Source organism: Chryseobacterium vrystaatense (genome assembly GCF_000737765.1).
Taxonomy (GTDB): domain Bacteria; phylum Bacteroidota; class Bacteroidia; order Flavobacteriales; family Weeksellaceae; genus Chryseobacterium; species Chryseobacterium vrystaatense.
Genome location: NZ_JPRI01000004.1, coordinates 1 through 57671, shown reverse-complemented (window position 1 = coordinate 57671; position 57671 = coordinate 1). Strand labels below are relative to the sequence as shown.

Sequence of the window (57671 nt, the reverse complement as noted above, 5' to 3'; positions counted from 1 at the left end):
TTAATAATCTCTTGTGCCAGCTCATCAGGCAGGTTTCTGTTTTTGTCATGAACAGCCCTGTAATTCGAATGGCTTGCCAGAATAGGAATGGTATAATTTTTCTGGTCTATATAATTCAGAATGTCATACGCAAGCTGATCACTCGTATGCGCAAAATCAATAGGGATTCTACGGTCCGAAATATAATCGATAAGGACTTTTCCATCATCTTTTAATCCGGCTCCGGAATTGTTACCGCCACCAAATCGGTTTTCAGTATGGTGGGTAATTCCCAAATAAAGAACCTTTTTTGTTTTTTCAATAATCGCTTCCAGATTTTTAAACCCGGATTCTAAGGTATCATCTTCTCCGCAAAAACCTGATGCATTTTCAATTGAAGCGATAATTCCTACCTTATTTTCGTTCTCAGAATTTTTATAATTTTCACCTTCAAATAAGAAGAAATTCTCATTATTGAGCAAGTCTGAGAACAGCTCACTCTGTTTTGCGCCATCGGAGGTGCTGTTGGCTCCTGTCCCGGAATAAATAGCCATCACCTGGAGCTTTACATTCCCTTCTTTCAGGTAAGGAAGTGAGCAACCCAGTTCTTTATCATCAATTGTTGAGCCCGGACTTAATAAATGGTAGAGCAGATCGCAGTGCAGATCAATAGTAAAGTTTTTCATATCAGCGTACATATTATCATTTCTTTTTTTTGAATTAATATCAGGTTTTACAGACACTAAAACCTCATTTCCACAGCATTAACACTGTAAAATAATGAAAACTACAGGATGCTTCTCTATGAAAATTTCAGGTTGAGGACGGGTACATTTAAAATCAGGAATCCTATTTTTAAGATTCTACAGTAATTCTTATTTCAAATATACTTTAAAAATAGCATATTATTTAAAAAATGCGTATTTTTGCATCTTAAAATTTCTTAGTAAACAATGATAAAAATTACACTTCCAGACAATAGTGTCAAAGAATTCGAGGGAGAAGTTACTCCTCTAGATGTGGCAAAATCTATCAGTGAGGGATTGGCTAGAAATACCATTTCCGCAGTTGTAAACGGCAAACAAGTAGAAACGACCACACCTATAACGACGGATTCAACGATACAATTGTTGACATGGAATGATGATCTTGGAAAGAAAGCCTTCTGGCATTCTTCTGCCCACTTGCTGGCGCAGGCTATCCTTGAGTTTTATCCTAATGCTAAGCTGACGATCGGACCTGCTATTGATAGCGGATTCTATTATGATGTAGATTTCGGAGACGAAAATTTATCTGAAAAAGATTTTGAGAAGATTGAAAAGAAAGTTTTGGAAAATGCCAAGAAAGGTTCAACATTCTCTTTATACCCTGTATCTAAAGAAGAGGCGTTAAAAACATATGCAGATAATCCTTACAAAGTAGAGCTTATCACTAATCTTAATGATGGGGAAATTACTTTTGTAACGCATGATGACTTCACGGATTTATGTCGTGGAGGACATATTCCAAATACAAATATTGTAAAAGCTGTTAAAATTTTAAATGCAGCGGGTGCTTACTGGAGAGGAAATGAAAAAAATCCTCAGCTGACAAGAGTATATGGTATTTCTTTCCCTAAACAGAAGGAGCTTACTGAATATCTTGAAAGACTTGAAGAAGCAAAAAGAAGAGACCACAGAAAACTGGGTAAAGAATTAGGAATTTTCGCATTCTCTGAAAAGGTTGGTGCAGGTCTTCCATTATGGCTGCCAAAAGGTACTGCCTTAAGAAGAAAACTGGAGAATTTCCTTTCTGATGCACAGAAAAAAGGAGGTTATGAATTTGTAATGTCACCGCATATCGGTTCAAAAGAACTGTATGTAACTTCAGGACACTGGGATAAATACGGAGCAGACAGTTTCCAGCCGATTAAAACTCCAAATGAGGGGGAAGAATTCATGCTGAAACCAATGAACTGTCCTCATCACTGTGAGATTTATAAAACTTCACAATGGAGCTACAGAGATCTTCCAAAGAGGTATGCAGAATTCGGTACTGTTTACAGATATGAGCAAAGTGGAGAACTTCACGGGCTGACAAGAGTACGTGGATTTACTCAGGATGATGCTCACCTTTTCTGTACTCCGGATCAGCTTTCCGAAGAGTTTGAAAAAGTAATCGATTTAACGCTTTATGTTTTTAAATCATTAGGTTTTGAAGATTTTGTTACGCAGGTTTCGTTGAGAGATCCTGATAACAGAGAAAAATATATCGGTTCTGATGAAAATTGGGAAAAAGCCGAAAATGCAATCATCAATGCAGCAGAGAAAAAAGGTTTGAAAACGATTGTAGAATATGGTGAAGCTGCATTCTACGGTCCAAAACTGGATTTCATGGTCAAGGATGCTTTGGGAAGAAAATGGCAGTTAGGAACTATTCAGGTAGATTACAACTTACCGGAAAGATTTGATCTTCATTATATTGGAAAAGATAATGAGAAACACAGACCGGTAATGATCCACAGAGCGCCATTTGGTTCTATGGAGCGTTTTATCGCAATCTTATTAGAGAATACAGCAGGTGATTTCCCGTTATGGCTAAGTCCTGATCAGTTCATTATTTTACCGATCAGTGAAAAATACGTAGATTATGCAAAAAAAGTTTCACAATTTTTGGAAAATCACGATATTAGCGGTCTGATTGACGACAGAAATGAGAAGACAGGGAAAAAGATCCGTGATGCGGAATTGAAAAAGATCCCATTCATGCTGGTTGTAGGAGAAAATGAAGAAAATGACAGCACCATTTCTGTAAGAAGACGTGGAGAAGGAGATCTGGGTGTGATGAGCATGGAAGATTTCGTCAATTATTTTAAGAAAGAAGCAGCAATATAATATTGCTAAATAGAAAGTTAACCAATAAAATTTAATACAATAGCACAAAGATTTAACAACAGGGGCCCACAAAGACGTCCTGTACAAGAGGACTTACACTTGATCAACGATAAAATTCGTGTGAGAGAGCTTCGTTTAGTGGGCGATAACGTAGAGCCAGGAATTTTTCCAATCGACAAAGCAAGACAACTTGCTACGGAACAGGAATTGGATTTAGTGGTCATTTCGGATAAGGCTGAACCTTTCATTGCAAGAATATTAGACTATAAAAAGTTTTTATACGAGCAAAAGAAAAAGCAGAAGGAACTAAAAGCTAAGCAAATAAAAGTGGTTGTTAAGGAGATCCGTTTCGGACCTCAGACAGATGATCATGATTATGAATTTAAGAAGAAACATGCTGAGAAATTCCTTGAAGAGGGTTCAAAATTGAAAACCTACGTATTTTTTAAGGGACGTTCAATTATCTTTAAAGATCAGGGGGAAATCTTACTTCTAAAGCTTGCTCAGGAATTGGAGCATGTTGGAAAAGTAGATCAGCTTCCTAAACTTGAAGGAAAGAGAATGATCATGATGATGAGTCCTAAAAAACCAGCTAAATAGTTTTAATAGACGTAAAGTCTGTTTCCTATCATATAAAACCTCAAAGTATTTTGAGGTTTTTTATTTTTGACGTTCAGTATCAATGAGACCATTAATTCTCTTCCTTGAATCGATCTATTCCTTATCCTTCAAAATCTCCGCAGTCATGATCTTTGAAAAGAGGTAAAGCTTTTTTGGTTGTAAAATACCGGGATACTCTTTTATTATTTAATTCAAGCTTTTGACCTTCTACAACCAGTTCGTAAACAGGTGCTTTATCTATTTTAGTTATAATATACGTTCTTTCTGATGTTTTGAAAATCGTTTTGGTTCCTTCGTTAGAGAATGAGAAATCATTAATTTCAAAAGTATCATTTTCATCACAGACATTGATCCATACCATTTTTTTCTTTGTTATTGATAAGCTTGCTAAATCGCATGCATAGCAGTTGCCCGAGAACTCTATACCATACTTTTCGTAACTATTCGTGCTTTTGCTATCCAATATATCAATAGGAATTAACGCTGAAAAATCACCTGGCACATCTGATTTTGATATATCCTCCTTTTTAGGGCCGGATATACTAACTTTATCTGCTTTTATCTCCGTAGAATCTACTCTCTTTATTTTTTTTCTGCAGCAGGTGAACAGGAAGCCAGCAAAGCTATCACCGCAAAAAAATTGATTATTCTATTTTTCATCCGTATACAATAATTTAGAACACTTACTTTATCGTTTGTAAAATTCTCTAAAATATACCATTCAATATATCCCTGATTTCAGCCATTTATCCCCTATATCACGCCGTTTTGTTGGTCTCTGCTTCTAATACTTATACCTTTGGTTAAAAATATAGAAAATGAAAATCTCATATCAGTTGTTGATATCCTCTATGCTCGTAGTTTTTGTGGGATGTAATTCGAAAAGTAAAACATCGGACACTACCCCAACAAAAACTGTAATTACAAAGAAAACCATAACATTTGCTGATTTCAAAAAAATAAAGGGTGTAGATAATGTGCAGGATGTACCCTTTGAATTATTTACCAAGCTAGATTCTGTACGTTTTTTTGTAGCACCGGTTAAGGATGCAGCTCACCTGAAAATTGCTTATAATAAACTGGATAATTATTATGGGTTTGAGGAGTTTGATGACTTCTACTCTATTCATTATAGCATTAATAATACTATTTCGAACAGCATTGAGGCTTTTGTTTTGAAATCAGAATTCACTCCAGCATTTGAACTTACTTTACAGGGTGTTGATCTTTATGAGATCAGAAGCAGTCAATTTAAAGAAGCACAGGACTTAAAAAATAAATCGTTCAATAAGTACGGTACCATAATAGAAGTTGCTGAGCAAGAGTTTAAAACAGCCTCTAAGAAACGTATCGATGAAGTTTTAGTAAAAAACCCACATATAAAACTGAAAGGTAATAACTGGGTGTACACGGATAATACAAAAGAAACTGTCATTACTCAACATGAGAATGTAGCTACGGAAGATGGTCTGTTATCCAATGAATATATCGGGCAATCCCCTTATCTGCATTTAGAGGTTTTCAAAGAAAGCTCGGTAGAGACTACAGATATCTACTATTCTTTTTATAATGTAAGATCTTCAGCTCATTTTCAAATATTTACAGGTGGTTATCCTCAGATTCTTCCCAAGAAAAACTGGATTTCCTATATGGTTTCAAACAGTGATGCAGGAAGTGATTTTGGCGTCAGTAAATACCTGGAAAAAAGCTATAATCAGGAAAACCTTTTGTATGTCAACTTTACCAACTTCAAAATAGCCGATCAGACAAAAGCTTTTTGGGCGGATAATGAAACCTTTTATGCTGAGGCTTATCCTACAAATTCAGCTCCATCAATTGGTAAAAAACAAAAGGCAGCTTTCATAAAAATTACATTAAAGGCTGATCTGTTTCGAATAAAAAAAACGGATTATAACCCCTATAGAAATTGGCCCTACTAGGAAAGAAGTAAGATAAAAACCCCTGAAATCAGCCAGTGCATATCGGGTTAAAGTCCAATATCTTTGCTTCAGTTATTTTTAAAAATGAGACAATGAAAAAAATAAGTTTAACCATCCTTTTTGGTTTACTAAGCTGTTTGGTTTTTGCACAATCGTTAAAAGTAGTTATTAAACAGGATGGAAAAGTAATTGAACCTGTCAATGAGGTTTATGAACTGAAAAAATCTGCTTTCCTATTCGAAATTACTTCTAAAGATCTGGAAGGTTTTTTAATAGGAGCAACTACGAATAAGGAGATTTATACGGCAGCTGCAGGTCTTTACAATCCTGAGGCTCCATGGTTTCAGAATACGGGTATGGCTGAAGAATTATATAACAAAGACAAAGAAATGTTTTTGATGGATACGGCGCCATCCTATTGGTATTATACAGATGCGAAAGATCATAGATTCGATAAAAACCCTAAAGGCAGCTTAAAACAATGGACAGCTACACGAACTATTACAAGGTTTTATGACATCATGGTGGATCAGGCAATTGATTTAAAAGATTTTGACGGAAATGCTTATATATTAATGTATGAACCTGTATACAACAGTGAATATGACTTAATAGGAAAGAAAAACCTGTTTCAGGCTGCGTTGAAATTCAAAGATTAATGAATACACACCTAATTATTTGATTATATAAAAAGGCCTGCTTCTATGATGAAGCAGGCTTTTTTTATGCGTATATATTGCATCAGGTCAATATGAATCGCTTTAACAGTTATAATATGCTTCAGGGATTTCAACCGGTTTTTTCGTCATTTGCTCCAATTGCTGAGCAAATTGATCGAAGAAATAAGTGTCCTCTGTAAAAACGTACAGATAATCTCCTGTTTTAAGATAAACAATAAAATCTGCATATCCAGACCCTTTTGCAGGAAGAACATTCTGAAGGGTAAAATATTTAATTTTTTTAAGATCTACAATCAAAGCAGTATTTATTCCCACAAATCCGATTTTATTATTAACACGGTCAAGCCAGATACCACTTTTCTCTTTCAATAAATCTTTCACTTTAAGCGGAATATTTTTAACTCCGTCATGATCAATATATTTAGTACTTAGATCCAATTGATTGGGGAATGATATTAATCCGGAAATTTCCATCACTTCTTCATATTCTTTATTTTCTAAAAAATACCTGTATTCTCTTTTGTTATATAAATGAAACGATGTACTTCCATCGTCATAAGCATATTCTTTATCATAGGTGTAACAAATAGAAGCATTGATACCGTTTGCCAAAGCAAATTGCAGATAACATTGGTCTTCTCTTTCATAGCCGTATTCGTTAATATCAACATCGTCATCAATCCAAAGTTCACGTAGTTTTTTATAGCTCTCATCAGTATTGGTTTCATCGTACAGATCTACGAAAAACTCCTGTACAGGACGATTAGTACTGACGTTGTCTGCATATACTTCTAATTGATCGAAAAGAATACCTTCTACTCTAACCAGATATTTAAATCTTAAATATCTGGCACCGAAATCAGTAAAATAAGCTTCTATACAACCCGATGCTTCCAACTGTTCATATGTTGTATCCCAGGATATCATCTGTTTAGGCTCTGTGTATACTTCGTAGCCAAAATCACCATCATCCGGATACTCATCTAAAATCTGATAATTTTGATGCATTTTTTTTGCCCAAATTTTCACCTTCTCATCTTCTTTTCTTGCTTTGCACACCGCAAAAAAAGTTTCGCTATCAAAATGAAAACGATCAGACAGTTCGTGATATACGTCATCAAAACCATGCAATTCAGTAGATATATAGTGTTGATGATCTGCAAAAACAAACAGAAAGGGCACATTTCCTAAAACCTGTACGTAAGCATATTTTAATGACTGAATATTTGCACTTTCAATGTTACCATGATCTTTATAAAAAAGTATATCTCCGTCTATCCAGGTTTCTTTATTATCCATTTTCTTTTTATTTTTAGATTAGGCGTATTTATGGCCATTAGAGTTATATTTCATTTAGCTTAACAAATCATCAAGTACATCCACTTCGTTCCAATTTTGGTCTGTAAGTATAAGAGAAATCTCAACTTGCGAATTAGTCTCGTTATACTTGTTAAGTTCATTTTCCTGAAATGCAGTCAGATCCCGCAAGTAATTGGGATCTTTTATAATGAGTGTATTCTTGTTATAAAAAATTACATACCCTATTACTTCTTTCTGGCTATTCATTTGATTAGACAGAAAATCTACATAGTCTGCAACAGACGAAACATTATAAAAATCAACCGGGAAATTAACTTTTTGTTTTGCTATCTGTACCCCTTCTTCACTATGAATATCAAGAATGGATATAATATCTGGCTCAGCACTCAACATAGCCCAATCAGGTATAGCATATGTAAATTTATCAGAATAATGATTCTCAATTTTTTGTTTTATTTTCAGGATAACTTTATCGTGGTTAAATCCTTCTCGCATATCTTTCATATCATACTGAAATTCGAACTTTGAAACTTCATTTTATTTTCTTATTAATCTTAGCCGTTCTCCGTCTCTTGACAGGTTAAAAAACATGGCTTTGGATGGTTTGAATGTTTGTGTAGGCCCATCACAGAATTCAGATTTTCTAATACTATCGACTTCCATTTTTATCTGGTTGGCTTCCGTAAAATAATATCTTCCATGTACCTCTGTGAAGCAATCGTTTCCACACTGCCATGCGTCATAACTTTTGAATTGTTCTTCATCCAAAAAGTTTACCGCATGAAAATTGAAAATAATTGCAGTGTCTATCCTCTTGGATAAATCATAGGTTTTCTCGCCATCCGGGGTTATAAGTCCGCCACGATCAACAATCCAGTTGGTATTTTTCAGATCATTCCGGAAATTTGTTTTTTGGGTTTCAGGATCTTTGCAACTTGAAATGATTACCAAAATAATGCTCAAAAATGGGAAAGAAAAAGTGTTTTTCATTGTAGCTTAGTTTGATTAAGATTAGGTCAGTTAATCAGCATCACTACAAGTTAAGCTTAGCTTGACTCTACCTAAATTAAACAAAATGTTTAATGTTTTATGACCAACTGTACCAAAAAAAAAGTTAAAATCATGAGACATTTCACTGTTTTATTTTTAATAAATCTTTAAATTAAAGGTAATAAAAGATGCCGGATGAAAATATCCCTGATAATGGTGTTTTTTTTTTGTTTTTCTGATCAAAAATATTTCCGCGAATACTTATAAATTTTTATATTAAAGTATAACGAACACTCTGCTAAAAAGATTAGGCATAGCGGTTTTTAGCTTTTTATGTATTAATATTCAAATATGCCCCCTCATTAGCTGAGCTAAAAATAATTTGGTAATCTCATACTAAACTGCTTATGTTAAAAGATGTCATTGAACTAATTTCGTACATTAGCTTAACATTAATTTATTAAATGCTAAAAATAAGATTGATTTTCATTATTATGCTCTTTTTCTTTAAAGGCTATGCTCAAACTAATCTTTATGATTATTATGAAAACGGAAAACACATGAATAATATATACATCAATGATACGGGATATTTTGCGAAGAAGGATTTGACAAAAAATTATTTCGACTTGTATCCTTCCAAAAAGCTAAATGGATTGCTGGAAACTTCAACTTCCCCTAAAGGCTATCACGTTGTTTATGAAATAGAGGGCAATGAACTTTATGTTAAGGAACTCTGGATTCTTAAAATCACCGATGGTGGATTATATACGAATATCACTGATGAAATCTTTCCAGCCAAAGTGGACAGGAAAATGAATTGGTATTCAGGGTTGATCCTTTTTACTTCCGGTAAAGGTAGATTGGATGGCATGAATATTAATTATGAAAAAAATGTTCTTTTTGAAATCAACAAAGGGAACATTATAACAATCCAACATTTTAATTTAGAACAAATTTTGGCTTATAAAGAAAGGCTATTTGAGGTATTCAAAAAAACAGAAGAATATAAAATAATTAAAAAAGAAGGTAGGGAGCGGGGTTGGAAAGATAGTACAACAGATTCCTTTTATCAAAATATTGTTTTAGATTATTACAATACCATGATTATTAAATAAGCGTATATGTATTTAATAAAAGATATTAAAAAGCCGCATCTCTAGTACAAGCATTAACGCAGTAGTACTTACGTTTTGTGTTAAAAGCATTCAGGTGTAATCTAAATTTTTCAAGTATCACCTTTTCAATTTATAATCCACAATCCGTATTTTTTTTATCATTTTTCAAGCGGTTAAATTTTTGCATAGAAATTAAAGGTTTGCTCAGCAATAAGCTTTGGTGTTGTACCTGCTGTATCATTCATTCTGTCTTCGTACAATTCGATTCTTATTATTTTAATATCAACTGGTATTTTGTAGGTTTCATCTTTTGTATAATTATAACCCTTTATATCAGCACTTTCTTTACCGGGAATCTTTTTGATCTCAATATAATATTTCAGTGTAACGGTATTGCCATTCTGCTCTCCTTTTTCGAGACGAAGTTTTCTAACCTGATTAATGGTATGTCCACCGGAACTGATATTTCCCTGTATACGAAACTTCAATGTTTCAGCATTTTTGGAAAGCATAAAAATTACGGGGCTAAGGCGCTCTGTAACTTCTTTATTAGTGGTGTAAGTATGTGTTGCACCTGTTTCCAAAACTTCTCTTGTAACCTTGTTGGGCTCTGAATAAATAGCTGTAATCTGCATTTTCTGAGTACTGGTTTTACAGCCAAACAGTGCTAAAAATGAAGTTAAAATCATGAATTTTTTCACCATCTTATTTTTCAATAACTTTTTGAATTAAAAATACCGGAAGCTATCGGATGAAAACATTCCTGATCATGGCGTTTTTTGAAATAGGTATGACAAATGTTATCCATAGCTTTCTCTTATTCTAAAAATTCAGTTTTACAGTAATCAATTTTGTAGTTTCCGTTTTCAGAAACCAAGGTTATTTCATTTTGTGTTTTTATTCCGTTTCCATAATCAATAAAAATATGATAAACTCCCTCTTTGATTTTGTTTATTTTTAACTGCTTTAGTTCTCCTGTATCTCCATTTCCTCTTCCAAAAAGCCACATTTCGCGTTCTTCAATGGGATATATTTTGGACCATTTGGCTTTATATTTTTTTTCGGCTGCAGGATATTCTTCATCTGTTAAGTTGGAAGGTCCATAAATTTCGCCTGATTCTGCTATAAAATCCTTAAACCTGCCGGTGCATAATTTTTCTTCCACATTATATTCCGGGAAATGTTGGTCTGAATTTCTTGTTTTGAATATGCTTTTCAACCATTCTTCTGCGGCATCTCTTTGGCTGGATGCTGAAGCATTTTCTTTCTGAATAATCAAAGAATCAGCTAAATCGTTTTTCGTTCCAATGCTTACAGAATCTACTGTTTTTTGCCCTAAATCATTCTTTGTTTTATGATTGTCATTGTTTTTTTGATTGCACGAACTTATCACAAACAGGGATAAATAAAGTGCCAAATACCTTTTGTTCATTTCTTTTTTATTGAGGATACGTTAATTTTATGATGGTGTTGTCGTTCATGTATATTCTAATTCATTCCATCTTTGGCATCTTTCAATATTTTTTCGGCTTTCAGTCTTATCGCTTTGGGCAATACTTTGAAATTGGCATCCCTTTCTTCCCGATATTGATCTTCTTCCTGAAAAGGAATCCAACCAGTAATTTTTGATTTTGTAAGTTTTTCCTGTCCTGTATTGGTATATACTATAACTTTCAAAGGTTTGGCATCCAACCCGTCTGATTCTTCAAAATAAGTAAGGTAAAACTCGGGAAAGTAATCTTCGTCTGCATCGGCAACTTCACAGAAATTTATGAGATATTTAGGTTGTGACAGACCTTTTGCAAAGTCTTTAAAGGTAACCTGTGGAATTAATCCACCATGATCTTCCAGAAAAATTCCTGCATGTAAATCTTTTGGGCGATCATCTAAATAAGCCTCTTTTTCAGCTTTGCTTTCATTCAGATACCATACATAACTTCCATTATTAGGAACAAATGATGTTACAATCATCACCGGATTTCCTGCCAACGGATTTCCAAGATTTTCAATGATTTCATTGTATTTTTTATCTGAAGAGAAATATACTCCTGTCCTTATTTGTGCAAAAGATGATAAGCTTATCATACAGGCAACAACAGGCAATAGCTTTCTGTAAATCATGTTTTTATATTGTTTTTGAATTGATTGTTTAATTCTTTTGATACTCTTTGGCACCTGCTTCATCTGCTTCAAGACCTATAGGTTTCATCCTATTCCATGAATATCATAAAGAAATAAGATGCTATTAAAGCTAATATAGTAATTCCGGAAATAAGAAATGAAAGCATATAATACTGCGCATTTTTAGTTTTCTTTTGGATAGAATTAATAATGAAAACAATGAGCGTATATGAAACCCCTGCTCCGAAAAAGATCATCAAAGCAACAAGAAATAATGCTCTTTCTAGGTGTAAATCTGCGGATGAAAGCATTTTTAAATTAATTATAGTAGTTTAGAATGAATGCCGTAAGTTTTTATTTAAATGATCATAAGAACCATTTTTTATATTCTTTTCAGGAATAAATATTAAAATAGCAATATCTATTTTCTCATGAATCAATATTAGAAAGAAGTGAAGAATAAAACAATCCCGATTATCAGCTATATTTAATGAATATATTATCCTATATCAATTTCCAGTGAAATATATACGCATAGATTTGTATTACCAATAAAGGATGGCATTATAATTACATTAATAATCGTTAAAAATAAAAAACAATGAGTACACTTACATTAAAAGACGGGACAGAGATTTATTACAAAGACTGGGGAAAAGGACAACCCTTATTTTTTCACCATGGATGGCCATTGTCCAGCGACGACTGGGATGCACAGATGCTGTTCTTCTTGGAAAAAGGTTATAGGGTTATTGCTCATGACAGAAGAGGCCACGGAAGGTCTGAGCAGACCCCTCTAGGTCATGATATGGATACTTATGCATCAGATGTTGATGAGATCGTCACTGCATTAGAACTAAAAGATGTTATCCATATCGGACATTCCACAGGAGGAGGTGAAGTGATCAGATATGTGGCTCAACATGGAAAAGGAAGAGTTGCAAAAGCTGTATTAATAAGTGCAGTTACGCCAATCATGGTTAAAAATGATAATAATCCGAATGGTGTACCTATCTCTGTTTTTGATGATATCCGTAACAATACCGCGAACCACAGACAGCAGTTCTATATTGATCTTACCTTCCCTTTCTACGGTTATAACAGAGAAGGAGCTAAAATTTCAGAAGGTATCCAAAGAAACTGGTGGAGACAAGGAATGAGTGGTTCTATCAAAGCTCATTATGACTGTATCAAGGCTTTCTCTGAAACAGATTTTACTGAAGATCTGAAAGCTGTAGAAGTACCAGTATTGGTATTGCACGGTGAAGACGACCAGATAGTTCCTTTTGAAACCACAGGAAAAATTGCGGCGACCCTTGTCAAAAACGGCAAACTGATCTCCTATCCTGGCTTTCCTCACGGTATGCCAACAACAGAAGCAGAAACAATCAATAAAGATTTACTGGAATTTTTTAAGTCATAAAATTTCTTGATTCTTTATTAAAAAACAAAACTGCAGATAGTCTTATCTGTAGTTTTGTTTTTTTAAGGTTTCCCTTTGCACCTTTACTGTGATACATATTAAGTCTCTATGTGACAATTATTATAAAATCAATTATGCAGGGAAAAGATTGATGTTTTTTTTGTATCTTTGCCAACTGTAATTCCTAAGTATTACTGAGGAATCAAGGACAAGATATTGATAACAAAACAATAAAAAAGCAGAACAATGCCAAAATTAAAAACGAAATCAGGTGCTAAAAAGCGTTTTAAACTTACCGGAACAGGGAAGATTAAAAGAAAAAATGCTTTCAAAAGCCACATCTTAACTAAGAAAGAAACTAAGCAGAAGAGAAATCTTACGCAAACTTCTTATGTTTCTGCTGTGGACACGAAAAGTGTTTTACGTCAATTAGCAATTAAGTAGTTTTTATAAATCTATATTCGGTTTATAAGAATTCAAAACAAATTCAACAATTTAACCCTGAAATGGTGCCCCTAAGTGAATTAATAATGAAAAGATCATATTTAAAATTTTCATTATTAGCTTTTAATTCTAAATTAAAAAATTCCGCCCTTTTCAAAAAAACAATTTAATTATGCCAAGATCAGTAAATGCAGTAGCTTCAAGAGCTCGCAGAAAGAAAATTATTAAGCAAGCTAAAGGTTTTTTCGGTAGAAGAAAGAACGTTTGGACTGTAGCTAAAAACGCGGTAGAAAAAGCAATGCAATATGCTTACCGTGGAAGAAAAGAGAAAAAGAGAAACTTCAGATCACTTTGGATCACGCGTATCAACGCTGGTGCAAGAGAGCATGGAATGTCTTACTCTCAATTTATGGGAGCTCTTAAAAAGAACAACGTTGAGCTTAACAGAAAAGTTTTAGCTGATTTAGCAATGAATCACCCTGAAGCTTTCAAAGCAGTTGTAGATCAAGTAAAATAATGTAGAATTTTTTGTTATCAATATAATCCCGGGCTTTGCCCGGGATTTTTTGTTATACAACGCACATCCTGTTATTATTTTTCATTAAAACTATCATGAGATAGGCTAAATTTCATGTTTTTAACGATATTAAAAAAAACAGAACGATATGAGAGATTATTTCCCTTTTCCATAAAATAAAATTGGTTTTTATTATCTACATTTGCTGAATTATTAAATCTATAAAATTTCAGTTCAAAGTGAAAAAAATAACGACTATTCTACTTCTTTCTTTATCAGCTTACAGCCTTCAGGGCCAGAATTTTATACAGTCTTATCAGACCAGAGTAAATAAGGTTTCTCAGGCAAATATTACATCGATTCTTCACGAATTTGAAAACCTCGGTGTAAAAACTACAGGTTCAGTAGAAAATGAAAATGCGCTGAACTGGCTTAAAGCAAAATATCAGTCTTTCGGATACAATGCCAATCAGATTACGGAAGACACCTTCACTTATGCTGGTTCTACTTCAAAAAATTTAATTATAACTAAAACAGGAACTCTCTATCCTAACATCTATGTAATTATCTGCGGTCATTATGACACGGTAGTCGGTCCAGGCGTAAGTGATAATGGTAGCGGAACTTCTATTTTACTGGAAGCAGCAAGGATCCTAAAAGATGTTCCGACAGAATATTCAGTAAAATTCATTCATTTTTCCGGAGAAGAGCAAGGTCTTTTGGGGAGTAAGCATTATGTAAACAATGTTGTTTTTCAGAGTAATGCCCGTCAGCTCAATCTTAAAGTTGTTTTTAACATCGATCAGGTAGGCGGACAATTAGGGAATGCAAATACCAATATCAACTGTGAAAGCGATCAGAGCGGACAAACCGGAAATAATGCCGCCTCACTGGCAATGACCCAGCAACTGGCTGCATGTACAACATTATATTCTCCACTTCAGCCAACGATGTCTAATGCTTATGCTTCGGATTATATTTCCTTTGAAAACAGAGGTGACATTATTACGGGCTTTTATGAGACAGAGAGAAGCAATAACGAACACAGCATAGACGATACTTTTGCCAATATAGATCCCGTTTATGTATTTAATACAGGAAAAGCAGCTGTTGGAGCTTTGCAGCATTTTGCCGTAGCTTCCACTACACTATTGGCAACAGATGAAGTTAATCCCATTAATCCTCTTGAAAACATTAAAATACATCCAAATCCCGCGCATGATATCATCAACATTGAATTGCCAAAGGATCAGAAAAACTTTAAAGTAGAGATCAGTGATATGAATGGAAGACTACTCCTAAATGCAGAGAATGAAAAGAATATGAATACTTCCAGCCTTATAAACGGAACGTATCTGATCACTGTAAAGTCGGATAAAAATAGCGTAACAAGAAAGATCATTATTGAAAAGTAAACACACCAATCCAAATACATTTAATATGAAAAAACTTACTACATTTTTATGCACGGCATTAGTCGTCGGTGGTCTCAGTGGCCAGACTTTGATTCAGGCTTATAAAAACAGGGCGGATCTTGTCTCTCAGACAAATATTACCACCAACCTCCAGGAGTTTTCGAATTTAGGGGTCAAAACTACCGGTTCTGTAAATAACGCCAATACTCTCACATGGATCAAAAATAAGTATACATCCTATGGTTATTCGGCCAGCCAGATCGTAGAAAATCCTTTCACTTTTGGCAGTACCAGTTCAAAGAATCTGGTGATTACCAAAACAGGAACTCTTTATCCTGATAAGTACGTGATCATCTGTGGCCATTACGACACCATTACCGGACCCGGCACAAGTGATAATGGCAGTGGAACCTCTGTTATTTTAGAAGTAGCCAGAATTTTAAAAGATGTTCCAACAGAATATTCCATCAAGTTTATTCATTTCTCGGGAGAAGAACAGGGCTTATATGGCAGCTCTCATTACGCTAATAATGTGGCATATCAAAGTGGCGTTAAAAAACTGGATATCAAGTTAGTATTTAATCTTGACCAGGTAGGTGGCAAGCTAGGGAATGTCAACAGTAAGATTATCTGCGAGAAAGATACTGCGGGCCAGTCAGGAAACAATGCCGCTTCCAGTACTGTTACCCAACAGCTTGCGACATGTACTACCTTATACTCTCCTCTTCAGACCAGCATTTCTAATGCCTACTCATCCGATTATATGCCTTTTGAACAAAAAGGATATGTTATCACGGGATTCTATGAATATACAAGAAGCTATAATGAACATACAGTGAATGATACCTTTGCCAATGTAGATCCTGTTTACGTGTTTAAAGTAGGTAAAGCTGCGGTAGGTGCAATGCAGCATTTTGCAACGGCATCTACAACCATCGCAGCTGGATCTGCCGCTAAAGAAATACCACCTGTAACTCTGGAATCCGTAAAAATATATCCAAATCCGGTTAAGGATTTTTTAACTGTTGAACTTCCGGATTCAACGACAAAAAACTTCACGGTTGAAATTACTGATTTAGCAGGACTTTCTGTATTGAAGGAAGAAAATAAGGCTCAGATTAACATTTCCCGTTTAGACAACGGAGTTTATCTCTGTACTGTAAAAGCAGGAAATACAAGCATCACACGAAAGATTATTATCGAAAAATAATTAGAGCTGATAAAGTCACCATTTTTTACCAATCACCAAAATATTACAATAAAAATGAAAAAAATAATCACAATTCTGCCCGTCTTTTTAGCTGTATTCAGCAGTAAAGGACAGAGCTTTATTCAGGCTTATCAGGACAGGGCTAATCTGGTTACCCAAACTAATATTACCTCAAACCTTCAGCAGTTTTCCAATTTAGGGATAAAAACTACAGGAACTCTAAACAATGCCAATGCTCTTACGTGGATCAAGAACAAGTATATATCATACGGATATTCTGCCAGCCAGATCGTGGAGGATCCTTTTACATTCGGGAATACAAGTTCAAAGAATTTGGTGATCACTAAAACAGGAACTGTTTATCCTAATAAGTATGTGATCATTTGCGGGCATTTTGACAGCATTTATGGTCCGGGAGTCAATGATAACGGTAGTGGAACTTCAATTATATTAGAAGCTGCAAGGATCTTAAGAAATGTTCCTACAGAGTATTCTATAAAGTTTATTCATTTCTCGGGCGAAGAGCAGGGACTGGAAGGAAGCAAGCACTACGTCAACAATGTAGCTTACCAGAATGGGGTAAGGGTATTGGATATCAAACTGGTATTTAATCTGGACCAGGTAGGTGGTGTTATGGGAAATAACAATAATACGGTTTACTGTGATCAGGATCAGGCCGGACCTACAAGTAACAATGCAGCATCTGCAGCTGTCACACAGCAACTCAGAAACTGTACGGCACTCTACTCTCCTCTTCAGACCGCTGTAGATCCTGCAGAAGATACGGATTATATTCCTTTTGAAAGAAAGGGCGAAGTGATCACCGGTTTTTTTGAAAGAATAAGAAGCGGATATCCTCATAGTTCCGATGATACATTTGCGAATACAGATCCAGTTTACATTTACAAAATAGGAAAAGCAACAGTGGGAGCACTTCAGCATTTTGCAGTGGCCACTTCTGCGAGTTCTATCGTCCTTGGTACCAAAGAAGAATCTTCTCCAACTCATTCTCTTGAAAGCGTATCTATCTATCCTAATCCGTCCAAAGACACAGTCAATATTGAACTTTCTGATACAGGTATCAAAGATTTCAGCTTTGAAATTACTGAGCTTTCGGGAAAAGTACTTCTGAAAAAGGATAATGAAACAAAAGTCAGTATTTCGGCTTTGCCTGCAGGAGCTTATATCGGTTTAATAAAAGCCGACGGACAAACTGCAGTGAGGAAAATTCTGATTGAAAAATAATCCGATAAGATTTAAAAAAATAGAGGCAGGATTGATAACTTCCTGCCTTTTTTTGTGCTATAATAAAATCAACTGAAGCTTTTTATTTTAATTTTTGATATAATATTCTTAAAAAAACTTTGATTTTTTTTAAGGCCTCTATTTATCTGTCTCTGTTCCTAAGAACACCTTCTATATCTTCTAAAGTAAATCCCTTCGCTTTGAGCAGGATCAGAATATGGTAAAGCAGATCAGCAGCTTCATTTTTGAAAAGATTATCATTGCTGTCTTTAGCTTCAATAACCAATTCTACAGCCTCCTCACCTACTTTCTGAGCCATTTTATTGATCCCTCTCTGATAAAGAGAATAAGTATATGAATCTTCAGCCTTGTGGTCTATTCTTTCTCCTATTTTTGCTTCCAGTTCATACAGGAAACCCTTCGTTTTCTTTTCCCCGAAACAGCTGAAACTTCCGGTATGGCAGACTGTATCTGTTGGAACAGCCTTTATTAAGATCGTGTCCTGATCACAGTCGATGCTTATATTTTTAACTTTAAGAAAATGACCCGACTCTTCACCTTTGGTCCAAAGTCTGTTTTTGGAGCGGCTGAAAAAAGTAACGACACCTTCTTTTTCTGTTTTTTCAAAAGCTTCTTCATTCATATAACCCAGCATCAAAACCTGGAAGGTTCGGCTGTCCTGTATGATCACCGGAACAAGGCCCTTATTTTTATTAAAATCTATTTTCATCGTATAGAAATTTTTTGAGTTTTTAACTGTTGTTTTAATTCCGGAATCGGCACTTCATTGAAATGGAAAATACTGGCTGCTAACGCTCCAGTTGCTTTTGTTTCATTAAACACTTTAACAAAATCATCTGGAGTTCCGGCACCTCCTGAAGCAATCACAGGAATGTTTACCGCGTCGGAAACCAGCTTTGTAATTCGAATATCGAATCCATTTTTGGTCCCATCACCATCCATAGAAGTCAAAAGAATTTCACCTGCACCTAAGGACACGGCTTCTTTTGCCCACTCTACAGTATTTAAATCGGTCGCCAGCCTTCCTCCTCTTACATAAATAAGGTCTGATCCATCGGTAAGTCTTGTATCAATAGCTACAACAATACACTGACTCCCAAACTCTTTCGAAAGTTCATAGATCAGCTGCGGATTTTTAACTGCAGAGGAATTGATGCTGATCTTGTCTGCACCGGCTTCCAGAAGCCTTCTCACATCTTCAATGGAAGAAATTCCTCCTCCTACTGTAAACGGGATGCTGAGCTGCGCTGCAATTTCTTTCACCAACCCTGCAAATGTTTTCCGATCCTCTACCGTTGCTGTAATATCAAGGAAAACCAATTCATCAGCCCCTTCCTGCTCGTATTTTACCGCAAGTTCAACAGGGTCGCCTGCATTCCGTAAACCTTCGAAATTAACTCCTTTTACCGTTGTTCCGTTTTTAATATCCAGACATGGAATAATTCTTTTTTTAAGCATTTCCTATAAATTGCTGAAGTTGTTTTAATCTTATCTTTCCTTCGTAAACAGCCTTCCCGATAATCGTCCCCGAACATCCGATCTCTTTCATTCTGAATACATCTTCCATGCACGAAATACCACCGCTTGCTGTAAGTTTTACCGTTGTTTTCTCAAGAATCTCTTTGTATAGATCTGTAGAGGGACCTTGCAGCATTCCATCTTTTGAAATGTCCGTACATATGGTCTGTATGACTCCTTTTTCCTGGTACTGCAAAAGAAAACTGATGATATCCAGACTGCTTTCTTCGAGCCATCCTGAAGTTTTTATCTTTCGGTTGTCACAGTCAGCACCTAAAATGATCTTTTCACTGCCATATTTTTCGAGCATTTCAATACAGAATTCCGGATCCTGTACTGCAATACTGCCCAAAGTGATCTGCTTTGCCCCTGAATTAAAAGCTGTTTCTATATCGCCTCCTGTTTTTAATCCGCCTCCAAAATCTATGTGAAGAGAAGTTTCTCTCGCTATACTTTCCAAAACTTTATGATTGACTATATGTCTGGAACGGGCTCCGTCAAGGTCTACCAGATGCAGAAACTGAATTCCATAACTTTCAAATTCTTTAGCCGTTTCTACAGGATCTTCACTGTATATCTTTTTTGTTGCATAATCTCCTTTTGAAAGGCGGACACATTTTCCGTCTATAATATCTATGGCTGGAATAATTTTCATCATTTACAGTTTTATAAAGTGGTTTAAAATTCTGCTGCCCGTCAATCCAGATTTTTCAGGGTGAAACTGTACTGCAAAAAAATTATCTTTCTGCAATGCCGCGCTGAAAGGCCGGATATAATCACATACCGCAACAGTAGACTCAGCCAGACCGCAACAATAACTGTGAACAAAATAAACATCACTATTCTCTTCAATCTCTGAAAACAGTGGACTTTTAAGTTGTGAGATCGTATTCCAACCCATATGCGGAACCAAATCTTTTGGTGGAAATCGTTTCACATCAACATCAAAAATTCCCATTCCCCTTACACCTCCTTCCTCATTATCACCACACATCAGCTGCATTCCCAGACAAATCCCCAGAACAGGCTGTTTTAAGGAAGGAATAAGCTGATTTAGGCCCTTTTCTTTCAATGCCTTCATCGTGGATGAAGCTTCTCCTACGCCGGGGAAAATGACCTTATCTGCTTTGAGGATTAGTTCTGGATCATCAGTAACTATTGATTCAATATTTAGCCGCCTCAGGGCATTCTGAACCGAACTCACGTTTCCTCCGTTATATTTTATGATTGCAATCATCTATAAACTTCCTTTGGTTGATGGTACATTATAATTATTATCAGATTGATTCACTGCCATTTTAAGTGCTTTTGCAAATGCTTTGAACACCGATTCTATCTTGTGGTGTTCATTTCCACCTTCTGCTTTGATATTCAGATTGGATTTTGAAGAATCTGTAAATGATTTAAAAAAGTGAACAAACATTTCCGTGGGAACATCTCCAATTTTTTCTCTTTTGAAATCAACATCCCAAACCAGCCACGATCTTCCACCAAAATCAATGGCAGTTTGAGCCAGACAGTCATCCATCGGAAGCAGGAAACCATATCTTTCTATGCCCTTCTTGTTTCCCAAAGCTTTCAGGAAAGCTTCTCCCAAAGCAATTCCCGTATCTTCAACCGTGTGATGCTCGTCTACCTGCAAATCTCCATTCACTTTGATTTTAAGATCTAAATTTCCGTGTCTTGAAATCTGATCTAACATATGATCAAAAAAATGAAGTCCGGTCGAAATTTCGGAAACTCCTTTTCCATTAAGATCTATTTCAATATCTATTTCTGTCTCGTTCGTTTTTCTGGACACTTTTGCCTTTCTGGATTCCTGTTTTAAAAACGAATAAATTTCTCCCCAAGTGTCTGTACTAAGCGTAGCTTCTCCATTAAAGTTTTCATTGAGGAAAATAGATTTAGTTCCCAAGTTTTTAGCAAGTTGAACATCTGTACTTCGATCTCCTATTACATACGAATTCTGAAGATCATAGCTGCCGTAGATGTATTTTGAAAGCATCCCAGTTCCCGGTTTTCTCGTCGGAAGATTTTCATGTTCAAAACTCTTATCAATCAGAATATCACTAAACATTACACCTTCATTTTCGAATGTTTTCAGCATTTTTTCATGAGGCTTTATAAAATCTTCATATGGAAAACTTTCCGTGCCCAAACCATCCTGATTCGTAACCATCACCAGCTCGTAATCCATTTCCCGGGCAATTTTGGAAAGATTCTGAAAAACTCTGGGATAAAATTCAAGCTTTTCCAGCGAATCAACCTGAAAATCTTCCGGCGGTTCTGTGATAAGCGTGCCATCACGATCTATGAACAATACCTTTTTCATAATTAAATTTCTTTTAAAACGTTGATTAGTTTTTCATTCTCTTCACGGCTTCCCACATTGATCCTGATACAATCCTGAATGGCAGGCGACCGCTGGCTGGTCAAAACTTCTTCTTCAAGCATTTTCTCATATACCATTTTTCCCTCTTTCATTTTGATCAAAAAGAAATTGGCATCCGTTGGAAATACCTTTTCGATACATTTAATCGTTTTAAACTGATCTTCCAGCCAAGCTCTTTCCTGTAACACATTTTGCACATTTTCTTTAAGCCTTTTTTCATCGTCCAAAATATTCAGGACAAGTTCCTGGCTTAGAGAATTCACATTATAAGGTGCCTTTACGGTATTGATAAAGCGAATGATTTCTTCCGAAGCATAGGCTGTTCCAACCCTTGCTCCCGCTGTTCCCCAGGCCTTTGAAAAAGTCTGAAGTACAATAAGGTTAGGATATTTGCTCAGAAGCTCAATAGCTGACTTATTTCCAGAAAATTCAATATAAGCTTCATCTATAACAACGATACCTTTAAAATTTTGGATAAAAAACTCTATATCTTCTACACTGTTTCCGGTTGGATTATTGGGAGAACATAAAAAGAAAATTTTAATATCACGCTCCTGAGCAATTTTAAGAAAATCATCTTTTACAATTTCAAAATTCTCATCCAAATCCAATTTTAACACTTCATTTTCATTGACTGCTGCATAAAAACCATACATCGCAAAAGAGGGGTTCATCATCAGAATGGCATCTTTTTTAGGCTCGCAGAAGATCTTAACAATCAGATCAATCAGTTCGTCACTTCCGTTTCCTATGGCGATCTGTGCTGGTGATACTCCTTTAAAAGCTGCCAATTTATTTTTAAGCCTTTTCTGAGATGAATCCGGATATCTGTTAAATTCCCCGAACGGACATTCATTAGCATCAAGCAATACCGGAGCATTGAACTCATTGTGATCCCTGAAACTGATATAAGGCTGTAGTTTTAATATATTTTCTCTTACTAAACTGTTGGTATTGAATTCTTTCATTGTATTATTTTAATCTGATTGACACTGCATTTTTGTGGGCGGTAAGACCTTCGGCCTCTGCCATTACTTCTATTGTTTTTCCTATATTTTTAAGACCTTCTCTGGAGAGGTGCTGGAAAGTTATTTTTTTGACGAAACTATCCAGAGAAACACCGCTGTAGTTCCTTGCATATCCATTCGTTGGCAGAGTATGGTTGGTTCCGCTGGCATAATCTCCGGCACTTTCACAGGAGTAATTCCCAAGAAAAACAGATCCTGCATTTCCAATCATGGGAATATATTTTTCAAACACTTCCAGGGCCAGAATAAGGTGTTCCGGAGCATACAGATTACTGAATTCCAAAGCTTCCTCTATTGAGTTGGTTAGAATAAAAAGACTGTTTTCTAACGCTTTACCAGCCATTTCATTTCTTGGAAGCTCCCGAAGCTGCTTTTCAACAGCATCAATGGTTTCAGTAAAAACTGTAGGATCAGTAGTGATAAACACCACTTGGCTGTCGCTTCCATGTTCTGCCTGTGAGAGAAGATCTGCAGCACAGAACGCCGGAACAGCCTCACTGTCAGCAATCACTAGAACCTCACTTGGTCCTGCCGGCATATCTATAGCTGTACCATATCGCTGCGCATATTCTTTTGCAGCCACTACAAACTGGTTTCCGGGACCGAAGATCTTATAAACCTGTGGAATACTTTCTGTTCCCAAAGTCATTGCTGCAATAGCCTGTGCTCCTCCTGTCTTGAAAATTTTGGTGATACCACAGAGTTTAGCGGTGAACAGAATAGCAGGATTAATATTCCCATTGCTGTCGGGCGGTGTACAAAGGACAATTTCCTGACATCCTGCCAGATTCGCAGGTACAGCAAGCATAAGCACCGTTGAAAATAGAGGAGCTGTTCCTCCTGGAATATAAATCCCCACTTTTTCTACAGCCCTGTTTTCTCTCCAGCAGATCACACCTTTTACTGTTTCGATTTTTTCCGATTCTGCTATTTGTGCTGTGTGGAATTTTGAAATATTTTCCTTGGCCTGTATAATGGCTTTCTTTAAATCTTCAGAAACATTCTGTTCTGCATCTTCCAGCTCAGTTTCCGAAACTGTAAGCTGGGGAGTTATTGCTTTATCAAATTTTTCATTAAACTGTATCAAAGCTTTATCACCCTCCTTTTCGACAGATTCAAATATTTCTGTAATCAATCCTGATATTTCTTCGCGTTCAAGGACAGGGCGTTTCACCATCTCCGGCCAAGTTTCTCTTTCTGGGTATCTGTATATTTTCATCATTAAATTACCATTTTATCGATTGGAATAATCAGGATATCCTGTGCCCCGTTTTCTTTCAGTTCGTCAATAACCTCCCAAAATCTTTCTTCATCAATCACTGAATGAATGCTGCTCCAGCCTTTTTCTGCTAAGGGAATCACTGTAGGACTTTTGAGCACAGGAAGAACATTGGCGATATCTTTAATTTTTTCATCGGGAACATTCATGAGAATGTATTTTGAATTTTTCGCTCTTAAAACAGACTGTATTCTAAACAGGAATTTCTGAAGAATTGCTTCTTTTTCAGTATTCATCTGAAATGTTTTTGCTAAAACTGCTTCAGACTTTAGAAGGGTAACTGTTTCTCTCAGTCCGTTTTTAAACAAGGTACTTCCTGAACTTACAATATCACAGATACCATCCGCCAGTCCAATATTAGGAGCTATTTCAACGGAACCTGAAATGATGTGGATATCAGATTCGATTCCATTTTTGTCAAGGAAATTTTTAAGGGTATTGGGATAGGAAGTGGCTATTTTTCTTCCCTGAAAGTAGGAAAGCTCATTGGTTTCCACTTCTTTGGGAACGGCTAAAGAAACTCTGCATTTTGAGAATCCAAGCTTTTCAACAATTTGAATATTTTTCTGTTTTTCGGCTAAAAGATTTTCTCCGACAATGGCGATATCTACCACTCCGTCTTCCAGGTATTGCGGAATGTCTGAATTCCTGAGATACATGATCTCCATCGGAAAGTTATCTACCGACACTTTCAGCTGGTCTTTTCCGTTGTTGACGAAAATACCGCAGTCTTTGAGGAGCTGTAAAGATTCTTCGTAAAGCCGGCCGCTTTTCTGGATTGCAATTTTTAATTTACTCATTGTATTATTTTGGGGTCTGAGCAAATAAAAACTGATCTGTTGACTATTTCCGGGAAGAATTCGGGAAACAAAAAAACCGTCTGTTTACTCAGACGGTTTTAATTATTTTTGATTTTAACACATGTTTATATCAACCAATTCCGTCTTAGCAGAGATGATGATAATAATGATGAAGTGTTAAAAAATTGGGTTTCATTGTTCTGAATTATGGTACAAATGTAGGACTTATTTTTAAACTGCAAAGTTTTTTTTACAGAATTTTTTTGTAGAGATTCATCAACTGAGCTGCAATCGGTTCGTCATTAAACTTCTGAACAAACGTGAAACTCTTTTCTGCACGGCGTTTTCTTTCAGATTCATTTTCCCATAAAAATCTGATCTTGGCCCCAAGGTCGAGATCATTTCGGGGATCGATGTAAACGGAGTCTTTTCCTCCCGCTTCCGGAAGACAGCTCGTGTTACTGGTGATCACCACGGTTTTGGAAAAAAGAGCTTCTATAACAGGGATTCCAAAGCCTTCAAAAAAACTTGGATAGACAAAAATATCGGCTGATTTATACAGTACAGCCAGCTCGTCCATCGAAACACCTTCCAGAAAAAGCACCTGTTTGTCAATTTTATTTTTTCTGATGAAAGCCAGTACTTTTTTGTAGTAATCTGTTTTTCTTCCAACGACAACCAATGGAATTTCTGTGTCTTTGATCCCTTTTACAATGCTTAAAAGATTCTTACGTTCTTCAATGGTTCCTACATTGAGAATATAGCGTTCCGGAAGATTGAATTTTTCCTTTACTGTATTGATTAATTCATTGGACTGATGCTCTTTAAAAGCTTTATGACAACCCTGATAAATGACTTCAATTTTGCTTTCAGGAACTTTTAAATAGGTGATGATATCTCTTTTAGTCTGCTCCGAAATCGCAATGATTTTATCTGCAGAAGAAGCCGCTTTTTTAAATTTCCAAAGGTGTATTTTCCGGTCAAAGAAAGAATAATAATTCGGACATCTCATAAAGATCAGATCATGAATTGTCACTATTTTCCTGATGGGTTCTTTACTCCACTTCAAGGGCAGTTCACCGGATAAACCGTGAAATATATCAGCACCTTCCCTTTGGGCATCTTTTCCCATTTTAAGCTGTCTTGAAAATTTCCCTTTTGAAGTTTCCACAAAGCGGACATCCTGTCTTTCAAGAATTTCTTTTCCTCTTTCTGATCTGTTTTTGTTCAGCAAAATGTATTCATTTTCAGGATAGTACTGAGAAAGAATCCTGACAAGGTCTCTTGAGTAATTGCCCAATCCGGACGTATTATGAAAAAAACGTTTTGCGTCGAAGGCAATCTTCATATCAATGTTTTTAATAAGCTTTTTTAACGGGTTAAAGGTATAAATAAAATAAACCCCAAATGACTATTCAGGGTTTATTGTATAAATTTTAAAATCAATCTTTAAAATTTAGAGAAAACACAGCTTATACAGCCACATTATTCTCTCTTAAAGCATCATTAAGAGATGTCTTTTTATCTGTTGATTCTTTTCTCTGACCGATGATCAGTGCACAGGGAACCTGATATTCTCCAGCAGGATATTGTTTTGTATAACTTCCAGGAATTACTACTGAACGTGCAGGAACTCTTCCTTTGATCTCAACAGGCTGGTCACCCGTAACATCAATGATTTTTGTAGAAGCCGTCAATACTACATTTGCTCCCAATACAGCTTCTTTTTCTACGTGTACACCTTCTACAACGATACATCTTGAACCGATGAAACAGTCGTCTTCAATGATCACAGGAGCTGCCTGTAACGGCTCCAGTACACCACCAATTCCAACACCACCACTCAGGTGAACGTTTTTACCGATTTGTGCACAGCTTCCCACGGTAGCCCATGTATCTACCATAGTTCCGGAATCTACATACGCTCCGATGTTTACATAAGACGGCATCAAAATTACGCCTGAAGCGACGAAAGATCCTTCTCTGGCGATGGCATGCGGTACAACTCTTACTCCTTTTTCAGCATAATTTCTCTTCAAAGGAATTTTGTCATGAAATTCAAACGGACCTACTTCAATGGTTTCCATCTTCTGAATCGGGAAATACATTACTACAGCCTTCTTCACCCATTCATTCACCTGCCATCCGTTTTCCGTAGGCTGAGCAACACGAAGTTCTCCGGAATCCAATAAAGAAATAACCTCTCTTATCGCCTTCTGGCTGTCTTCATTCTGTAATAAATCTCTATGATCCCAAATGTTTTCAATTGTTTGTTGTAACGACATGTTTCTTATTTGATTTTAGTATAAATTATCCCTGCAGCTTCCCACAGTTTTGAAAGTCAAAAGTACAAAAGATTGTTTTAGTATACAAGTTCAACCCCGCTCCTCAATGATCAACATCCTTTCATATGTTGATGCGTTTTATTCACAGATGATAAATTCCATAGTCCTTTCAGCGTGTTTTTCTTCAACAATTGCTTTAGAATACCGGATGTTTTTACCTGTATTATACTTTGTTAAATAAGCTGTATTAATGTAAGAATTCAAATCTTTGATATCAGGCGGTATGACCGCTTTTATATTGAATATCTCCTCTCCGCATCTGATCTGACCTGAAGGATCTTTTAAAAAGGTATTGTACCAGCTTCTTTCTGCAAGGCCCCAGGATCGGGCAAAAATTCTGTCGTTCACAGTAACCATCCAGATTTCAAGGAAAGTGGTTCTCTCCTCGCCTGCTTTTATTTCAGTAATATTATGAGTATTGATGAAATGCAGTGCTTTGTCTTTATTCATTGTTGATTTTTTCACGAATGTAAAATGAATAAGACCGTTTAGCCAATTTATTATTCGGCCTTAGGAAAATATTATTTGGATAGGCGATTTTCTGATGTTGATCAAAGCATCATTTTATTAAGTGCAGTAATCAGACAGTCTTTGTAGCTTTTAGCGACGGCAATTTTCTGTTCCTGAAGGACAAGCTGGTTGTCTTCGAAGTATTCAATATTGGTTAAATTGACAATATATGAATTGTGAACCCTCATGAATTCGTCGGGGAGGCTTTCAATCAGATTTTTAAGAGCTTTGTAGTAAATATATTTTTTGCTGGATACCGTATAGATTTCCACATAATTTCCCAAACCTTTGATAACGGTAATATCTTTGAAGAAAAGCTTTACCAGTTTCTTATCCGTTTTAATAAATGCAAAAGTTCGGTTCTCCATGCAGTAATCAGTTTAAAAAGCCCTATAATACTCGCTGAGCATGAAGATAGGCTTTATTCCAGTATTTCTCGTTTAATGAAGAGATCATCACTCCTTTTGATGTGGAAGCATGGATAAATTTCACTTCTCCATCAGCTCCGATGTTGTGAACGATACCTACGTGAGAGACTCTGCTTCCTCCGGCTGTTGCAAAGAAAAGGAGATCTCCGGGTTTTACTTCTTTGATATCGATCTTCTTACCGGCATCAGCCTGGTCGGTAGATCTGCGTGGGAGTGAAAAGTCATTTTCCTCAAAAACCTTTACCGTAAATCCGGAACAGTCAAAGCCGGAAGCCGTATTTCCTCCAAATTTGTATGGTGTTCCGATATATCTTTCAGCGTCTTTCAGAATATCACTGACAGATCTGGAAATCTTTCCGTCAAATTTAGAATCAAGTTTTCTTAGATTTTCGGCTTTTACTACTGTTTTGGTTCCTGTTTTTTTCGAAGATGCGTTCTTTGAGGATCCACAGGAAACGACCAATGCAGAGGCGATCAGCAGAACAGAGATCTGCTTTATTTTTAAGTTTTTTTCAAATAATCCCGGTATCATAGTCATCTGATTTTAAATGAAGTAACTAATTACATACAAATATACATTTTATATTTAAATTATATGAAAACTATACTACAACTATATGATAAATATATGTTAAAGTTTAGATTTCTTTTTATTATTAGTATATTTGAATTCAATTTTGTGATATGGCAACGTATGAAAGTTTAATAAAGATTACAGGAAGCATAGGCGATCTGGTTTTTTACAGCCTGAACGGAAAAAATGTAGTACGGAAGAAAAGCGGATTCAATAAAAATGCATTTAAAAAAGATCCGTCTTATGAGAAAGTACGGCAGAACAGTTCCGAATTTGGTCACTGTTCCAAAGCAGGGAAAACAATAAGGAGCTGTATTGAAAATTACACTAAAGAAGCCGGTGATGCCTTACTCTACCAGAAGTTTGCAAGGCTGATGACTGTTATTAAAGACCTTGATGCTGTGTCAGATAGAGGAAAAAGAGTTGTACAGAATGGTATGAAAACTGAGGCTGGAATAAAATTACTTAAAGAATTCAGGTTTGGGGAAAAGGAGAATATCTGGCAAAACATTTCTATTGAGAAGGAACAGAAAAACCTTATCCTGAATGTAAATGATCAGTTGGCAGCGGATGAACTCATTATCATCACCATAGAACCTGATCTGGAGGGATATTCTGCAGAATATACCGAGGAGAAAATGTTCTTAAAAAAGGCAGGAAAAATTCTTTTTAAAAAGCATTTTTCAGATAGCACTCTCCTACTCTACTTTGGGGTATTGAAGAATAAAGGTGAAATTACCCATATGGGATTTATCTAGATAAAAAAAGCCTGCAGATTAATCTGCAGGCTTTCTTATTATTTCTTGTCTCCTGTCCAGGTACCGTATCTTGCCGGTGTGGGAACAGCGTTTGACCAGTTTCCGTTTCCTTTTTTCTCTTTTGAAAGGGTTCCTTTGAATTCTCCGTCAGAAGGAAGCCCTACTACAGCGGTAAGGTCACCGGTTTCTGTTAAATGCCCGGAGATACTATAATTTTCATTATTTACTGTAGAATGCATAGTTCCGGTTACTTTTCCGTCGCTCGCTACCACGAGGTTCCATGTTCCATCATCGCTTCCTGTATACTTTCCTGCCCACGTTCCTATATAATCATAAATAGTTTCGTCATCAGAACTGCATCCGATAAATAAAAAAGCTGTAAAAAGAAGTAAAAAAAGTTTCTTCATAGTTTCTAATAGTTTTATAACCTAATCAAATTTTATTGTTATCTGTTCACTTTCTATAATATGAATAGAACACTGAGTGAATGTTTTATTATTTGGGGTTTGTTCCGTGCAAATCTACTAATTTTTTTCATTCAGATTATCTGAATTTTAATCACCTGTTTATATTTTTATGAATTACCCTCATATTTCGGCTAAAATACAATTATTTCCCAAATGAAAACAAGGAATCAGACCACAAGATATCAAAGAAACGAGCACATACATTAATTATAGTTATATTAAAATAATATGATTATTTTAATGATATTTTTCAATATAAATTATTTTCAATCTACCATTAGTAATTTAAATGAAATTTATTCTTGCAATCATAAATATTTCTTAATTTAGTGAAAAATCTAAAAACTCATTAAAACCAAATAAAACAACATGAAAACAAGAATAATATTTTTTGTTGCAGTAGCTTTTTTCAGCAGTGTCAAATCACAGGTAGGGATTAATACCACCACTCCTTCTCATACTTTGGATGTCAACGGGCTGGTAAGAGTAAGAGCCTTGGCCAATGCTGAGAAGAAAATTGTTGCAGCAGACCAGGATGGTGTTTTGACCCTGATTGCACCTGAAGAAATTTTTTCTCCAAAAGCACTTTTAAATACTTCCACGTCAGCAACCGAACAGAGACTTACCGTGTATGAAGGAAAATGCTTTCAGCCTACTGATAACGCTTCTTCCTGTACCGTTAAAGTTAATCACTACAGTACATGCGCCGGCTTTACACGGGCAATTGATACTCAAATCGTTGTGGGACAAACCATCAATACAGTAAACGGACAGTTTCTGGGGACCTGGGCTTCCCGTTTTATTGATCACAAAGGTTATGTAGGTGGTGCAAATGCCGCTGAACAGATAGCACCTGACTATCCACGAATTTCCTATCCTTCAGCAAATTCAGCTAATTATCTGGGAACAGGAAGCTTTGTCGGACAGTGTAATGCAGATCTGGTAACCACTATTAACCAGACGACGGGTGATATCAAAATAGAATCTGTGAAAAGAAGTATGTATGCACATATGGTCTATCTTTTATCAGTAGCCCGTTCAAGAAGTAACTAAAAACAAATCTTTTTCAATCAATATAAACAGCTGTGCTTTTGGGGACAGCTGTTTTATTTTAGTGATATTCCTGATTTTATCAAAATAATCTATTCACTGCTTTTATATATTTGAATGAATACTAATCAGTTGTACCTTTATAAAAGAAAAAAAACAGTGTCATTTAACTTAAAAAAGATATTCAGTATGAAAATAATAAAAGCGGCTGATGCATTTGATAAATCTGCCAAAATCTATCAGGATAAGTTTATGGATGTCAGTCTGTTTGCTGGCACTTTTAATTTGTTCTGCGATGCCATAAAAAATGACAATGCTGACATTTTGGATATTGCCTGCGGACCGGGAAATATTACGAAGTACTTACTGGACAGAAAACCCCATTACAATATATTGGGAATTGATCTGTCACCCAATATGCTGAATCTTGCTCAGACTAATAATCCTACAGCTTCATTTCAACTTATGGACTGCCGGAAGATCGGGCAGCTTGACAGGAAATTTGATGGGATCATCTGTGGTTTCTGTCTACCCTATCTGGACCGCGAAGAAGCTGTTAACCTCATTATTCAAGTATCCGGAATGTTAAAGCCCGGTGGCATATTTTATCTGAGTACGATGGAAGATGATTATACAAAATCCAGATTTCAAATATCCAGTTCAGGTGATCAGGTATATGTAAATTATCATCAGGAAGACTATTTAACGAAGGCGTTTCAAGATAATAACTTTGAGATCCTCGATTTAAAGCGTTTCACTTCCCGTGATAAGGATGATGTCTTGATTACTGATTTGGTATTGACCGGAAAATTGGTTTAGCTGATAAACATACTGCCCGTAGATTTAAAATGATATTCTTAAAACAGAATTCGAAATACCGGTTGGAATCCAGCTCTTTTAATTGAGTTAACGTATTGGTGTCAGCTCATTGCTGCCTGCTTTTTTATGCAGCAGGAAAGAAACCTGGATATCTTCATCACTGGTTTGGGCATGAATGGCAGACAGGTAATCTTTATACATTTCACTGGTCGGCTGCAGGGCCAGTACTTTTCCACCTGCATACAGGACCATTTTAAAATCTTTCAGTGGCAAAATATCTCTTTTCTCCAGGACTGTTCCACTCATTTCTTTCCACCGTTCTTTAGAATCTGCAGAGCTATTCCAGTAAAAAGCCCTGGCCAGCTCAACTTCTTTATCATACATCATTGATGCATAAGTGTTCAGATCTTTTCTTATCAGAACATCCCGGAAATTATTATATGCCTTAACGGCTTCTTTCAGTAAGTCATCCTGATTCTCTTTACTGAGGTCTTTGGAATGAGTCCAGCCTTCTAACTGATAAGGAACCTCAGCATTAAAAATACCTTTAAATTCAAAAGCTTTTTGTCCACTGGCCAGAAAGTTTTCCGTTCCCGTTTTATGGGAGGTTTTGAATTCAAAAACCTGTTTATAATCTTCCAGTGACCCGCCGGCTTTACGACGAATTACTTTAATTTTAAATGTAGAGGCATCGACAAGGGTCTGTGATACGCTTCCATCCGAAAGAACAGGAGGAAATAACCGGATCGTGATCTCCTGCTTTCCAGCTCTCAGAATATGATCATTGATCTGAATACGCTGTTCATTAACACTGCCAGCCAGAAAGTAACGATGAACAGGTACATCATTGACTAAAATTTCATATCCACAGGCATCCTGACTGAATTCTATTTCATACCAGGGGTTATCGGTATATGTTTTTACCTGCTTAAAAATATCCAGCATTTTTTGATCCACATTCCCATCATGGCTTTTAACGGTAGAAGTTGCCGGATCTTTTTGCTGACAACTGCCAAAACCCGATATGATTACTAAAGCTGATATGATTAATTTTTTCATTGTTTTCAGGTCATTTGTACTTGTTCCAAACACAGCACTAAATGTAGGCATTCTTTTCCCATCTTTTATATGAAGTTCACTAAGGTAATTTTTGATCAAAGCACTTTTGCCAATACAAAACCAATCACTAAAGCAATAATAAATGCCGCAATTAATTTTGTATAATCCGTTTTACTATTGTTCAGTTCTTTATTTAACTGGGCATTCTCAATCTTTGAGGATTCCAGATTCGCCTGTAACGCTGCTGTTTTTTCATTAATTGCGGATTGGACGTTTTTCTCATGGAATGCAGCAATTTCTTTTTTATAAGTTTCCATTTCCTGCTGACGCTGCTTTTGCTGTTCTGTAAAATTCTTATTGATGTCCTGAACTTGCTTTTCGGAAGTTTCCTGCAGTCTCTGAAACTCCTGATTCTTTTTCGTCAGCTGCTCTGTTAAGGTACTCACCTGCTTACCATGGGTTTCTGTAATTTCTTTTTTGAGTTTTTCGACCTCATCATTACGGACCTTCAGCTGTTCATTGAAGTTTTTTGTTTGCTGCTCCACATTTTCTTTAAATGTTTTTTGTGCTTCTGCAAATTCTTCGTTTTTCTTTTTCAGCTGATCAGTCAATGTTGTTACCTGCTCAACGAACTGTTTGGAAACATCTTTCTTAACTTCTTCAATCAGTAAGGCCCTGGAATTAGATTTTTCCTCAGTCAGCTTACTGATTATAGCATGCAGACCGGAGCCATATTCGTGAGGTAAATGAAATCTTCTGTCCGCCAGCTTATCCAGCAAGGTTTCATCCACTGTATGTCCTAATGCTGTCACTGTAATTGATGAAAGACTGACAAATTTTTCTGCCAGTACCAAATCATTGAATACTTCAAAGCTCTGTTTATCTCCACCACCACGGACCAGAGCAATGATATCATAATTCAATGGTGAAATTCTGTCCAGTAAGTCTGAAATAGACGTTGCTGATGTAATGTTGCAGGTATAATCATCAATTTCATATTCTTTGGAAGATACATCCAGCCCTTCATTAAAATCCTTCTGAACAATAGCACTGTGTCCGTAAATATTGGCAATTTTTACTTTTTCTGATTGCAGTACCTGATTCCTGATCAATGTTTCCACATCTCTGGATCCTTTTTCCAGCTTTTTCTGAATGAGATCATACCGTTTCAAATCATTTTCAGAAATCGATTTTTCTTCCTGAGAGATAATATCATCAACCACAAAAACGAGCTCAATGCTTGAATTTTTTATTCTCTTTTCAATGAATCCGCGAAGGGTATATATTTCGTTATTCTCAATTTTACTTCGCAGTAATGCCGGCATTTTGATGCCTATTGAGGTATTGTCGCTTTCAGAATAGAGAAAGTCATAATAATAATTTACATACGCTTTACCTGCTCCATAAGAGTACCTGCCCTTCAGATAAATAAGAGTTACCGTAGCGGGAAGCTTCAACGCATTGTTGAAAATACCGATAATGGATCCGGGAGAATAGATAGGGTAAGTAAGTTCAGTGCCCTGCATAAGGTTGAAATATAACTATTGATTTAAAAACTTTATGCAAATATATCTCTATTTGACTTTAAAAAAGGAATGCTTTTCCGTAATATTCCTTTTTTAAGATCGTGTGTTTTGTATTTCTACAGGTAGTAAGCCTTTAAGAAAAAAACAAGAACAGATCCCAGATACAAGTACGTGAAGAATCTATTTATTCAGGTTTATCACATAGTGCTTTAACCATACCATGACACAGAACCCTTAATGGTGAAGCTTTTATCCAAAATCTCTTAATTACTTATGCATCTATTGCTTATTGGTAGGCCTTTTGCTAGGCTAATACTATACAATATCAACTATGAATTATATGAACATTTTAAAAGTAGTAACATTATCAGGAGGACTTGTTTTAGCACTCAACAGCTGTACACAGAAACCTGCTAAAGATGATCAGTCTGTAACTGGTGAACAATCTGCAGCAACACAGCCTGCAACAACGAAACTGATGGTGGACGGAAGTTATGCCAACTCTGATTACGAGAAAAGAAACGAAGGCTATGACTGGGTGGGTGTCATCGTAGAGAATATTGATGAAAACAAAATATCTGTTAAAATAAGATCCCGTGCAGATAAGAAAAAGCCAACCTGTACATTGGACACAGAAGCTACAAAAGTAAAAGACGGTGTATATCAATCTATGCTCAACGGAAAAAATGTAGTATTTACATTTAATGAAACCTCAGTAACCATTGGTACTGAAAATCCACAAGATAAAGATGCTCTTCATTTTTACTGTTCAGGCGGCGCAACGATAGCAGATACCTATACCAAAACAACGGCTCCTCTAGATCCGGCCCAATTGGGTAAATAATTTGTATTTATATTAATAATAAAATAAAAGGGCTGAATATGATTTCAGTCCTTTTTCGTGAGATATTGGACTGATAAAGTTTTGCTTATTAAAAAGCCGGCGCAGAAAGATTACAGATAATGAATGTAGCCAATGTCAGGAAGATAAATGCAATGGTCGCAGTTGTCGTATACAACCGTAGATTTGGACGGCTGCTCAAAATTAGCTTTTAAAAAGGCATCAGAAAATAAGGCATAAGGAGGAAACTTGGCAATATAGTTTTTGAGCATTTTATGCGCTTCTACAACCGGAACTCCATACAGCTTTTCAATCGTACCTATTGTATACTGGGTGAAGACCCCATAGTGAACAATAATTTTCAGTGACAGAGGAATTTCCATAGCAAGCTGCAAAGAGAGATTCCCTATTTCTTTTTTAAAATTGCTGTACATGCTGCCTATCTGATCTATTGTTTCCTCAAACGACGGTATATCATTATATTTATAAAACAATATCGCGTCCCCCTCAATCTCAGAAACTTCAAGAGACAGTGTATTGCTTTCTATGATGGATTTCAGGAGGGTTTCAGTGATGTATTTCCCTATAGATATCGGCGTATTGATAACAAAATCTGTAAAACCGGAGAGATCCGGAATCATCAGCATCCCTTTTTTGTAGTGGCTTATTTCTTCCATAAGGCTTCCCATCTTCTTATTTTATTGTACAAATTAACTGATACTTTATCTGTTCTTCTGCAGATATTCCCTATCTGATTAATGATATTTACTGATTGGTGATCAGAATAAAGAGAAAAGAGTTTTTTAATAATTTTAATTCCTGCAATATCGACTGTCATTTTCCGGAGCAGGGAAACAATAAAGCTGGTAATCAATCTGTATCAGCTACTATCTGCAGTTTGAAGAGGGCTTTACTTCTGGAGTATATATTCAAACAACAGCAGGCTGCATCTGATCATGCATGGTTAATTGATTTTTAATGATAAATTTGTCGATCAATATAAAATTTAATTCAACTGAGATATGAGTACATTATTCGTTAAAAACATGGTTTGTAATCGTTGTATAATGGTGATTCAGAATGAACTCGAAAAACTCGGTTTAGACTTTACCCATATTAAGCTTGGAGAAGTTGGCCTTGCCAGAGAACTCAGTTCCGAAGAAAAAAAATCACTTGAAGCTGTACTCATCCCTTTAGGTTTTGAAGTAATCGATGATAAGAAGAGCAGAATCATTGAAAAAATCAAAAACATTATTATCGATCTGGTGCATCATCAGGATAATGACACAAAAAAGAACCTGTCTGATTTACTGAGTGACCAACTCAATCACGACTACAATTATCTTTCTAATCTCTTCTCTGAGGTGGAAGGCACAACCATTGAGAAATATTTTATTGCCCAAAAGATCGAAAAGATTAAAGAACTTTTGGTTTACGATGAACTTTCATTAAGTGAAATCGCCTTACGATTAAACTATTCAAGTGTAGCTTACCTCAGTAACCAGTTTAAAAAAGTAACAGGATTGACGCCCAGCCATTTCAAGCAGATCCGTGAAGAAAAAAGAAAACCACTGGATCAGTGTAAGTAAATGTTACAAATCAAAGCCATAATTCCACAATAACATTCACAGATCTTGTCGCCAACTTTGCAAGTAGATTATAACAAGCAAAATATGGCAACAAATACGATTCGGGAAACCATTTATATTCCTCTGGAAGACGTAGAAAGTGAGCACTGCGCATTGATCGTAGAAAAAGGACTCAAACAGATCAAAGGAATTGAAACCCACAAAATAGAACTGAACAACCGCAGAGCGGCCATTACAGTAACAGACAACGAAATAGTAGGCAAAGCTGTTAAAGCCGTTAAAGATCTGGGCTATGGTGTTCCTACAGTTAAAAACTCCTTCCCTGTTCTGGGGATGACCTGCGCATCGTGTGCGGGCAGTGCAGAGAGTATCGCAAAGTATGAGCCGGGAGTGGTTGAAGCCTCAGTGAACTTTGCAACGGGAAATCTTACTGTAGAATATCTTCCTAATATGACCGATGCGTCAAAGCTGCAGAAAGCTCTTCAGTCCGTAGGATATGATTTGCTCATTGTAGATGAAACCAAACAGCAGGAATCCTTAGAGGCGATCCATGCTGAGAAATTCAAAAAGCTAAAAAACAAAACCATCTGGGCGGTTATACTGTCATTACCTGTAGTGACGATCGGCATGTTCTTTATGGATATTCCCTATGCCAATGAGATTATGTGGTTCTTTTCTACCCCTGTTGTTCTTTGGTTAGGAAAAGACTTCTTCATCAACGCATGGAAACAGCTCCAACACCGTTCTGCCAATATGGACACTCTGGTAGCTCTCAGTACGGGAATAGCTTACCTGTTCAGTGTATTTAATATGGTTTTTCCGGATTTCTGGCATCAGCGCGGATTACATGCCCATGTATATTTTGAAGCAGCTGCTGTGGTTATTGCATTCATTCTCCTTGGTAAATTATTAGAAGAAAAAGCAAAGGGCAATACCTCATCGGCTATTAAAAAACTGATGGGTCTTCAGCCTAAAACAGTTACCATCATACTTCCTGATGGAAGCGAAAAACAAACGGCCATTGAACAGGTGAACGCAGGAGATGTATTACTCGTAAAACCCGGTGAAAAAATTGCTGTGGACGGTATGGTGAAATCAGGCAACTCTTATGTAGACGAAAGTATGCTGAGCGGAGAACCCGTTCCTGTATTGAAGACCGAAAACGAAAAAGTATTTGCCGGTACCATCAACCAGAAAGGAAGTTTCCAGTTTACAGCAGTTAAAGTCGGTAAAGAAACCATGCTGGCCCAAATCATCAAAATGGTACAGGATGCCCAGGGAAGCAAAGCTCCGGTACAAAAACTGGTTGATAAAATTGCAGGTATATTCGTTCCTGTAGTGATCAGCATCGCCATCATCACATTCGTATTATGGATGGTACTGGGAGGTAACAATGGAGTGGTTCAGGGACTTTTAGCCGCTGTTACTGTATTGGTTATCGCGTGTCCATGTGCCTTGGGACTGGCGACCCCTACTGCTATTATGGTAGGTGTTGGTAAAGGTGCCGAAAAAGGTATTCTTATTAAAGATGCGGAAAGTCTTGAACTCGCCAAGAAAGTAACGGCTGTTGTTTTAGACAAAACAGGAACCATCACAGAAGGAAGACCTCAGGTAACCGGTATCCAATGGCTGAACAGTGAAGATGCTGCAAAGGATATTTTACTGAGCATTGAAAAGCAGTCTGAGCATCCTCTGGCAGAAGCAGTCGTTAAACATCTGGAAGGAGTTTCCGTTACTTCCATATCCATGTTCGACAGCATTACCGGTAAAGGCGCTAAAGCAGAGCATAATAACGAAACCTATTTTGTAGGCAATAAAAAGCTGCTGGCAGAAAATAATATTATTATTGCTGATCAGCTGCAGCAACAGGCTGATGAATGGGGGAAACAGTCCAAAACTGTGATATGGTTCGGAAACAGCAGACAGGCACTTTCTGTGATCGCTATTTCTGACAAGATCAAAGAAACATCGGTGCAGGCTATCAAAGAAATGCAGAAAATGGGAATCGAACTGTATATGCTTACCGGAGATAATGAAGCTACTGCAAAAGCTATTGCTGAACAAACAGGTATACTCCATTATCAGGCAGAAGTACTGCCTCAGCACAAAGCAGATTTTGTAAAAAAACTCCAGCAGCAAGGAAAAGTCGTAGCAATGGTAGGTGACGGAATTAATGACAGTACAGCACTGGCAACGGCTGATGTAAGTATTGCAATGGGAAAAGGCAGCGACATTGCTATGGATGTAGCCAAAATGACGATCATTTCATCTGATCTTACAAAAATCCCGCAAGCCATCCGTTTATCTAAACAAACTGTAGCTACGATCAAGCAAAACCTGTTCTGGGCATTTATCTACAATCTTGTAGGGATTCCGATTGCGGCAGGTATTCTTTTTCCTGTTAACGGATTCTTACTCAACCCAATGATTGCAGGAGCGGCTATGGCATTGAGCAGCGTAAGTGTGGTAAGCAACAGCCTGCGCCTGAAATGGAAAAAATAAACTTAATAAAACTGAATTTTTAACCAAATAATACCATAAAATGAAAATCAATATATTTAAAACAATCATACTTACATCAATTGTAGCTATTGTCTCTTCCTGTGGAACTGGTGATAAAAAGGAAAAAAACAGTCATACCCACACAGATGGTGACGGCCATCATCATACTCAAGCCGCTGAAAACAAAAAGACCACCAAAAAAATCAACCAATATGAAAATGAACTTGGTCAGGCACTTGATAAAAATGGAAAATTTATAACAGGTTGCCCTTCCCACAAAGAAATGATAGGTTCAGAAGGTGACACATGTCCCAAATGCGGTTATATGACCATGTTACCTATTACATGGTCACTGGAAGGAATCGATACGGTAAGGGTAACAAGCCTTCCCGACTATAATCCTCCCGCAGACAAACTAAAAAAATAAATTAATTAAAGAGAAAGTTTTAAAATTTTTACGTTGCGGCGGTCCATCATTTCCGGACCGCCGTTTTTATATGTCTTGGATTTTTAACATAAAGAGAGATTCCTATTCTGTTACTCATTTTATAGACTCTATCTCACAGATTTTCCTGCATAAAATACAGGATCCCCCCATTAGAAATCTTCTTTCAGTATATCTTTCAATTTTCTATACTGAATGCTTACCTCTGCATACATTGTTTTCAATCTGGAATTTTCTTCATGCAGTTCTATGATTACTTTCAGGACATGAGGTCCCAGATCTTTATATTTTTTATTTAATTCAAAAATATTCGTACCGTACACTCCATACTTCTTAAACAGTTCCAGACCGCTTTTCCCTGAATTGTAATCTTTAAGTACATTTAGAATTTCATGTTCCGTATTTTGCTTGTTTTTCATTATCCATCTTATCTTTCATACAAAGTACTGCAGGATCAGCAGGAATTACTCTATGCTTTTGCCTGTTTAGTTTGTAATTTTTAATGTTTGAAAAACATGTATTATTTCTGTGATTCATAAAATATCATAAATCAAACAAGCAATAACATAACATTTATTGTTTATAAAAACAGACTTTTGGGGTGGTAACATTATGAATATTAAATATTTTATACCCCATGAAATTATTAATCAAAGGGATGGTGTGCAACAGATGCATTTTCGTTCTGACCCAGGAATTTCCAAAGCTCGGTCTGGAACTATCGGAAATACGTTTAGGCGAGGTCATTCTAAAAGAAACAGATAAAACAGCCATCGATGAGAAGGTGATCAGAGACATGCTGAAAAAAAATGGGTTTGATCTTTTCTACAGCAGGAATCAAAAAACCATAGATCAGATTAAGGAAACTGTTGAAAAAGGAATTCAACAACAATTATTCACCGGCAATCCTGTTAAATTTTCTACCCTTCTCAGCGACGAATTACACAAGGATTATGATTCTCTGAGCTCTCTGTTTTCATCTTCCGAAGGATCTACTCTTGAAAAGTTCATCATTTCAAGAAAGATAGAAAAAGTAAAATAGCTTCTGGTATACACCAATCAATCAATGTCAGAAATTGCGTATGCTTTAGGATACAGCAGCCCCGCACATCTTTCTAACCAGTTAAAAAAATATACGGGCTTTACTTCTTCTTATTATAAACAGATAAGACTTGACAAAATGGCCATTATAGAGGATCAGTGCACTACGCATAAACCATCCTGAAAAATACAGTTATATTTTATTTTCAGGCAGATTACAAAACTGCCGCAAGTATCATTAAAATGCGAAATCCTATCAGTTGACGGGTTTCGCTTTTTCATTTCCATTCCTCTCAGATTCAATACCCCATGTTCTTTAGTATCTGAAGATAACACGAGGTAAATTCCACAAATCTTATCTGTAATTGTGTAGAAAGCACGGCCGCATCTGTAGGTAATTTTGACCGTGAAATTTAACAGTTAGTTGGATAAAATAAAAGTCATGTTATACAAATACAGTACACAAAGATTGGGGGTTTTAATTCCCTTGTTAGGCATCCTGTTGATTGGTTGTGAAAACAAAGAAAAAAAAGCACCTGAAAAGACAGCAGCGGCTCAGGCTGATGCCAGTAAACTGCCGGTAGACATTATTGTCGCTCAGGAAGAGCAGCTCAACCAGGAGGAGGCTGTCGTGGGAACAATGATGCCTTACCGCGAAGTTTCCATCGTAAGCGAACTGCCTCAAAAGATTACACAGGTAGCCTTTAAAGATGGCAGCTATGTGCGTCAGGGAGATGTTCTTTACAAGCTGAATGACGCTGATATCAGATCCCGTTTAAAACAGATCGGTGCCGAACTGAAGCTTGCCCAGCTTAGCAAAAACAGGTTAAACAATCTATTAAAAACTGAAACCGTAAGACCTCAGGAATATGATGAAGCGGTTATGCGTTTTCAATCCTTAAGTGCACAGCAGGATCTCCTTCAGGTGGAACTTGCCAAGACCGTGATCCGTGCCCCGTTTTCAGGGAAAATTGGAATTTCAAAAGTACACCTGGGCGCTTATGTAACACCTGGTGCAGGGTTGGTTACCCTACAGGATCAAAGCAGCATCAAAATCAATTTCTCTGTTCCGGAAAAATATCTGCCATTGATACAGACGGGAGGTGAAGTACGGTTTACTGCCGAGCTTTCTGATCAGGAATATTCAGCAACGATTATCGCAACAGAGCCCGGCCTTGAAGCTCAAACCAGGAGTTTACAGGTACAGGCTATTGCCCGGAATACGGATGGAAAATTTCGTGCGGGACTTTCTGCTAAAGTCTATTTCCATGTTTCCAATAAGGGAGCTACGGGGATTATGGTCCCCACGGAAGCACTCGCCCCGGGTGAAAAAGGGTATTCCGTATTTGTCATCAAGAGCGGTGTCGCAAAACCCAAAGCAGTTACCATAAGCAACAGGACCGAAACAGATGCTGTCATTACATCCGGCATTAGTGCGGGAGACAGTATCATTGTGTCAAATATGCTGCGCTTAGGAGACGGTACACCCGTAAAAGCAGTGGTCTCCAAATAATCAATTTCAAATCTTAGCATTATGAGCATATCAGCTTTAAGTATAAAAAAACCGGTTTTGGCCGGTGTATTTTCGCTCCTTATCGTCATTTTAGGGATCATAGGATGGAAAGAGTTAGGTATTCGGGAATTTCCGCTGACAGAGCCTCCTGTAATTTCGGTCGTTACTTTTTATCCCGGAGCAAGTCCTGAAGTCATCGCATCAAAGATCACCAAACCTATGGAAGAATCGATCGCGGAAGCCAACGGAATACGCACCATATCTTCCGAATCGAGAGAACAGGCAAGTGTTATTTCCATAGAGTTCAATCGTGAAATAGACATTGAGGATGCCCTCAATGATGTTAGAGATAAAGTAGCCAAATCCCGTAAGCAGCTTCCTGTAGATGTGGATCCTCCTATTGTTCAAAAAACATCATCCCCAGATAATCTGGTGGCATTCCTTGAAGTGGAAAGTGATACCAAAGACATCAAGGAGGTCAGCCACCTCGCCTCTACTACCATCAAAGACAGAATTCAGTCGATTCCCGGCATCAATAATGTGTCCATTGTCGGGGAACATAAATATGCCATGCGGCTTCGCTTTGAACCTGCAAAACTGGCAGCCTATCAGCTTACTCCGGCAGACATCCGACAGGCATTAGCCCGGGAGAATATCGATCTGCCAGCAGGACGGATAGACGGGACGAACAGCGAACTAAGCATCCGTACCATGGGGCGCCTTACTTCTGTAAAGGATTTTGAGGAAATGCTCATCAAGCAGGTAGGCAATACCGTGATCAAACTGAAAGATATTGGTTCTGCCGAATTGGGGGAAGTCAATGAGCGTACGGCCATCATCAACGAAACAGGAAACCTCAACAGGGTTGGTATTGGTGTAGCCATTCAGATACAGCGTGGAGCAAACGCTATTGAAGTAGTGGATGAATTTTATAAGAGGCTGGATCAGCTTCGAAAAGAAATCCCTTCTGAATACCGACTGATCGTAGGATTCGACTTTACCCATTCTGTGCGGGAATCTATTAAAGAGGTTGAAGAAACACTTTTCATTGCTTTCGGACTCGTGGTACTGATCATCTTCCTATTCCTTAGAGACTGGCGGTCTACCCTTATTCCGGTCATTGCCATTCCCGTTTCGATTCTTTCCGCATTTTTCATCATGTATGTGGCGGATTTCTCCATCAACATACTGACGCTTCTGGGACTGGTCCTTTCCATAGGACTCGTAGTGGATGATGCCATTGTTGTCCTCGAAAATATTTATAAAAAAATTGAAGAGGGCATGTCGCCGATACAGGCCGCATTTAAAGGTTCCAAAGAAATTTATTTTGCCGTTATTTCTACTACCATTACGTTGGCAGCAGTATTTCTGCCTATTGTTTTTATGGGTGGTATCAGCGGACAGCTTTTCAAGGAGTTTGCCATTGTGGTATCGGGATCAGTATTAGTTTCTGCTTTAGTGGCATTAACCCTTACTCCGATGTTAAGTGCCTATTTTCTTAAGAAAAAAGAAAGACCGAATTGGTTTTACCGTGTTACCGAGCCGTTCTTCGTCCGTTTAAATAATGGATATGCATTTTTGTTAAAAGCATTTATGCGCGCCAGATGGCTGGCCTGGGTTTTCCTTGCGGGTACGACTTCACTGATCTATTTTGTAGGCGAAAAACTTCCTTCAGAATTAGCTCCCGTAGAAGACCGATCCAATATGAGCCTTATCGCTGTTGCTCCCGAAGGTGTTTCTTTCGATTATATGAAAAAGCACATGACGGAAGTCGGGAAATATGTCAACGACTCTACCGACGGACTTTATCAGACCTATTCGATGGTTGCGATCTCATTCATTCCTGCTCCGGCACCTGTAAATGTAGCGGTACAGAGTATCTACCTTAAAGATCCCAAAGAGAGGAAATCCAGCATTCAGGACCTGTATAACCAATATGGAGCTGCTTCCGGGAAATTCAGAGGATTTCTATTATTTCCTTATCTGCCTCCCACCATTGGCAGCCGTTATGGAGGTGGTATGCCTATTCAGTATGTATTGCAGTCGCAAAATCTGGACAGTCTGACTGCCGTTCTTCCAAAATTTCTGATGGCAGCAAGACAAAGCAAGAAACTTCTCTTTGTTGATGCTGATCTCAAGATCAATAAACCGGAAGTCAAAATCAATATCGACCGCCAGAAAGCAGCTCTGATGGGGGTGTCTATGGAAGAAATAGCCCATACCCTGCAGCTTTCTTTCTCAGGACAGCGTTATGGATATTTTCTGCGTAACGACCGCCAGTACGAAGTGATTGGGCAGTTGGACCGTGAGAACAGAAATGATAAAAGTGATTTGAGTGCGATCTATGTCCGTTCTGCAACAGGAATGATGATCCCATTGAATAATCTGATCACCACAGAAGAGGCCGTAAGCCCGGCAGCTATTTACAGGTATGATCAATATACATCCGCTACCGTATCTGCAGCAATGGCACCGGGAGTGAGCCTTGCCGAAGGAATACAGGAAATTGAAAAGATCAAGAAAGATGTACTGGGTGAAAATTTCAAAAGTTCGTTGGCGGGACAGTCACGGGACTATACTGAAAGCCAGGGTAATATCAGTTTTACGCTGATCGTTGCACTGCTGTTTATTTATATGATCCTGGCCGCTCAGTTCGGAAGCCTTCGTGATCCCCTGATCATTATGCTTACCGTACCGATGGCAATAACCGGAGCCATTCTTAGTCTGTCGTGGTTTGGTCAGAGCTTAAATGTATTCAGTCAGATCGGGATTATTACTCTGGTGGGACTGATCACCAAAAACGGAATACTTATCGTGGAATTTGCCAACCATCTGAAAGATACAGGACTGTCAAAATACGAAGCGGCTATACAGGCTGCAGAACAGCGTTTCCGTCCGATTCTGATGACATCACTGGCCATGATATTTGGAGTACTGCCCATTGCGCTTACCGTTAACAGCCGACAGTCACTGGGAATTGTCATTGCCGGTGGACTGGTTTTTTCCGGAATACTTACCCTGTTCATCATCCCTGCTGTTTACTCTTATTTATCAAGCAGTAAAATTAAGAAAGTGATTGTGGAAGAAGATACAGAAGCTCAGGGAAGCCACGAATAGAATCATGAATTAAATTTCAAAGAAGATAAAATGAAAACAAAGATCTTATATATAGCTACAGTACTGTTTCTGACCTACCATGTCAACGTATTGTATGCACAGAAAACGGCACTTACCCTCACCGATGCTCTCGAAATGGCAAAGCAGGGAAATAAAGCCATACAGATACAGGTTTTGGAAGAGATCCACGCTAAAGAAATGACGAGGGAAACAAAAGGCAGCCTGCTACCCAGCATTTCTGCCAATGCGGCATACTCCCGGTACTTCGACAGACAGGTGATCTTTCTCCCGGGTTCATTCGCGGGTACCGACAAACCTGTCCAGGATGTCGCCGTGGGTGGAAAAAACGTTTATAATACATTCGTATCGTTATACCAGCCTATTTATGCACCCGTCAAGCATGAGCTTACAAAGGTCTCAAAGATCAATGAAAAGATCGAGAATATGAAAACCGCTGACCTGAAAAGCCGTGTAGCCCTTAAGGTTTCCACCGGTTATCTTGATATACTGATGATGAACCGGCAGGTGGGCTCATTCGAGCAAAGTCTTGAACGGAATATCAGGGCTCTGAAAGATTCCCGTTCGCTGCTGGCTCAGGGCCGGGGCTTAAAATCAGATACTTTGAGAAGCTTCATTGCCGTAGAAAACCTCAGATCCTCTGTATCCTACCTGAAAAACCGAATCGATGTATCTGGTATCGAACTGAAAAGGCTGATCGGCTTAAAGGAACCAGTCGAAATTGAATTGACCGATCCCCTGGAGCTTGGTATAGCGACAAGCCAGACAGAGTTTCAGCAGGTGGATGAGGCATTCCGCATTGCCGAAAAGAACAGGAACGATATTACCATTCAAAAACTGGTCATCGATCTCACTCAGAAAAAACTGAAGGCCACTCAGGCAGAACTCTTACCACAAATATCGCTCATAGGTCAGTATCAGGTGCAGCTGCAGGCGGATGATTTTAAATTCAGCCAATATGCATGGCCCAGAACTTCTTTTGTCGGCATAGAGCTTAGCGTTCCTATTTTTAATGGTAACCGTACAAAGTCTCAGATCATTCAGTCCAAAATCAAAGTACAACAGGAAGACATACGGCTTAATGATCTAAAAGATGAGGTCAGAACCGAACTTGCCACGATTATCAGCAAATGGAAAGAAGCCATTACGCAACTGGACATTCACGAGACCACGATAAAATCTGCGGAGTTAAATCATAAAATGGTGGAGTCCCGTTTCCAGAACAGCCTGGGCTCAAGGCTTGAACTTACAGATGCCGAACTGGCACTTACCGAAGCCCAAATCAATTACCTGAACGCAGTATACCATTTACGAATACTCCATGTACAACTGCAAAATGCCCTGGGGTTGTTGAGCTTATAATTAAATCTAAATAAATAATAAAAATAAAAAATATGATGACAGATACAACACAGGCTATGGACAGAACGGTCCCATACAGCAAACGCTGGTCGGCCCTTTTTTTACTGTGCGCGGCAGAATTTATAGTAATTATGGATACCTCTATTATTGGGGTGGCCTTACCGGCAATAAAAGCAGATCTTGGCTATTCGCAAAGTGGACTTCAATGGATTTTTAACGCGTATGTAATTCTGTTTGGTGGCTTTTTGCTGTTGGGCGGCCGTTTATCTGATCTGTTTGGTGCCCGTAAGATTTTCATGTGGGGATTTGCTATCCTTTCGGCGGCATCTCTTTTGGCAGGTGTGGCCTGGTCGGAAGCAGCACTGAATACCGGAAGGGCTTTGCAGGGCTTGGGTTCTGCCCTTATTGCTCCGGCAGCTCTTACTTTAGTGTTATCCAAATTTACCGATCCCAAAGAACTCAATAAAGCATTAGGTTTTTGGGGTGCTTCTGCGGCAGCCGGTGGCTCTGCAGGGGTTTTCCTTGGCGGAGCGATTACCGAATGGCTATCGTGGCAGTGGGTATTCCTGATTAACATTCCGATAGGAATTGCGGTACTTCTTTTTAGCCGAAACCTCCTGTTTAAAGGGGCTACACAAAAAGGAAAAGTAGATATTGCCGGGGCAATTTTTGCCACAGCAGCATTGATACTTGCGGTTTATGCTATTGTCTCCGCTGAAGGTGCAGGATGGAAATCTATGCAGACTATTGGATTGCTAGCCCTTTCCATCCTGTTATTGGTTATCTTCCTGATCATCCAAAAGCAGAAAAAGGAACCGTTGGTACCGCTAAGTATATTTAAAGTTCCCAATCTGTCATCCGGTAATCTGGTCATGGCTTTACTGGCTGCAGCATGGATCCCGTTATGGTTCTTTCTGAATCTCTATTTACAGCAGACTTTGCATTATTCTGCTTTTAACAGCGGATTGGCGTTGTTGCCTATGACTATTGCGATCATGCTTCTGATGGTAGGTGTTACAGGCAAACTGGTTGCTAAATTTGGCTTTAAAAACAATCTGATTGCGGGCCTTATTTCTCTTACCGTGTCTCTTCTTCTGTTTAGCATTATTCCTCCCGACGGAACATTTTTAGTCAATGTCCTGCCTGCTTCTCTCCTGGGTGCGTTGGGGATGTCATTAGCTTATATTCCGGGGACTATTGCTTCCATGTCTGGGGCTAAACCGGGAGAAACGGGACTTGCTTCCGGGCTGGTGAACACGAGTTATCAGGTGGGTTCAGCTTTAGGTTTGGCTATAGTCGTTGCAATTTCAGCAGCAAAAACCAATGCTGTTAAAATCGCCGGTGCTACGGATACTGCTGCCCTTAATGAAGGGTTTCAGACTGCATTCTTATCAGCAGCTGTTGTATGTGCCCTTGCCGTTATCATTGCTATTTTTTCTATTAAATCCCTTAAGTAAATCTTATAAGAAATAATGAAATACTTACAGCAAGATCAATTGAGTCCTATCACCCACCCACCTTGAAAAATTGACCCGGAATTCAATAGATAAAGTTTAGTATTAACAGTAGAGATTTTAGGATCTTTGCTGTTTTTTCTTTTTAGAGATATTGACTTACTCAAGCAATATCATAGGGTCATCTCCTAAAACCTGTTTATTGGCTTCATACCAATTGATGGCTTTGGCTTCTTCCGTTTTTATAAATATATCTTTTGCGCCATTGTAATCATTACCATCTTTCCATTCTTTATCACTTAATTTACTTTTTAAATCCTGATAAGCGTCTTTTACAGCAAGATGGGCTCTCAGGTAATCTCTAAAAGCAATATGGCGTATCCAGTGCTCAGAACCGTAAGTCAAAATATGGATATGCGCCAGTCTCTGATTGTGTTCCTCAGTACTTGCCGGAACATCTTCTTCATTTTTTATAATGCCCGGCGCATGATGGCTATCTGTTTTATGTCTGGTGAAAAATCTTCTGTAAGGCATAGTGGCATTGTAGATTTCATAGTAACAATACCCTTGTCTCATCAGTGGATCTGCTACTTTTTCCAAATCCTTTTCATTTTTTAAACCAACTAAAATATCGATAATAGGTTTTGCAGACAGTCCTTCAACCGAAGTGCTTCCAATATGTTCAATGTGTGGATTTAGCGCACCAATGATGCTGACTAATTCTATTTTTACCTGATCAAAAGATTGTTGCCAATCAGGATTGTATTTTTCAAGATGTATTTTCATTGTCAGATGTTTACCTGCGATTATTGAATACTGCTGTAAAGCGTTATGTTATCCTCTAATATATATGCTGTAAAGTTACCAATTACTTTCTCTGTTTTTTAATGAAAACCGATTCAGCTCTCCAACTCTCTTTTATATGATTCCTCCATTGTCAATTTGATTCCTGCAATCAGTAAATCTTACAAATCAAATCGAAAATAGCGCAAAAAGGAGGAGCGTTATTTTGCTCACCTTTGTACCATCAGAAACAATTAAAATTTAAAACAATGGAAAATAACACTCAAAATTTTCAGTTCAAAACCAATATCAACTGTGGTGGTTGTTTAACGAAAGTAACTCCTTTTCTAAACGATGCCGAAGGTATTTGTGAATGGGAAGTAGATATCGATCATAAAGACAAAGTACTTACCATATCCACAGAAGGCAGCGAACAGGAAGTAATACAGGCTGTTCAAAAAGCAGGCTTTAAAATAGAGCCTTTAGATTCTTAAAAAGAGAATCGATTAATCAGTAAAACCCATTAGAATATGAAAAATGCCCATCAGACAGATCATGAAAATATTTATGCCTGCCCTATGCATCCTGAAGTAACAGGCCAGAAGGGAGACCGATGCCCAAAATGCGGAATGGATCTGAAAGCTGCCCACCAGGAAAATTCAAACGAATATCAGGTACAGCTAAGCACTTTTCCACAAACTATAGAGGCCGGAATCCCCACAGAACTGATATTTGCCATTAAAAATAAAAATCAGAATGTAACGTTAGAGATTTCTCACGAAATGAAAATACATTTAATGGCAGTCAGTGAAGATCTAACGTGGTTCCGCCATATACATCCTGAAGAACAGGCAGATGGCACCTATGTGATAACAGAGACCTTTCCCAACGGAGGTAAATACCTTTTATTTACCGATTTTAAACCGAGTGGTGCTGCGCAGTTTGTTAACAGGCAGACCATTGAAGTAGAGGGAGTCCATAGATCAGATGATCAAAAGTTGTCTCCTCCATTGATTTCAGAAGCTGGCGGCTATACGGTGACTCTTGAAAATGGAAACGATTTCAAAACCAACAGAACACAATCTTTGGAAATATCCGTTGAAATCAACAGCAGGAAATTAAAGGAAGAGGATCTGCAGCCTTATCTGGGAGCATCTGCTCATATTGTCATGATCAGCGAAAAGGATAAAGAATTCCTTCATATTCATCCTGTGTCAAATGACCGTTTTCCGATCTATTCGGAAACATATATTGAAAAATCCGGTACTTACAGAATGTGGGTCCAGTTTAATATAGACGGACAGGTGCATACCGCAGATTTTACAGTGGATGTCCCGGAGGGAGAAAAAACAGAGAAAGAAGAAATGCAGCACGGACATCAGCACTAAATGCGGCCGATTGAAAAGTATAGTTAGCGGGAGTTAGTCAATGAACCCATTTCAAAGTATACGTTAAGCCATATAGAGAAATATTTGAATCCTGATTTTGAGGTGGTCATTTCCGTTTTCAAATATACCTGTAATCATTGCATTTACCTTTTTTATTAGGAGCATGGAGAATTTTCTTCATGCTTTTTTGCGGACTGCAAATTCACAAACACAATCCATCATGAGTCAATTAACACCCATTACTTCAAGTATTAAACACCCTTAATTACTGAATATTTTCCGCCATTTGGTCACCGTATTTTTGCTGAGTCTAAAATGATTTGCTAACTGAGTATTGTTTAATTTATTTTTTTTCTGATAATCCAGTATCTCCAAAATTGTGTTTTGATCATACGACCGGTGTTTTTGGTTTCTGGACAGATTGGCTGCAGCAGTATTTCCAAAAATAATTCTGTTGATGTTGATGACATCCTGCACAGAAAAGGTGTGTTTAGAAAGGATAGATTCACATTCTTCCTTTTTTTCAGGATGTTTGAATTTTAGAATATCAGTATAGATTTTTTTATAGTCCGGATTTTTACAGGTTTTCATATAATTTAAAATTTACCGTTAAAACTTTTTTATTTAGTCTTCAGCATATTTACTGATCCACTTGTATAATGTCGTTTTCGGTATCTTGTAGTCATGGATAACCTGCAATTTCGTTTTTTTTCCGGTTTTTATGAGTTCCAAAATGAAGTCTATCACTTCTACGGTATAGATGTTTTTTCTGAATTCAGGGAGAGCGGACGCTTGCCTCAGATGATCAGGTTTCTGATGGACACCCGCACGTTCTGGTGGCGAATACAAAATAAGATGCTGGGAATAAATTCTGAAGAAATCATAGTTTAATAATTTACTCCATCGAAGCAACAGGTGCGAGTCAAGACTGGAAGCTTTGTACATCTCTTCAATTTCCTTTTCTGAACATTTTAAGAAATTACATATACGGTCGGTTTCCACTTCGCATTCTTTAACTCTTTGTCTTACTAATATTCCAATATTTATTTTCTTAAAATTTTCCATTATTATATCATTTATTGAGGATTTTCTCTATCTCATTGAATGATGGTAATACATTTGATTTCGTTTCAGAAGATGTTTTTTCGGATAAAAGAATCCGCCGTATGATGGGGAAAGCGGATTCTTTCAGGGGTATCAATTATTTTTACAGGTATGGAAAAAATGGAGTTCCATTTATTTAGTATCAGATGCTACTGGGCATTTCTCACCATTACAGATCAATTTTCTGTAAGCTTGTTTATGGCAGCCTGTTGCTGTTGCAGTATTTTTTTAAGCTCTGTGATTTCTTTCTGCTGTGCTTCTATCATTGCCTGCTGTTCTCTGATCGCGTTGATCGTCATGTAAGTAAAAGAACCGGCATCCGTTAGCTGCAGCATTCCTTTTCCGGAATTATCCACCTTGATATCAGTTTCTGTCACCGCATAAGGGGCTATTTTCTCTATATCCTGTGCAATGACACCAATATATTTTTTCTGGTCGTCTTTAGTGTCTCCCTTCCCGTTGTATTTAAAAACCACGGGTTTTATTTGCAGAAGCTGCTCCAGACCGTCAGTATACGGATTGATTTCTTTTTTCACCCTTGCATCAGAGGCGGCGGTCCAGCTTCCTCCGCCAGGTTTGGTCGCTGTTGTTCCCTGAATGGTTAAATTTCCAGACGAATCCATGGTCATTCTTTCCAGATAACTTCCGCCATTAGACCATCCGATAAAAAGTTTCGAATCAGAGATCGTGGTACTGATCTGTCTTGAGCCTATTCCCCAGGTCGCTCCTCCTCCATTATAGGAATTAAAACCTATGATACTGGTGTTCCCTACCGCTACCGGTGAGGTATTCACCAGCCGAAGTATGACTCCTTCCGCTGTATTGGCCGGAGCAGCTAAATCATGCCATCCATTACTCAGCGGACTGTCCGGATTGGCACCAGCAGAAACAATCATTCGCCCGTTGATCATATTAAATTTGGATGCCGGATTGCTGGTATTGATTCCAACTCCACCTGTAGATGCGGACGGATGCTGTAAAATAATATTGCCGGAACCCTTTCCATTAATATGAATATTGTTGTTCGTATTGGAACCGACAGCCTGAATTCCTGCATTTCCAATTCCTACTCCTGAAGTTTTATCCGCGGAAAGTATGGATACGGTCCCGTTATAGGAATTGGTATTAAGCGGATCTACCACCGTGAGTTTCTGGGTAGGGGCTGAAGTGTTAATACCTACATTCCCGTTGTCTAAAACCGTAACCATTTCAGTTGCATTGGAATTGTTGACCTCAAGTGCTTTTGTGGTGCCTGTACTGCCTTTACCTGCAATATCAAGAGCTGCAGAAGGAGTTGGTGTATTGATACCAATCTGTGAATAGGCAGTCGTTGAAAATAGGGAAATACCTATTGTCAGAAATGTGAGTTTCATTTGTTTTTTTTTGAGTGTTGCTATACAATTTGTACCCGTGTTGAGTACCTCGAAATATTCCGCAAATCAATATCAAATATTTGAGTTATTCCATATCCGGGGCGTTTAAAATTGTTAGCAAAATGCGTTAATTCATAACAAAAGCGTTATGAATTAAAACCGTAAAAAACAACAGATCAATATTTTAACAATTTAAAAGTGTTAATAAGTTTTTATATGAAATATTTAACTTCTATCCCTAATTTTTACAAAAATTTTAAGTAATCTTACACATTATTTTTTTTAGTTAATGAGATCTATTTTATTTTTTCTGTTTCTGTCCGCCATTCATTCATGCACATTCAAAGATGACCGTTTTAATGAATATTTTAATCAAATTGATCAACAGTCTACATCCCTTATCAACCAGCCAAAAGAAATCATTAAACTATCGGATAAGGAACTTGAAAAATATAAAAAGACCGGAAAAAAAGAATATTTAATAAGCAGTAAATACACGAAAATGTATTTGTTTCGTGATACCAATTTGAAGCAGGTTCCCCTCGCCTATGAGATATTAAAACTCAATAACGATGAGTACGAATTCATTTCCATGTCCTGCAACTTTAATCTGGCTTTCCAATTTGAAAACAGCTCCCCGAAACTGGCCATGCAGTTTATTGATCAGGCGATACACTGGAACGATAAACTGAAAATCACAAAGTATACCCCACACCTGTATCACATCAAAGGAAGATTTTATTATAACCAGGAAAATTATGATAAAGCGCTTTATTATTTCGATAAGAGTCTTAAAAGTCTGCTTCCCGATGAACAGTACTTTATCGCATCAATGTATAATAATTTTGGGCTTACCTATGATCAGCTCAATAAGAATGACCTGGCTATCCTGAAAACACAGAAAGGCATTGAAATTTTGGAAAGTAAAAATAATTTAAGACCTGATGAAATTACTTTTCTTACTCATATGAAAGGTAATTTAGGGTTCTACTATTATAAAAATGGAGATTTTCTGACTGCCGAAAAATTACTCCTGCAGGAATTCAATTATTATAAAATAAAAAAGCTGTATTCGAACAGCATCATGACCTCAGAAAGACTTTTTGACATTTATGCTGCTATCAAACAAACAGATAAAGAAAAGGAAGTCATAGATTATTTAGTTGGTATCGAACCTCAATTACAGAAAACGCATGAAAAAATTAATGTCAATGAAGTCATTCAAAAATACTATTCCCGCCATCATGATTTCAACAACCTGCAAAAAATTTCAGAAAAGCTCATCCTGCTCAACCATGCTTCCGATGATGAAAATCATAGAAACTTAAAACAGACTTCCGATATCCTGAATAATTATATGCTCAAAACGATCAATGAAAAAAGTGATTATGAGATCAACAGTCAGAAAAAAAGAAATACATTTTTAATGATTCTGATTGTCTTATCTGTGACCATATTCATGATCATGATTATTTATACCAGAAAGAATACCCTCAAAGAAAAGGAAATCGCCGAAAATCAAAAACTGATACTCGAAAAAAATGAAGAGATCCTGAAACAGAATATTGAATTTCAGGAGGAAAGGATTAAGAATCTACAGCAGAATCTTCATTTAAAAATGGAAACTGAAAAAGTCTTTTTCGAAAATATCAAACAGATAAAAAAAGTAAAAAATACTGATATAGAAAAAACATTAAATGATCTGTTTTTCAAAATCAGTAACCTGATAGAAATCGACAAGAAGAATTATGATCTGATGACTGAAAGCTATGGTGAAAATGACCAGTTTATTCAAAAATTGTCCAACGGATTTCCCTTTCTTACCAAAAAAGAACTTAAGCTCTGTATTTATTTCAGGATGAATCTTTCCTCTAAAGAAATTGCCTCTTTAGACAATACCACCATGGGTACCATCAGAGTATATAAGGCAAAAATAAAATCTAAAATCGGATTGGAAAAAAATGAAAATCTGACTGATTTCTTAAATAATATCTAGCGGATCCCATGCCGTTTTTACCATGCCGGGATCCGGTTTTAATGTAAGAAAATGGACGATTTTTCTCTAAAAGAAATATTCATTTTAACAATGTATCATCAGAACAATATTTAATACAAGGCCTATCCTACCCTATTGATTAACAGAGCTTATTAAGATGATTTTAGTGATCAAGCTGATTACTTGATCAAAAATCTAAACTTATTGATGTTCTTAAGCGCAATACCTGTCCCACGGACAACAGCTCTTAAAGGATCTTCTGCCACACAAACAGGCAATCCTGTTTTCAGATGAATTCTGTCTGCCAACCCATTAAGCAAAGCTCCTCCTCCGGCAAGATAAATACCTGTTTTGTAGATATCTGATGCCAGTTCCGGCGGTGTAATGGAAAGAGTTTCCATGATCGCATCTTCAATTCTCATGATCGATTTATCAAGCGCTTTGAATACTTCCTTATAGCTTACCATGATTTCTTTCGGCTTCCCGGTAATCAGGTCTCGTCCCTGTACAGGAATATCCTCCAATGCAAATTCGAGTTCCTCCATTGCGGAGCCTATCTCAATTTTGATTCTTTCTGCGGTTCTTTCCCCGATATCCAGATTATACTGTGACCTGATAAAATAGGCAATATCATTGGTGAAAACGTCTCCAGCAATTTTAAGTGATCTGTCGCAGACAATACCTCCCAGGGCAATTACTGCAATTTCAGTCGTCCCTCCACCTATATCAACGATCATATTCCCTTCAGGGTTTTCTACATCAATTCCCGCTCCGATAGCTGCTGCCATTGGTTCGTAAATCAGCTTTACTTCCTTAGCATTCACTTTCAGTGCTGAATCTTTTACCGCTCTTTTCTCCACTTCCGTAATTCCTGAAGGAATACATATCACGATTCTAAGAGCAGGCTGCATAAATTTTCCGCTAAGATCCGGAATAAGCTTAATAAATTCCTTGATCATATGTTCAGACGCATGAAAATCTGCAATAACGCCATCTTTCAGAGGACGTATGGTGCGGATATTTTCATGGGTTTTACCCTGCATAAGTTTTGCCTGTGATCCGACCGCAATAGGTTTTCCTGAAGCCCGGTCAATAGCAACAATCGAGGGTTGGTCTATGACGATTTTATTATTATATATGATAAGGGTATTAGCTGTTCCCAAATCTATTGCGATCTCCCGTGTAAACATATCAAACAATCCCATATCCCATTATTTTATTGACCGCAAAAATACGGTATTACTGAGGATATCAGCGAAAGCAGAATTTACAATTAGAGTTAAACTTACGTTAAAGTATTTGAAAAAGCGTGTGAGTGTCCTCCAGACAGCTATTGACAGTATGCAGATAATTTTTAAAAAATTAAATATTTTATTCACAGGAGTAGAAAAAGCGGTCCGTAAATCTCTTGCCGATCTTACTTGTCTATTTTTTAGCACAACAGGCACAAAAGTTTTTGACACTTCAGTTAGTTTTTGAAGACCATATATTGCGCGGAAAAAGTGCACAGAAGTTTTTAAGAAACTCTCTGATTTTTGTTTTTATGTATACTTATTAATTTTCAGCACAATAAACTTTTATAACTAAAGTGTTTATATCAATAAGATCTTTTTTGACTTTTGCGATTGAGTAAAAAAGTCCGCCAGTCCATAGACCGTTTAAATATAAATATCCCGTCATATCCTTGCTGTATCAATAAAAAAGGGCTTTTTTTTCTCTTTAAATTGATATTTACTCTATTCGATTTAAAGGCAAACCTTAGGCAAACTCATCAACAGATCATTTAGATTGTTTTTTAAATGAAAATAATCCTTCTTAAAAAAATATTTGAAGAATGTTTTTTACTTTCGATTGTCGAATGAAAATAAATATTACATTACCAGTGTACGATTCAAATGATATAAAAAATAATACGACCTACTTTGTCGCCCTGTGATTATATCTTTGACACAGCAATACTTAACACTACTTAAAACACACAGGTAAGTGATAAACTCCATGTTAAATCTCTGTAAAGAGATCTGTGAGTATGTTAAATGTGCCGGACTTTATACAAAAACTAATATTAACTTAAAAAACGCAAATAGATGAAGAGATTCTATTCTGGTGCATTTACTTTATGCACGATCCTTGGCTTGTCGGCCCAGGAGGTATTATGGGAAAAATCTATCAAATCCTCTACTCAGGATTTTCTGAGTCAGGTAACCACCACCATCGACCAGCAATACTTAATTTCCGGAAGCAGTATTCAAAGTGACAAGCTTCAAACAGCCGGAGGTAAGCAAAACAGCGGCTACAACCTGCATTTGATAAAATTGAATCAGCAGGGTCAGGAAACTTTTGAAAAGTTTTTTGCCGGAAATAACCACGACTATTTATCAGCTACGGTTGCTGCTCAGGACGGAAGCTTTTTAGTAGCATCGACTTCTTACTCATCAAAAGGGCTGGATAAAAAAGACGATTCCAAAGGAGGTTCAGACATCTGGCTGATCAGGATCAATGAATTTGGTGATGAGCTTTGGCAGAAAACACTCGGGACCTCTGCAGATGAAGAAGCAAGAGCTGTTATTCAGACGACAGATCTTGGATTTTTCGTCGCAGGAAATGTACAGAACTCAGCCAAAGGTTTTGGTTCAAAGGATATTCTGGTGGTGAAACTCGACAAAGACGGTAAG

The 57671-nt window shown here is 37.3% G+C and carries 59 protein-coding genes and 1 pseudogene (1 of these 60 running past the window's edge); 28 read left to right on the top strand and 32 right to left on the bottom strand.

The window, feature by feature from the left end:
- Positions 1–665: the 5' portion of a dipeptidase gene (locus IW16_RS12205; protein WP_034745284.1), read on the bottom strand. 304 nt of this gene lie to the left of the window's left edge; 665 of the gene's 969 nt are visible here — the first part of the coding sequence; its start codon is at positions 663–665; its stop codon lies beyond the left edge, outside the window.
- Between the two features lie 267 nt (positions 666–932).
- Here IW16_RS12205 and thrS point away from each other — a divergent pair, with 267 nt between their 5' ends.
- Positions 933–2852 carry a threonine--tRNA ligase gene (gene thrS, locus IW16_RS12200; RefSeq protein ID WP_034744510.1) on the top strand — a complete coding sequence of 640 codons (1920 nt, stop codon included), beginning with the start codon at positions 933–935 and terminating at the stop codon, positions 2850–2852.
- A 99-nt stretch (positions 2853–2951) separates the two neighbouring features.
- Complete coding sequence (gene infC, locus IW16_RS12195; RefSeq protein ID WP_175548907.1) at positions 2952–3452, top strand: translation initiation factor IF-3; 501 nt, start codon at positions 2952–2954, stop codon at positions 3450–3452.
- Positions 3453–3573: 121 nt separating this feature from the next.
- On the opposite strand, the gene IW16_RS12190 is transcribed toward infC, so the two are convergent.
- The gene (locus IW16_RS12190; protein ID WP_034744507.1) at positions 3574–3834 is read right to left on the bottom strand and encodes a hypothetical protein; all 261 of its coding nucleotides are present in this window, start codon (positions 3832–3834) and stop codon (positions 3574–3576) included.
- A 457-nt stretch (positions 3835–4291) separates the two neighbouring features.
- Between IW16_RS12190 and IW16_RS12185 the strand changes: the two genes are divergently transcribed.
- Together IW16_RS12185 and IW16_RS12180 are read left to right on the top strand one after the other, a co-directional pair.
- Positions 4292–5413: a hypothetical protein gene (locus tag IW16_RS12185; RefSeq protein WP_051890173.1), complete on the top strand. Its 1122-nt coding sequence runs from the start codon at positions 4292–4294 to the stop codon at positions 5411–5413.
- A 92-nt stretch (positions 5414–5505) separates the two neighbouring features.
- Complete coding sequence (locus IW16_RS12180) at positions 5506–6072, top strand: hypothetical protein (protein WP_034744504.1); 567 nt, start codon at positions 5506–5508, stop codon at positions 6070–6072.
- Positions 6073–6174: 102 nt separating this feature from the next.
- Here the strand turns inward: IW16_RS12180 and IW16_RS12175 are convergent, their stop codons facing one another.
- From IW16_RS12175 to IW16_RS12165, 3 genes are read right to left on the bottom strand one after another with little or no spacing between them, the layout of a single operon-like run.
- Positions 6175–7392 carry a hypothetical protein gene (locus IW16_RS12175; RefSeq protein ID WP_034744500.1) on the bottom strand — a complete coding sequence of 406 codons (1218 nt, stop codon included), beginning with the start codon at positions 7390–7392 and terminating at the stop codon, positions 6175–6177.
- Between the two features lie 54 nt (positions 7393–7446).
- On the bottom strand, positions 7447–7917 hold the full coding sequence (locus tag IW16_RS12170; protein WP_034744498.1) for a hypothetical protein: 471 nt from the start codon (positions 7915–7917) through the stop codon (positions 7447–7449).
- Between the two features lie 33 nt (positions 7918–7950).
- On the bottom strand, positions 7951–8403 hold the full coding sequence (locus IW16_RS12165; RefSeq protein ID WP_034744495.1) for a hypothetical protein: 453 nt from the start codon (positions 8401–8403) through the stop codon (positions 7951–7953).
- Between the two features lie 629 nt (positions 8404–9032).
- Between IW16_RS12165 and IW16_RS12160 the strand changes: the two genes are divergently transcribed.
- Positions 9033–9521: a hypothetical protein gene (locus IW16_RS12160; protein WP_131327889.1), complete on the top strand. Its 489-nt coding sequence runs from the start codon at positions 9033–9035 to the stop codon at positions 9519–9521.
- A 173-nt stretch (positions 9522–9694) separates the two neighbouring features.
- On the opposite strand, the gene IW16_RS12155 is transcribed toward IW16_RS12160, so the two are convergent.
- The 4 genes from IW16_RS12155 to IW16_RS12140 form a co-directional block, all read right to left on the bottom strand.
- Complete coding sequence (locus tag IW16_RS12155; protein WP_034745279.1) at positions 9695–10210, bottom strand: hypothetical protein; 516 nt, start codon at positions 10208–10210, stop codon at positions 9695–9697.
- A gap of 128 nt (positions 10211–10338) precedes the next feature.
- Complete coding sequence (locus IW16_RS12150) at positions 10339–10953, bottom strand: hypothetical protein (RefSeq protein ID WP_228376935.1); 615 nt, start codon at positions 10951–10953, stop codon at positions 10339–10341.
- Positions 10954–11009: 56 nt separating this feature from the next.
- Positions 11010–11642, bottom strand: a complete 633-nt coding sequence (locus IW16_RS12145; RefSeq protein WP_034745275.1) for a hypothetical protein — start codon at positions 11640–11642, stop codon at positions 11010–11012.
- Positions 11643–11731: 89 nt separating this feature from the next.
- A complete protein-coding gene (locus IW16_RS12140; protein ID WP_034744489.1) occupies positions 11732–11953 on the bottom strand; it encodes a hypothetical protein in 222 nt (73 codons plus the stop codon).
- A 290-nt stretch (positions 11954–12243) separates the two neighbouring features.
- Between IW16_RS12140 and IW16_RS12135 the strand changes: the two genes are divergently transcribed.
- The 6 genes from IW16_RS12135 (at position 12244) to IW16_RS12110 (ending at position 17896) form a co-directional block, all read left to right on the top strand.
- The gene (locus IW16_RS12135; protein WP_034744486.1) at positions 12244–13065 is read left to right on the top strand and encodes an alpha/beta fold hydrolase; all 822 of its coding nucleotides are present in this window, start codon (positions 12244–12246) and stop codon (positions 13063–13065) included.
- A 246-nt stretch (positions 13066–13311) separates the two neighbouring features.
- Entirely contained in the window at positions 13312–13509 is a 198-nt protein-coding gene (gene rpmI / locus IW16_RS12130) for a 50S ribosomal protein L35 (protein ID WP_034705991.1), read from the top strand.
- Between the two features lie 172 nt (positions 13510–13681).
- Complete coding sequence (gene rplT / locus IW16_RS12125; protein ID WP_034705993.1) at positions 13682–14026, top strand: 50S ribosomal protein L20; 345 nt, start codon at positions 13682–13684, stop codon at positions 14024–14026.
- A gap of 239 nt (positions 14027–14265) precedes the next feature.
- A complete protein-coding gene (locus tag IW16_RS12120; RefSeq protein WP_034744484.1) occupies positions 14266–15441 on the top strand; it encodes a M28 family peptidase in 1176 nt (391 codons plus the stop codon).
- A 25-nt stretch (positions 15442–15466) separates the two neighbouring features.
- Positions 15467–16651 (top strand): M28 family peptidase, encoded by a 1185-nt coding sequence (locus IW16_RS12115; RefSeq protein WP_034744482.1) that lies wholly within the window; start codon positions 15467–15469, stop codon positions 16649–16651.
- A 54-nt stretch (positions 16652–16705) separates the two neighbouring features.
- Entirely contained in the window at positions 16706–17896 is a 1191-nt protein-coding gene (locus IW16_RS12110; RefSeq protein WP_034744481.1) for a M28 family peptidase, read from the top strand.
- Between the two features lie 142 nt (positions 17897–18038).
- Here the strand turns inward: IW16_RS12110 and hisIE are convergent, their stop codons facing one another.
- The 13 genes from hisIE to IW16_RS12045 all read right to left on the bottom strand — a co-directional run bounded on the left by hisIE (position 18039) and on the right by IW16_RS12045 (position 28749).
- Positions 18039–18626 (bottom strand): bifunctional phosphoribosyl-AMP cyclohydrolase/phosphoribosyl-ATP diphosphatase HisIE, encoded by a 588-nt coding sequence (gene hisIE / locus IW16_RS12105; RefSeq protein WP_034744480.1) that lies wholly within the window; start codon positions 18624–18626, stop codon positions 18039–18041.
- Entirely contained in the window at positions 18623–19375 is a 753-nt protein-coding gene (gene hisF / locus IW16_RS12100) for an imidazole glycerol phosphate synthase subunit HisF (RefSeq protein WP_034744478.1), read from the bottom strand. Before hisF ends, hisIE begins: the two co-directional genes overlap by 4 nt.
- Positions 19368–20090: a 1-(5-phosphoribosyl)-5-[(5-phosphoribosylamino)methylideneamino]imidazole-4-carboxamide isomerase gene (gene hisA, locus IW16_RS12095; protein ID WP_034745273.1), complete on the bottom strand. Its 723-nt coding sequence runs from the start codon at positions 20088–20090 to the stop codon at positions 19368–19370. The genes hisF and hisA overlap by 8 nt, the downstream gene beginning before the upstream one ends.
- 3 nt (positions 20091–20093) lie before the next feature.
- On the bottom strand, positions 20094–20672 hold the full coding sequence (hisH, locus tag IW16_RS12090; protein WP_034744475.1) for an imidazole glycerol phosphate synthase subunit HisH: 579 nt from the start codon (positions 20670–20672) through the stop codon (positions 20094–20096).
- Complete coding sequence (gene hisB / locus IW16_RS12085; protein ID WP_034744472.1) at positions 20673–21767, bottom strand: bifunctional histidinol-phosphatase/imidazoleglycerol-phosphate dehydratase HisB; 1095 nt, start codon at positions 21765–21767, stop codon at positions 20673–20675. It lies immediately after the preceding gene.
- Between the two features lie 2 nt (positions 21768–21769).
- A complete protein-coding gene (gene hisC / locus IW16_RS12080; protein ID WP_034744470.1) occupies positions 21770–22795 on the bottom strand; it encodes a histidinol-phosphate transaminase in 1026 nt (341 codons plus the stop codon).
- 4 nt (positions 22796–22799) lie between these two features.
- Positions 22800–24077, bottom strand: a complete 1278-nt coding sequence (hisD, locus tag IW16_RS12075; RefSeq protein ID WP_185116421.1) for a histidinol dehydrogenase — start codon at positions 24075–24077, stop codon at positions 22800–22802.
- A complete protein-coding gene (hisG, locus tag IW16_RS12070; RefSeq protein ID WP_034744465.1) occupies positions 24077–24934 on the bottom strand; it encodes an ATP phosphoribosyltransferase in 858 nt (285 codons plus the stop codon). The genes hisD and hisG overlap by 1 nt, the downstream gene beginning before the upstream one ends.
- A gap of 250 nt (positions 24935–25184) precedes the next feature.
- Positions 25185–26282 carry a glycosyltransferase family 4 protein gene (locus IW16_RS12065; RefSeq protein ID WP_034744463.1) on the bottom strand — a complete coding sequence of 366 codons (1098 nt, stop codon included), beginning with the start codon at positions 26280–26282 and terminating at the stop codon, positions 25185–25187.
- Positions 26283–26406: 124 nt separating this feature from the next.
- On the bottom strand, positions 26407–27219 hold the full coding sequence (locus IW16_RS12060) for a 2,3,4,5-tetrahydropyridine-2,6-dicarboxylate N-succinyltransferase (RefSeq protein ID WP_034744460.1): 813 nt from the start codon (positions 27217–27219) through the stop codon (positions 26407–26409).
- A 138-nt stretch (positions 27220–27357) separates the two neighbouring features.
- Positions 27358–27729 carry a DUF2255 family protein gene (locus tag IW16_RS12055; protein ID WP_034744457.1) on the bottom strand — a complete coding sequence of 124 codons (372 nt, stop codon included), beginning with the start codon at positions 27727–27729 and terminating at the stop codon, positions 27358–27360.
- A gap of 101 nt (positions 27730–27830) precedes the next feature.
- Positions 27831–28157 (bottom strand): LytR/AlgR family response regulator transcription factor, encoded by a 327-nt coding sequence (locus IW16_RS12050; protein ID WP_034744455.1) that lies wholly within the window; start codon positions 28155–28157, stop codon positions 27831–27833.
- Positions 28158–28179: 22 nt separating this feature from the next.
- The gene (locus IW16_RS12045; protein WP_084694540.1) at positions 28180–28749 is read right to left on the bottom strand and encodes a C40 family peptidase; all 570 of its coding nucleotides are present in this window, start codon (positions 28747–28749) and stop codon (positions 28180–28182) included.
- A gap of 152 nt (positions 28750–28901) precedes the next feature.
- Here IW16_RS12045 and IW16_RS12040 point away from each other — a divergent pair, with 152 nt between their 5' ends.
- A complete protein-coding gene (locus tag IW16_RS12040; RefSeq protein ID WP_034744452.1) occupies positions 28902–29549 on the top strand; it encodes a hypothetical protein in 648 nt (215 codons plus the stop codon).
- 38 nt (positions 29550–29587) lie between these two features.
- On the opposite strand, the gene IW16_RS12035 is transcribed toward IW16_RS12040, so the two are convergent.
- Entirely contained in the window at positions 29588–29956 is a 369-nt protein-coding gene (locus IW16_RS12035; RefSeq protein WP_034744450.1) for a hypothetical protein, read from the bottom strand.
- Positions 29957–30385: 429 nt separating this feature from the next.
- On the opposite strand from IW16_RS12035, the gene IW16_RS12030 reads away from it, so the two are divergent.
- Positions 30386–31069: a hypothetical protein gene (locus IW16_RS12030; protein WP_034744448.1), complete on the top strand. Its 684-nt coding sequence runs from the start codon at positions 30386–30388 to the stop codon at positions 31067–31069.
- 186 nt (positions 31070–31255) lie between these two features.
- Positions 31256–31885, top strand: a complete 630-nt coding sequence (locus tag IW16_RS12025; RefSeq protein ID WP_034745269.1) for a class I SAM-dependent DNA methyltransferase — start codon at positions 31256–31258, stop codon at positions 31883–31885.
- A gap of 87 nt (positions 31886–31972) precedes the next feature.
- Here the strand turns inward: IW16_RS12025 and IW16_RS12020 are convergent, their stop codons facing one another.
- Positions 31973–32944, bottom strand: coding sequence for a hypothetical protein (locus tag IW16_RS12020; protein ID WP_131327888.1), 972 nt, complete (start codon positions 32942–32944; stop codon positions 31973–31975).
- Between the two features lie 95 nt (positions 32945–33039).
- Positions 33040–34470 (bottom strand): exodeoxyribonuclease VII large subunit, encoded by a 1431-nt coding sequence (locus IW16_RS12015; protein WP_034744443.1) that lies wholly within the window; start codon positions 34468–34470, stop codon positions 33040–33042.
- A gap of 340 nt (positions 34471–34810) precedes the next feature.
- Here IW16_RS12015 and IW16_RS12010 point away from each other — a divergent pair, with 340 nt between their 5' ends.
- On the top strand, positions 34811–35314 hold the full coding sequence (locus tag IW16_RS12010) for a hypothetical protein (RefSeq protein ID WP_131327887.1): 504 nt from the start codon (positions 34811–34813) through the stop codon (positions 35312–35314).
- Between the two features lie 110 nt (positions 35315–35424).
- On the opposite strand, the gene IW16_RS12005 is transcribed toward IW16_RS12010, so the two are convergent.
- The gene (locus IW16_RS12005; protein ID WP_051890165.1) at positions 35425–36000 is read right to left on the bottom strand and encodes a DUF2652 domain-containing protein; all 576 of its coding nucleotides are present in this window, start codon (positions 35998–36000) and stop codon (positions 35425–35427) included.
- A 333-nt stretch (positions 36001–36333) separates the two neighbouring features.
- On the opposite strand from IW16_RS12005, the gene IW16_RS11995 reads away from it, so the two are divergent.
- From IW16_RS11995 to IW16_RS11985, 3 genes are all read left to right on the top strand, one after another.
- Positions 36334–36900: a helix-turn-helix domain-containing protein gene (locus tag IW16_RS11995; RefSeq protein ID WP_034744438.1), complete on the top strand. Its 567-nt coding sequence runs from the start codon at positions 36334–36336 to the stop codon at positions 36898–36900.
- An 84-nt stretch (positions 36901–36984) separates the two neighbouring features.
- On the top strand, positions 36985–39402 hold the full coding sequence (locus IW16_RS11990; RefSeq protein ID WP_034744436.1) for a heavy metal translocating P-type ATPase: 2418 nt from the start codon (positions 36985–36987) through the stop codon (positions 39400–39402).
- A gap of 40 nt (positions 39403–39442) precedes the next feature.
- Complete coding sequence (locus IW16_RS11985) at positions 39443–39829, top strand: hypothetical protein (RefSeq protein WP_034744433.1); 387 nt, start codon at positions 39443–39445, stop codon at positions 39827–39829.
- 170 nt (positions 39830–39999) lie between these two features.
- Here the strand turns inward: IW16_RS11985 and IW16_RS11980 are convergent, their stop codons facing one another.
- A complete protein-coding gene (locus IW16_RS11980) occupies positions 40000–40266 on the bottom strand; it encodes a hypothetical protein (protein WP_034744430.1) in 267 nt (88 codons plus the stop codon).
- Between the two features lie 218 nt (positions 40267–40484).
- Between IW16_RS11980 and IW16_RS11975 the strand changes: the two genes are divergently transcribed.
- The 6 genes from IW16_RS11975 to IW16_RS11955 all read left to right on the top strand — a co-directional run bounded on the left by IW16_RS11975 (position 40485) and on the right by IW16_RS11955 (position 48355).
- Entirely contained in the window at positions 40485–40889 is a 405-nt protein-coding gene (locus IW16_RS11975; RefSeq protein WP_228376934.1) for an AraC family transcriptional regulator, read from the top strand.
- 24 nt (positions 40890–40913) lie between these two features.
- A complete protein-coding gene (locus IW16_RS26955; protein ID WP_228376933.1) occupies positions 40914–41072 on the top strand; it encodes a helix-turn-helix domain-containing protein in 159 nt (52 codons plus the stop codon).
- Between the two features lie 258 nt (positions 41073–41330).
- Positions 41331–42401, top strand: coding sequence for an efflux RND transporter periplasmic adaptor subunit (locus IW16_RS11970; protein ID WP_034744428.1), 1071 nt, complete (start codon positions 41331–41333; stop codon positions 42399–42401).
- Between the two features lie 21 nt (positions 42402–42422).
- Positions 42423–45518 (top strand): efflux RND transporter permease subunit, encoded by a 3096-nt coding sequence (locus IW16_RS11965; RefSeq protein ID WP_034744424.1) that lies wholly within the window; start codon positions 42423–42425, stop codon positions 45516–45518.
- A 30-nt stretch (positions 45519–45548) separates the two neighbouring features.
- Complete coding sequence (locus IW16_RS11960; protein ID WP_051890163.1) at positions 45549–46898, top strand: TolC family protein; 1350 nt, start codon at positions 45549–45551, stop codon at positions 46896–46898.
- 32 nt (positions 46899–46930) lie between these two features.
- Positions 46931–48355 (top strand): MFS transporter, encoded by a 1425-nt coding sequence (locus tag IW16_RS11955; RefSeq protein WP_228376932.1) that lies wholly within the window; start codon positions 46931–46933, stop codon positions 48353–48355.
- A 156-nt stretch (positions 48356–48511) separates the two neighbouring features.
- Here IW16_RS11955 and IW16_RS11950 read toward each other — a convergent pair whose 3' ends face one another.
- The gene (locus IW16_RS11950; protein ID WP_051890161.1) at positions 48512–49138 is read right to left on the bottom strand and encodes a GrpB family protein; all 627 of its coding nucleotides are present in this window, start codon (positions 49136–49138) and stop codon (positions 48512–48514) included.
- Between the two features lie 266 nt (positions 49139–49404).
- Between IW16_RS11950 and IW16_RS11945 the strand changes: the two genes are divergently transcribed.
- Together IW16_RS11945 and IW16_RS11940 are read left to right on the top strand one after the other, a co-directional pair.
- Complete coding sequence (locus tag IW16_RS11945; RefSeq protein WP_034744422.1) at positions 49405–49629, top strand: heavy-metal-associated domain-containing protein; 225 nt, start codon at positions 49405–49407, stop codon at positions 49627–49629.
- A 36-nt stretch (positions 49630–49665) separates the two neighbouring features.
- A complete protein-coding gene (locus IW16_RS11940) occupies positions 49666–50523 on the top strand; it encodes a heavy metal-binding domain-containing protein (protein WP_223878159.1) in 858 nt (285 codons plus the stop codon).
- Between the two features lie 261 nt (positions 50524–50784).
- On the opposite strand, the gene IW16_RS11935 is transcribed toward IW16_RS11940, so the two are convergent.
- The 3 genes from IW16_RS11935 to IW16_RS11925 all read right to left on the bottom strand — a co-directional run bounded on the left by IW16_RS11935 (position 50785) and on the right by IW16_RS11925 (position 53000).
- Positions 50785–51114 carry a hypothetical protein gene (locus IW16_RS11935; RefSeq protein WP_034744421.1) on the bottom strand — a complete coding sequence of 110 codons (330 nt, stop codon included), beginning with the start codon at positions 51112–51114 and terminating at the stop codon, positions 50785–50787.
- Positions 51115–51147: 33 nt separating this feature from the next.
- Positions 51148–51588, bottom strand: a complete 441-nt coding sequence (locus tag IW16_RS11930) for a hypothetical protein (RefSeq protein ID WP_034744418.1) — start codon at positions 51586–51588, stop codon at positions 51148–51150.
- A 215-nt stretch (positions 51589–51803) separates the two neighbouring features.
- Positions 51804–53000 carry a tail fiber domain-containing protein gene (locus tag IW16_RS11925; protein WP_034744416.1) on the bottom strand — a complete coding sequence of 399 codons (1197 nt, stop codon included), beginning with the start codon at positions 52998–53000 and terminating at the stop codon, positions 51804–51806.
- Positions 53001–53289: 289 nt separating this feature from the next.
- Between IW16_RS11925 and IW16_RS11920 the strand changes: the two genes are divergently transcribed.
- Positions 53290–54996 (top strand): tetratricopeptide repeat protein, encoded by a 1707-nt coding sequence (locus IW16_RS11920; protein ID WP_034744414.1) that lies wholly within the window; start codon positions 53290–53292, stop codon positions 54994–54996.
- Positions 54997–55175: 179 nt separating this feature from the next.
- Here the strand turns inward: IW16_RS11920 and IW16_RS11915 are convergent, their stop codons facing one another.
- Positions 55176–56201, bottom strand: coding sequence for a rod shape-determining protein (locus IW16_RS11915; RefSeq protein WP_034744411.1), 1026 nt, complete (start codon positions 56199–56201; stop codon positions 55176–55178).
- Between the two features lie 882 nt (positions 56202–57083).
- On the opposite strand from IW16_RS11915, the pseudogene IW16_RS11905 reads away from it, so the two are divergent.
- A pseudogene (locus IW16_RS11905) lies at positions 57084–57671 on the top strand (T9SS type A sorting domain-containing protein); the annotation flags it as partial.

Bases quoted from the DNA above. Each gene is read 5' to 3' on its own strand.
- IW16_RS11995 (WP_034744438.1), top strand. From the start codon at position 36,334: ATGAGTACATTATTCGTTAAAAACATGGTTTGTAATCGTTGTATAATG.
- rplT (WP_034705993.1), top strand. From the start codon at position 13,682: ATGCCAAGATCAGTAAATGCAGTAGCTTCAAGAGCTCGCAGAAAGAAA.
- IW16_RS12165 (WP_034744495.1), bottom strand. From the start codon at position 8,403: ATGAAAAACACTTTTTCTTTCCCATTTTTGAGCATTATTTTGGTAATC.
- IW16_RS12135 (WP_034744486.1), top strand. From the start codon at position 12,244: ATGAGTACACTTACATTAAAAGACGGGACAGAGATTTATTACAAAGAC.
- IW16_RS12145 (WP_034745275.1), bottom strand. From the start codon at position 11,642: ATGATTTACAGAAAGCTATTGCCTGTTGTTGCCTGTATGATAAGCTTA.
- IW16_RS26955 (WP_228376933.1), top strand. From the start codon at position 40,914: ATGTCAGAAATTGCGTATGCTTTAGGATACAGCAGCCCCGCACATCTT.
- IW16_RS11990 (WP_034744436.1), top strand. From the start codon at position 36,985: ATGGCAACAAATACGATTCGGGAAACCATTTATATTCCTCTGGAAGAC.
- IW16_RS11955 (WP_228376932.1), top strand. From the start codon at position 46,931: ATGATGACAGATACAACACAGGCTATGGACAGAACGGTCCCATACAGC.
- IW16_RS12015 (WP_034744443.1), bottom strand. From the start codon at position 34,470: ATGCAGGGCACTGAACTTACTTACCCTATCTATTCTCCCGGATCCATT.
- IW16_RS12055 (WP_034744457.1), bottom strand. From the start codon at position 27,729: ATGAATAAAGACAAAGCACTGCATTTCATCAATACTCATAATATTACT.
- IW16_RS12150 (WP_228376935.1), bottom strand. From the start codon at position 10,953: ATGAACAAAAGGTATTTGGCACTTTATTTATCCCTGTTTGTGATAAGT.
- IW16_RS12170 (WP_034744498.1), bottom strand. From the start codon at position 7,917: ATGAAAGATATGCGAGAAGGATTTAACCACGATAAAGTTATCCTGAAA.
- IW16_RS12030 (WP_034744448.1), top strand. From the start codon at position 30,386: ATGAAAACAAGAATAATATTTTTTGTTGCAGTAGCTTTTTTCAGCAGT.
- hisB (WP_034744472.1), bottom strand. From the start codon at position 21,767: ATGAAAAAGGTATTGTTCATAGATCGTGATGGCACGCTTATCACAGAA.
- IW16_RS12175 (WP_034744500.1), bottom strand. From the start codon at position 7,392: ATGGATAATAAAGAAACCTGGATAGACGGAGATATACTTTTTTATAAA.
- IW16_RS12025 (WP_034745269.1), top strand. From the start codon at position 31,256: ATGAAAATAATAAAAGCGGCTGATGCATTTGATAAATCTGCCAAAATC.
- IW16_RS11985 (WP_034744433.1), top strand. From the start codon at position 39,443: ATGAAAATCAATATATTTAAAACAATCATACTTACATCAATTGTAGCT.
- IW16_RS11930 (WP_034744418.1), bottom strand. From the start codon at position 51,588: ATGGAAAATTTTAAGAAAATAAATATTGGAATATTAGTAAGACAAAGA.
- IW16_RS12140 (WP_034744489.1), bottom strand. From the start codon at position 11,953: ATGCTTTCATCCGCAGATTTACACCTAGAAAGAGCATTATTTCTTGTT.
- IW16_RS11965 (WP_034744424.1), top strand. From the start codon at position 42,423: ATGAGCATATCAGCTTTAAGTATAAAAAAACCGGTTTTGGCCGGTGTA.
- IW16_RS12180 (WP_034744504.1), top strand. From the start codon at position 5,506: ATGAAAAAAATAAGTTTAACCATCCTTTTTGGTTTACTAAGCTGTTTG.
- IW16_RS12190 (WP_034744507.1), bottom strand. From the start codon at position 3,834: ATGGTATGGATCAATGTCTGTGATGAAAATGATACTTTTGAAATTAAT.
- IW16_RS11980 (WP_034744430.1), bottom strand. From the start codon at position 40,266: ATGAAAAACAAGCAAAATACGGAACATGAAATTCTAAATGTACTTAAA.
- hisIE (WP_034744480.1), bottom strand. From the start codon at position 18,626: ATGAAAATAGATTTTAATAAAAATAAGGGCCTTGTTCCGGTGATCATA.
- IW16_RS11970 (WP_034744428.1), top strand. From the start codon at position 41,331: ATGTTATACAAATACAGTACACAAAGATTGGGGGTTTTAATTCCCTTG.
- IW16_RS12020 (WP_131327888.1), bottom strand. From the start codon at position 32,944: ATGAAAAAATTAATCATATCAGCTTTAGTAATCATATCGGGTTTTGGC.
- IW16_RS11940 (WP_223878159.1), top strand. From the start codon at position 49,666: ATGAAAAATGCCCATCAGACAGATCATGAAAATATTTATGCCTGCCCT.
- hisH (WP_034744475.1), bottom strand. From the start codon at position 20,672: ATGATTGCAATCATAAAATATAACGGAGGAAACGTGAGTTCGGTTCAG.
- IW16_RS11975 (WP_228376934.1), top strand. From the start codon at position 40,485: ATGAAATTATTAATCAAAGGGATGGTGTGCAACAGATGCATTTTCGTT.
- hisA (WP_034745273.1), bottom strand. From the start codon at position 20,090: ATGAAAATTATTCCAGCCATAGATATTATAGACGGAAAATGTGTCCGC.
- rpmI (WP_034705991.1), top strand. From the start codon at position 13,312: ATGCCAAAATTAAAAACGAAATCAGGTGCTAAAAAGCGTTTTAAACTT.
- hisD (WP_185116421.1), bottom strand. From the start codon at position 24,077: ATGATGAAAATATACAGATACCCAGAAAGAGAAACTTGGCCGGAGATG.
- IW16_RS12110 (WP_034744481.1), top strand. From the start codon at position 16,706: ATGAAAAAAATAATCACAATTCTGCCCGTCTTTTTAGCTGTATTCAGC.
- IW16_RS11915 (WP_034744411.1), bottom strand. From the start codon at position 56,201: ATGGGATTGTTTGATATGTTTACACGGGAGATCGCAATAGATTTGGGA.
- IW16_RS12010 (WP_131327887.1), top strand. From the start codon at position 34,811: ATGAACATTTTAAAAGTAGTAACATTATCAGGAGGACTTGTTTTAGCA.
- IW16_RS11950 (WP_051890161.1), bottom strand. From the start codon at position 49,138: ATGAAAATACATCTTGAAAAATACAATCCTGATTGGCAACAATCTTTT.
- IW16_RS11920 (WP_034744414.1), top strand. From the start codon at position 53,290: ATGAGATCTATTTTATTTTTTCTGTTTCTGTCCGCCATTCATTCATGC.
- IW16_RS12185 (WP_051890173.1), top strand. From the start codon at position 4,292: ATGAAAATCTCATATCAGTTGTTGATATCCTCTATGCTCGTAGTTTTT.
- IW16_RS12065 (WP_034744463.1), bottom strand. From the start codon at position 26,282: ATGAAGATTGCCTTCGACGCAAAACGTTTTTTTCATAATACGTCCGGA.
- hisC (WP_034744470.1), bottom strand. From the start codon at position 22,795: ATGAAAGAATTCAATACCAACAGTTTAGTAAGAGAAAATATATTAAAA.
- IW16_RS12115 (WP_034744482.1), top strand. From the start codon at position 15,467: ATGAAAAAACTTACTACATTTTTATGCACGGCATTAGTCGTCGGTGGT.
- hisF (WP_034744478.1), bottom strand. From the start codon at position 19,375: ATGCTTAAAAAAAGAATTATTCCATGTCTGGATATTAAAAACGGAACA.
- IW16_RS11960 (WP_051890163.1), top strand. From the start codon at position 45,549: ATGAAAACAAAGATCTTATATATAGCTACAGTACTGTTTCTGACCTAC.
- IW16_RS11925 (WP_034744416.1), bottom strand. From the start codon at position 53,000: ATGAAACTCACATTTCTGACAATAGGTATTTCCCTATTTTCAACGACT.
- IW16_RS12060 (WP_034744460.1), bottom strand. From the start codon at position 27,219: ATGTCGTTACAACAAACAATTGAAAACATTTGGGATCATAGAGATTTA.
- IW16_RS12005 (WP_051890165.1), bottom strand. From the start codon at position 36,000: ATGGGAAGCCTTATGGAAGAAATAAGCCACTACAAAAAAGGGATGCTG.
- IW16_RS11935 (WP_034744421.1), bottom strand. From the start codon at position 51,114: ATGAAAACCTGTAAAAATCCGGACTATAAAAAAATCTATACTGATATT.
- IW16_RS12035 (WP_034744450.1), bottom strand. From the start codon at position 29,956: ATGAAGAAACTTTTTTTACTTCTTTTTACAGCTTTTTTATTTATCGGA.
- IW16_RS12050 (WP_034744455.1), bottom strand. From the start codon at position 28,157: ATGGAGAACCGAACTTTTGCATTTATTAAAACGGATAAGAAACTGGTA.
- IW16_RS12040 (WP_034744452.1), top strand. From the start codon at position 28,902: ATGGCAACGTATGAAAGTTTAATAAAGATTACAGGAAGCATAGGCGAT.
- hisG (WP_034744465.1), bottom strand. From the start codon at position 24,934: ATGAGTAAATTAAAAATTGCAATCCAGAAAAGCGGCCGGCTTTACGAA.
- IW16_RS11945 (WP_034744422.1), top strand. From the start codon at position 49,405: ATGGAAAATAACACTCAAAATTTTCAGTTCAAAACCAATATCAACTGT.
- thrS (WP_034744510.1), top strand. From the start codon at position 933: ATGATAAAAATTACACTTCCAGACAATAGTGTCAAAGAATTCGAGGGA.
- IW16_RS12045 (WP_084694540.1), bottom strand. From the start codon at position 28,749: ATGATACCGGGATTATTTGAAAAAAACTTAAAAATAAAGCAGATCTCT.
- IW16_RS12155 (WP_034745279.1), bottom strand. From the start codon at position 10,210: ATGATTTTAACTTCATTTTTAGCACTGTTTGGCTGTAAAACCAGTACT.